The 56707-nt window shown below is 65.9% G+C and carries 50 protein-coding genes, 1 other RNA gene and 1 pseudogene (1 of these 52 cut by a window edge); 16 read left to right on the top strand and 36 right to left on the bottom strand.

Going from position 1 to position 56707, the window contains the following annotated elements; genetic code table 11:
• On the top strand, nt 1–241 hold the end of the coding sequence (locus LT948_RS25720) for an MFS transporter (RefSeq protein WP_033995448.1). 953 nt of this gene lie to the left of the window's left edge; the window shows 241 of its 1194 coding nt (coding positions 954–1194); its start codon lies beyond the left edge, outside the window; the stop codon is at nt 239–241.
• Nucleotides 242–279: 38 nt separating this feature from the next.
• A complete protein-coding gene (locus LT948_RS25715) occupies nt 280–1101 on the top strand; it encodes a hypothetical protein (RefSeq protein ID WP_003136060.1) in 822 nt (273 codons plus the stop codon).
• A gap of 36 nt (nt 1102–1137) precedes the next feature.
• Here LT948_RS25715 and LT948_RS25710 read toward each other — a convergent pair whose 3' ends face one another.
• The 5 genes from LT948_RS25710 to LT948_RS25690 are packed head-to-tail and all read right to left on the bottom strand — an operon-like array spanning nt 1138 to nt 5961.
• Nucleotides 1138–2355 carry a 2-octaprenyl-3-methyl-6-methoxy-1,4-benzoquinol hydroxylase gene (locus LT948_RS25710; RefSeq protein ID WP_009314482.1) on the bottom strand — a complete coding sequence of 406 codons (1218 nt, stop codon included), beginning with the start codon at nt 2353–2355 and terminating at the stop codon, nt 1138–1140.
• A gap of 28 nt (nt 2356–2383) precedes the next feature.
• Complete coding sequence (locus tag LT948_RS25705) at nt 2384–2866, bottom strand: hotdog fold domain-containing protein (protein ID WP_019372280.1); 483 nt, start codon at nt 2864–2866, stop codon at nt 2384–2386.
• Between the two features lie 4 nt (nt 2867–2870).
• Nucleotides 2871–4055, bottom strand: a complete 1185-nt coding sequence (gene ubiH, locus LT948_RS25700) for a 2-octaprenyl-6-methoxyphenyl hydroxylase (protein ID WP_003096305.1) — start codon at nt 4053–4055, stop codon at nt 2871–2873.
• A 7-nt stretch (nt 4056–4062) separates the two neighbouring features.
• On the bottom strand, nt 4063–5397 hold the full coding sequence (gene pepP / locus LT948_RS25695) for a Xaa-Pro aminopeptidase (RefSeq protein ID WP_003096308.1): 1335 nt from the start codon (nt 5395–5397) through the stop codon (nt 4063–4065).
• A 9-nt stretch (nt 5398–5406) separates the two neighbouring features.
• A complete protein-coding gene (locus tag LT948_RS25690; protein WP_003099193.1) occupies nt 5407–5961 on the bottom strand; it encodes a YecA/YgfB family protein in 555 nt (184 codons plus the stop codon).
• A gap of 188 nt (nt 5962–6149) precedes the next feature.
• On the opposite strand from LT948_RS25690, the gene LT948_RS25685 reads away from it, so the two are divergent.
• From LT948_RS25685 to LT948_RS25670, 4 genes are all read left to right on the top strand, one after another.
• Nucleotides 6150–6359, top strand: a complete 210-nt coding sequence (locus LT948_RS25685) for a TIGR02449 family protein (protein WP_003096314.1) — start codon at nt 6150–6152, stop codon at nt 6357–6359.
• Nucleotides 6356–6670, top strand: coding sequence for a cell division protein ZapA (locus LT948_RS25680; RefSeq protein WP_003096316.1), 315 nt, complete (start codon nt 6356–6358; stop codon nt 6668–6670). The genes LT948_RS25685 and LT948_RS25680 overlap by 4 nt, the downstream gene beginning before the upstream one ends.
• 33 nt (nt 6671–6703) lie before the next feature.
• Nucleotides 6704–6882: non-coding RNA, 6S RNA (ssrS, locus tag LT948_RS25675), on the top strand.
• 9 nt (nt 6883–6891) lie between these two features.
• Nucleotides 6892–7503, top strand: coding sequence for a 5-formyltetrahydrofolate cyclo-ligase (locus tag LT948_RS25670; protein ID WP_022581041.1), 612 nt, complete (start codon nt 6892–6894; stop codon nt 7501–7503).
• A 50-nt stretch (nt 7504–7553) separates the two neighbouring features.
• Here LT948_RS25670 and LT948_RS33210 read toward each other — a convergent pair whose 3' ends face one another.
• The gene (locus LT948_RS33210) at nt 7554–7685 is read right to left on the bottom strand and encodes a hypothetical protein (protein WP_003096323.1); all 132 of its coding nucleotides are present in this window, start codon (nt 7683–7685) and stop codon (nt 7554–7556) included.
• A gap of 184 nt (nt 7686–7869) precedes the next feature.
• Between LT948_RS33210 and LT948_RS25665 the strand changes: the two genes are divergently transcribed.
• Nucleotides 7870–8328 (top strand): EVE domain-containing protein, encoded by a 459-nt coding sequence (locus LT948_RS25665; RefSeq protein WP_033995450.1) that lies wholly within the window; start codon nt 7870–7872, stop codon nt 8326–8328.
• A 9-nt stretch (nt 8329–8337) separates the two neighbouring features.
• On the opposite strand, the gene LT948_RS25660 is transcribed toward LT948_RS25665, so the two are convergent.
• The 4 genes from LT948_RS25660 to LT948_RS25645 all read right to left on the bottom strand — a co-directional run bounded on the left by LT948_RS25660 (nt 8338) and on the right by LT948_RS25645 (nt 13912).
• Nucleotides 8338–9462, bottom strand: a complete 1125-nt coding sequence (locus LT948_RS25660; protein ID WP_003110669.1) for an ABC transporter permease — start codon at nt 9460–9462, stop codon at nt 8338–8340.
• A gap of 3 nt (nt 9463–9465) precedes the next feature.
• Nucleotides 9466–12216: a ribosome-associated ATPase/putative transporter RbbA gene (rbbA, locus tag LT948_RS25655; RefSeq protein ID WP_003110670.1), complete on the bottom strand. Its 2751-nt coding sequence runs from the start codon at nt 12214–12216 to the stop codon at nt 9466–9468.
• Complete coding sequence (locus LT948_RS25650) at nt 12213–13286, bottom strand: HlyD family secretion protein (RefSeq protein ID WP_003120382.1); 1074 nt, start codon at nt 13284–13286, stop codon at nt 12213–12215. The genes rbbA and LT948_RS25650 overlap by 4 nt, the downstream gene beginning before the upstream one ends.
• Nucleotides 13287–13492: 206 nt before the next feature.
• Nucleotides 13493–13912 carry a flagellar basal body-associated protein FliL gene (locus LT948_RS25645; RefSeq protein WP_003096328.1) on the bottom strand — a complete coding sequence of 140 codons (420 nt, stop codon included), beginning with the start codon at nt 13910–13912 and terminating at the stop codon, nt 13493–13495.
• A 154-nt stretch (nt 13913–14066) separates the two neighbouring features.
• On the opposite strand from LT948_RS25645, the gene LT948_RS25640 reads away from it, so the two are divergent.
• Together LT948_RS25640 and glpT are read left to right on the top strand one after the other, a co-directional pair.
• Nucleotides 14067–15044: an NADPH:quinone oxidoreductase family protein gene (locus LT948_RS25640; RefSeq protein WP_003096329.1), complete on the top strand. Its 978-nt coding sequence runs from the start codon at nt 14067–14069 to the stop codon at nt 15042–15044.
• Nucleotides 15045–15293: 249 nt separating this feature from the next.
• Nucleotides 15294–16643, top strand: a complete 1350-nt coding sequence (gene glpT / locus LT948_RS25635; RefSeq protein WP_003110671.1) for a glycerol-3-phosphate transporter — start codon at nt 15294–15296, stop codon at nt 16641–16643.
• A gap of 33 nt (nt 16644–16676) precedes the next feature.
• Here glpT and LT948_RS25630 read toward each other — a convergent pair whose 3' ends face one another.
• The 5 genes from LT948_RS25630 to trxA all read right to left on the bottom strand — a co-directional run bounded on the left by LT948_RS25630 (nt 16677) and on the right by trxA (nt 23079).
• Nucleotides 16677–17645 carry a CDP-6-deoxy-delta-3,4-glucoseen reductase gene (locus LT948_RS25630; RefSeq protein ID WP_003096331.1) on the bottom strand — a complete coding sequence of 323 codons (969 nt, stop codon included), beginning with the start codon at nt 17643–17645 and terminating at the stop codon, nt 16677–16679.
• A complete protein-coding gene (ubiD, locus tag LT948_RS25625; RefSeq protein ID WP_003096332.1) occupies nt 17645–19111 on the bottom strand; it encodes a 4-hydroxy-3-polyprenylbenzoate decarboxylase in 1467 nt (488 codons plus the stop codon). Before ubiD ends, LT948_RS25630 begins: the two co-directional genes overlap by 1 nt.
• 78 nt (nt 19112–19189) lie before the next feature.
• Complete coding sequence (locus tag LT948_RS25620; RefSeq protein ID WP_033995452.1) at nt 19190–21178, bottom strand: acyltransferase family protein; 1989 nt, start codon at nt 21176–21178, stop codon at nt 19190–19192.
• A gap of 70 nt (nt 21179–21248) precedes the next feature.
• The gene (gene rho, locus LT948_RS25615) at nt 21249–22508 is read right to left on the bottom strand and encodes a transcription termination factor Rho (protein ID WP_003096334.1); all 1260 of its coding nucleotides are present in this window, start codon (nt 22506–22508) and stop codon (nt 21249–21251) included.
• A 244-nt stretch (nt 22509–22752) separates the two neighbouring features.
• Nucleotides 22753–23079 (bottom strand): thioredoxin TrxA, encoded by a 327-nt coding sequence (trxA, locus tag LT948_RS25610; protein ID WP_003096336.1) that lies wholly within the window; start codon nt 23077–23079, stop codon nt 22753–22755.
• A gap of 198 nt (nt 23080–23277) precedes the next feature.
• On the opposite strand from trxA, the gene ppx reads away from it, so the two are divergent.
• The gene (ppx, locus tag LT948_RS25605; RefSeq protein WP_003099207.1) at nt 23278–24783 is read left to right on the top strand and encodes an exopolyphosphatase; all 1506 of its coding nucleotides are present in this window, start codon (nt 23278–23280) and stop codon (nt 24781–24783) included.
• Here ppx and ppk1 read toward each other — a convergent pair.
• Nucleotides 24770–26980 carry a polyphosphate kinase 1 gene (gene ppk1, locus LT948_RS25600; RefSeq protein ID WP_003096343.1) on the bottom strand — a complete coding sequence of 737 codons (2211 nt, stop codon included), beginning with the start codon at nt 26978–26980 and terminating at the stop codon, nt 24770–24772. The genes ppx and ppk1 overlap by 14 nt on opposite strands.
• A gap of 17 nt (nt 26981–26997) precedes the next feature.
• Nucleotides 26998–28011, bottom strand: a complete 1014-nt coding sequence (hemB, locus tag LT948_RS25595; RefSeq protein ID WP_003096352.1) for a porphobilinogen synthase — start codon at nt 28009–28011, stop codon at nt 26998–27000.
• A 243-nt stretch (nt 28012–28254) separates the two neighbouring features.
• Here hemB and LT948_RS25590 point away from each other — a divergent pair, with 243 nt between their 5' ends.
• The 3 genes from LT948_RS25590 to LT948_RS25580 all read left to right on the top strand — a co-directional run bounded on the left by LT948_RS25590 (nt 28255) and on the right by LT948_RS25580 (nt 30247).
• Nucleotides 28255–28845 carry a DedA family protein gene (locus LT948_RS25590; protein WP_003096354.1) on the top strand — a complete coding sequence of 197 codons (591 nt, stop codon included), beginning with the start codon at nt 28255–28257 and terminating at the stop codon, nt 28843–28845.
• Nucleotides 28846–29009: 164 nt separating this feature from the next.
• Entirely contained in the window at nt 29010–29678 is a 669-nt protein-coding gene (elbB, locus tag LT948_RS25585; protein ID WP_003096356.1) for an isoprenoid biosynthesis glyoxalase ElbB, read from the top strand.
• A 95-nt stretch (nt 29679–29773) separates the two neighbouring features.
• On the top strand, nt 29774–30247 hold the full coding sequence (locus LT948_RS25580) for a thioesterase family protein (RefSeq protein WP_003096359.1): 474 nt from the start codon (nt 29774–29776) through the stop codon (nt 30245–30247).
• On the opposite strand, the gene LT948_RS25575 is transcribed toward LT948_RS25580, so the two are convergent.
• The 6 genes from LT948_RS25575 to LT948_RS25550 all read right to left on the bottom strand — a co-directional run bounded on the left by LT948_RS25575 (nt 30232) and on the right by LT948_RS25550 (nt 36905).
• Complete coding sequence (locus tag LT948_RS25575) at nt 30232–30714, bottom strand: YaiI/YqxD family protein (RefSeq protein WP_003136094.1); 483 nt, start codon at nt 30712–30714, stop codon at nt 30232–30234. The two genes, LT948_RS25580 and LT948_RS25575, sit on opposite strands and share 16 nt — an antisense overlap.
• A gap of 66 nt (nt 30715–30780) precedes the next feature.
• Nucleotides 30781–32682, bottom strand: coding sequence for a cytochrome c/FTR1 family iron permease (locus LT948_RS25570; protein ID WP_031632813.1), 1902 nt, complete (start codon nt 32680–32682; stop codon nt 30781–30783).
• A 104-nt stretch (nt 32683–32786) separates the two neighbouring features.
• Entirely contained in the window at nt 32787–33416 is a 630-nt protein-coding gene (locus tag LT948_RS25565) for a LysE family transporter (RefSeq protein ID WP_003096365.1), read from the bottom strand.
• A 229-nt stretch (nt 33417–33645) separates the two neighbouring features.
• On the bottom strand, nt 33646–34404 hold the full coding sequence (locus LT948_RS25560) for a TerC family protein (RefSeq protein ID WP_003096367.1): 759 nt from the start codon (nt 34402–34404) through the stop codon (nt 33646–33648).
• Nucleotides 34405–34410: 6 nt separating this feature from the next.
• Nucleotides 34411–34989, bottom strand: coding sequence for a mechanosensitive ion channel family protein (locus LT948_RS25555; RefSeq protein WP_003123700.1), 579 nt, complete (start codon nt 34987–34989; stop codon nt 34411–34413).
• Entirely contained in the window at nt 34989–36905 is a 1917-nt protein-coding gene (locus LT948_RS25550) for an ATP-binding cassette domain-containing protein (RefSeq protein ID WP_209364716.1), read from the bottom strand. Before LT948_RS25550 ends, LT948_RS25555 begins: the two co-directional genes overlap by 1 nt.
• A gap of 45 nt (nt 36906–36950) precedes the next feature.
• On the opposite strand from LT948_RS25550, the gene LT948_RS25545 reads away from it, so the two are divergent.
• Nucleotides 36951–37430 carry a TIGR02444 family protein gene (locus LT948_RS25545; RefSeq protein WP_003096377.1) on the top strand — a complete coding sequence of 160 codons (480 nt, stop codon included), beginning with the start codon at nt 36951–36953 and terminating at the stop codon, nt 37428–37430.
• Between the two features lie 338 nt (nt 37431–37768).
• On the opposite strand, the pseudogene LT948_RS25540 reads toward LT948_RS25545, so the two are convergent.
• Nucleotides 37769–38875, bottom strand: a pseudogene (locus tag LT948_RS25540) (AlgP family protein); the annotation flags it as partial.
• A 125-nt stretch (nt 38876–39000) separates the two neighbouring features.
• Between LT948_RS25540 and LT948_RS25535 the strand changes: the two are divergent.
• A complete protein-coding gene (locus tag LT948_RS25535) occupies nt 39001–39630 on the top strand; it encodes an FKBP-type peptidyl-prolyl cis-trans isomerase (protein ID WP_003136110.1) in 630 nt (209 codons plus the stop codon).
• Between the two features lie 61 nt (nt 39631–39691).
• On the opposite strand, the gene rsd is transcribed toward LT948_RS25535, so the two are convergent.
• The 8 genes from rsd to algZ form a co-directional block, all read right to left on the bottom strand.
• Nucleotides 39692–40174 carry a sigma D regulator gene (gene rsd, locus LT948_RS25530; RefSeq protein ID WP_003120370.1) on the bottom strand — a complete coding sequence of 161 codons (483 nt, stop codon included), beginning with the start codon at nt 40172–40174 and terminating at the stop codon, nt 39692–39694.
• A 279-nt stretch (nt 40175–40453) separates the two neighbouring features.
• Complete coding sequence (locus LT948_RS25525) at nt 40454–40945, bottom strand: disulfide bond formation protein B (protein WP_003099230.1); 492 nt, start codon at nt 40943–40945, stop codon at nt 40454–40456.
• 179 nt (nt 40946–41124) lie between these two features.
• Nucleotides 41125–42363 (bottom strand): heme biosynthesis protein HemY, encoded by a 1239-nt coding sequence (locus tag LT948_RS25520; protein ID WP_003096390.1) that lies wholly within the window; start codon nt 42361–42363, stop codon nt 41125–41127.
• Nucleotides 42360–43490 (bottom strand): uroporphyrinogen-III C-methyltransferase, encoded by a 1131-nt coding sequence (locus LT948_RS25515; protein ID WP_003096392.1) that lies wholly within the window; start codon nt 43488–43490, stop codon nt 42360–42362. The genes LT948_RS25520 and LT948_RS25515 overlap by 4 nt, the downstream gene beginning before the upstream one ends.
• Nucleotides 43491–43516: 26 nt before the next feature.
• The gene (locus tag LT948_RS25510) at nt 43517–44272 is read right to left on the bottom strand and encodes a uroporphyrinogen-III synthase (RefSeq protein ID WP_003114032.1); all 756 of its coding nucleotides are present in this window, start codon (nt 44270–44272) and stop codon (nt 43517–43519) included.
• The gene (hemC, locus tag LT948_RS25505; protein WP_023098229.1) at nt 44269–45210 is read right to left on the bottom strand and encodes a hydroxymethylbilane synthase; all 942 of its coding nucleotides are present in this window, start codon (nt 45208–45210) and stop codon (nt 44269–44271) included. Before hemC ends, LT948_RS25510 begins: the two co-directional genes overlap by 4 nt.
• Before the next feature lie 108 nt (nt 45211–45318).
• The gene (gene algR, locus LT948_RS25500; RefSeq protein ID WP_003096397.1) at nt 45319–46065 is read right to left on the bottom strand and encodes an alginate biosynthesis regulator AlgR; all 747 of its coding nucleotides are present in this window, start codon (nt 46063–46065) and stop codon (nt 45319–45321) included.
• A 4-nt stretch (nt 46066–46069) separates the two neighbouring features.
• Nucleotides 46070–47146 carry an alginate biosynthesis two-component system sensor histidine kinase AlgZ gene (algZ, locus tag LT948_RS25495; protein WP_003096404.1) on the bottom strand — a complete coding sequence of 359 codons (1077 nt, stop codon included), beginning with the start codon at nt 47144–47146 and terminating at the stop codon, nt 46070–46072.
• 224 nt (nt 47147–47370) lie between these two features.
• Between algZ and argH the strand changes: the two genes are divergently transcribed.
• Nucleotides 47371–48765, top strand: coding sequence for an argininosuccinate lyase (gene argH / locus LT948_RS25490; RefSeq protein WP_023098230.1), 1395 nt, complete (start codon nt 47371–47373; stop codon nt 48763–48765).
• 130 nt (nt 48766–48895) lie between these two features.
• On the opposite strand, the gene LT948_RS25485 is transcribed toward argH, so the two are convergent.
• Genes LT948_RS25485 through LT948_RS25470 form a run of 4 tightly spaced genes read right to left on the bottom strand, consistent with a single transcriptional unit; the run spans nt 48896 to nt 56456 of the window.
• On the bottom strand, nt 48896–50038 hold the full coding sequence (locus tag LT948_RS25485; RefSeq protein ID WP_226342246.1) for a hypothetical protein: 1143 nt from the start codon (nt 50036–50038) through the stop codon (nt 48896–48898).
• The gene (locus LT948_RS25480; protein ID WP_033995455.1) at nt 50022–53546 is read right to left on the bottom strand and encodes a toxin VasX; all 3525 of its coding nucleotides are present in this window, start codon (nt 53544–53546) and stop codon (nt 50022–50024) included. Before LT948_RS25480 ends, LT948_RS25485 begins: the two co-directional genes overlap by 17 nt.
• Nucleotides 53543–54424, bottom strand: coding sequence for a DUF4123 domain-containing protein (locus LT948_RS25475; protein ID WP_003136119.1), 882 nt, complete (start codon nt 54422–54424; stop codon nt 53543–53545). The genes LT948_RS25480 and LT948_RS25475 overlap by 4 nt, the downstream gene beginning before the upstream one ends.
• A complete protein-coding gene (locus tag LT948_RS25470; protein WP_023098233.1) occupies nt 54414–56456 on the bottom strand; it encodes a type VI secretion system Vgr family protein in 2043 nt (680 codons plus the stop codon). Before LT948_RS25470 ends, LT948_RS25475 begins: the two co-directional genes overlap by 11 nt.
• Between the last annotated feature and the right edge of the window lie 251 nt (nt 56457–56707).

Raw genomic sequence — 56707 nt, 5'->3', positions numbered from 1 at the left:
CACCGCCAGCAACGCCGGGACCGACAAGGCCGGCGCCGTCGGCCTCTACCTGGCCTGCTACTACGCCGGCGGCAGCTTCGGCGCGGTGCTGCCGGCGCCATTCTGGGACCGCTGGGGCTGGCCGGGCTGCCTGGGCCTGATCCTCCTGGCCCAGTTGCTGCCGTTGCTGCTGACCCGCTACGGCTGGTCCGCACCACAGGCCGAACGCGCGGCCCTGCGCGCGTCGCAAGGAAGACCGTAACCATCGCAAGAACAACAAGAACCGACAGGAGGTTAGCCATGAACCATGTCATCACCCCCCACAGCAAGCTGCTCGGCGTCATCGAGCCAGTCCTCAACGACATGCCCGCCGGCCCCCTGCGCCATGCGCTGTTCCGGGCCTTCTGGGACGAGACGGCGTCGTTGCTGGACATCGAGGACGCCTTCGCCCGGGTCACCGCCCGGCGCCAGGCGGTCGAGCCGCTGCGCAAGTTCTTCGCCAGCTGGTCGAAGACCAACAACTCGGCGGCCAGCGTTTCCGGGTTGGCCAATCGCCTGACCCTGCTGGCCCGTTCGGAACAGGGTTCGGCAGCGGCAGACCAGCTCTATCGAGCCTGCGGCAGCCTACAACGGATCACCGACGAAGACCTCGGCGCCCTCGGCAACACCGTGCATGCCGATCTTTTCTACACCATGGCCACCACCCTTTGCGGCGACGACCGCTGGCTGCTGCGCGAGAACTGCCTGCCTTCGGCGCAGGCGTTCAAGGACTGGACCGACCGCCAGCGCCTGCGCGAGCGCGACCTGATGCAGGGACTGCTGACCACGCTGGTACACGAGGTCTATACCCACGGCGAGGTGGAGTACATCCACCCGCTGTACAAGGAATGGTTCAGCCGCGACATGGGCGTACCCGCCGAACGCGCCCGCGCCACCGTGGCCTGGGTAACGGTGCACACCGGCGGCACCGAGAGCAATCACTTCGCCCACGCCACGGCGGCGGTGAACGCCTTCGTCGAGGCGATGGAAATCGAGGTGAACGAAGAAGCCGCGCGCAACCTGTTCGGGCTCTACCTGCGCAACAAGGCGCAGGTCATGCGTGACTGCGCGGCGATGTTCTGAGGACTGGCGGCCCTCCCGTCAGGGGAGCCGCCCCGCTCAGACTCGTGCCAGCGCCGGCAGGTCGCCGCTGAGGCCAAGCGCCTGGCGGACGAACAGCGCCTTGGCCTCGTGATGGCCGTCGACCAGGCGCAGGCCGGCGTTGCGCAGCCAGCGCAGCGGCAACCGGTCGGCCTGGAACAGGCGTTCGAAGCCTTCCATCGCCGTCATCATGCCCAGGTTGTGCGGCATCCGCCGCCGCTCGAAGCGACTCAGCACGCGTTCGTCGGCAAGCCGTTCGCCGCGCTCCAGGGCATGCAACAGGACCTCGGACAGCACCGCCGCATCGAGGAAACCCAGGTTCACGCCCTGTCCGGCCAGCGGGTGGATGGTGTGCGCAGCGTCGCCGACCAGCGCCAGGCCTGGCTCGACGTAACGCTTGGCGTGCCGCTGGCGCAGCGGGATGCACAGGCGCCGGTCGGCATGCAGGATGGCGCCCAGGCGCTGTTCGAAAGCTTCGCCGAGGGCGGCGCGGAAGCCATCCTCGTCCAGCGCCATCAGCCGTTCTGCCTGTTCCGGGGTGGTCGACCAGACGATCGAGCACCAGTGTTCGTCGCCGCGGTCCGGCAGGGGCAGGAAGGCCAGCGGGCCGTCGTCGGTGAAGCGCTGCCAGGCGGTTGCGCGGTGCGCGTTCTCGCAGCGCACGCTGGTGACGATGGCGTGGTGCAGGTAATCCCATTCGCGGGTGGCGCAGCCGGCCAGGCGGCGTACCGCCGAGTTGGCGCCGTCGGCGGCGACCACCAGCGGCGCGCGCAGCTGACGGCCGTCGGCCAGGGTCAGCAGCCAGTCGTCACCGGAGTGGCGCATCTGTTCCAGGCGCGCGTTGGCCAGCAGGCCGGTGGTGGAATCGTGCAGGCGCTCCAGCAGGGCGTCCTGCACCACCCGGTTCTCGACGATATGGCCGAGCACCTCGGCGTGCACGCTGGCGGCGCTGAAGCCGATCCGCCCGGTGCCGGAGCCATCCCACACCTGCATCTCGCGATAGGGCTCGGCGCGGCGCGCGACGATGCCGTCCCAGGCGTGCAGGCGCTGGAGAATCCGCCGGCTGGCTTCGGACAGCGCACTGACCCGCGGCTCGTAGGGCGCCTCCGGCTTGAACGGCGCCACGTCGAGCGAGCCGCCGTCCACCAGCAGCACCTCCAGGCCGCTGCCCTCCAGCGCCAGGGCCAGGGCGCTACCGACCATGCCGGCGCCGACGATGACCAGATCCGCGTGCATATCCTCGTTCTCCACTCGTGGGCCCTCTTCAGGCCGCGTTCCGCAGGCGCGGCTTGAGCCGCACGTACAGGGTTTTCTGAACCCGCGCCACCAGGGTGCCGGCGGCGTCGCGCACTTCGGCGTGCAGCCGGGGCAGGTACTTCTCGCCGCCGGCGGTCCGCTCGCGGACCTCGTCGAGCAGCTTCTGGTCGATGCTGAAATGCGCATACACCGGGCCCTTGCCCGGGCTGACGAACTCGATGTTGGCCGCCTTGTCCCAGACCACGTAGTCGCGGCCCAGGTTCTCCATCAGCATCAGCATGAAGAACGGGTCGGTCATCGCGTAGAGGCTGCCGCCGAACTGGGTGCCTACATAGTTGCGATTGAGCCGGTTCAAGCCCATGCGCACCCGAACCTCGCGGAAATCGCCAGCGATGTGCCGCACACGGATGCCCGCCCCCAGGAAGGGCGGGTAGAGGTTCATGGCGAAGCGCAGCAGGCGGGCCTTGCGCGCCCTCGACCAGACCGGCATGGCGCTACAGCGGCCGCGCGCCGAGGCCCATGGCCTGGCGGGCGAACCAGCGCTTGGCCGGCGGCAGCAGGTCGAGCCCGAGCAGGCCGAGGTTGCGCCCGGCGCCGAGCAGCGCGCGGTCGTTGGAGAACAGCCGGGTCACCCGGTCGGAGAAGCCGACGGTCATCTGCTGGTCCAGGCGCTGCCCATCGAGGTAGCGCTGCAGCACGGCGAACTCGCCCAGCGGCGCGTCGTCGTGGAGCAGGGCGTCGACCAGCGCCAGGGTGTCGCGCAACGACAGGTTGAAGCCCTGGCCGGCGATGGGGTGCAGACTGTGCGCAGCGTTGCCCAGCACCACCAGGTGCGGACGCACCTGCTCGCGGGCCTCGACCAGGTGCAAGGGGTAGCAGTGCCGTGCGCCGACCTGGCGGAAGGCGCCGAGGCGGTAGCCGAAGGCAGCCTGCAGCTCGCCGAGGAAGGCCGCGTCATCGAGGCCACGCAGACGTTCGGCGTCCTTGCCTGGGCGGGTCCAGATCAGCGCGCAACGGTTCTCCGGCAACGGCAGCAGGGCCATCGGACCGCTGGGGGTGAAGCGCTCGAAGGCCTGCCCGAGGTGCGCCTCGGAGGGCGATACGTTGGCGATCAGCGCAGTCTGCCGGTACGGCGTCTGCTCCACGGCGATGCCGAGTTGTTCGCGCAGCCCGGAACGACCGCCATCGGCGAGGATCGCCAGCTCGCAATCGAGTTGCGTCTCGTCGTCGAGGGTAAGCCGGTAACCGCCCTCCCGGGCTTCCAGGGTCTTCACTTCGGCCGGGCAGTGCCAGCGCACCACCTCGGGGTCGAGCGCCTTCCACAGGCACTGGCCGAGCCAGGCGTTCTCCACCACGTAGCCCAGCGCCGGCACGCCTTCCTCGATGGCGGTCAGGCGGGTGGCGCCGAAGCGGCCGCGGTCGGAAACATGGATATGCAGGATCGGCTCGGCGCGCTCGGCGATCGCCGGCCACAGGCCGAGTCGCTCGTAGATCTGCCGGCTGCCGTAAGACAGCGCCGAAGAGCGGGCGTCGTAGCTGGGCTGGTAGGCATTGCCGGGGGCGAAGGGTTCGATCAGCACGATCGACCAGCCGCGCTCCCGAGCGCCGGCCTGCAGGGCCAGCGCCAGCGAGGCGCCGACCAGGCCCCCGCCGATGATCGCCAGGTTGACCTTGCTCATCGTCACCTCAGGCTGCCTCGCTCTTGGCCGCGGCCATCAGCGCCTCGATCTCGGCGACGGTCTTCGGCACGCCGTTGGTCAGCACTTCGCAGCCATTGCGGGTGACCACCACGTCGTCCTCGATGCGTACGCCGATACCGCGCCACTTCTTCGCCACCGAGGTATTGTCCGGGGCGATGTAGATGCCCGGCTCGACGGTCATCGCCATGCCCGGTTCGAGCACCCGCCATTCGCCGCCGACGCGGTACTCGCCGACGTCGTGCACGTCCATCCCCAGCCAGTGGCCGGCGCGGTGCATGTAGAAAGCCTTGTAGGCCTCGTGGGCGATCAGCTCGTCGACGTCGCCCTCCAGCAGGCCCAGGCGCACCAGCCCGGCGGTGATGACCCGTACGGTGGCCTCATGGGCCTCGTTCCAGTGGCGACCGGGGGCGATGTAGTCGAACGCCGCCATGTTGGCTTCCAGCACCAGTTCGTAGATCGCCTTCTGCTCGGGGCTGAAGCGGCCATTGGCGGGGAAGGTACGGGTGATGTCGCTGGCGTAGCAGTCGATCTCGCAGCCGGCATCGATCAGGATCAGGTCGCCGTCCTTGATCGCCGCATCGTTCTCGCGGTAGTGCAGGATGCAGGCGTTGCGTCCGGCGGCGACGATCGAGCCGTAGGCCGGCATCTTCGCCCCGCCCTTGCGGAACTCGTATTCCAGCTCGGCTTCCAGGTGGTACTCGAACAGCCCCGGCCGGCACACCTCCATCGCCCGGATGTGCGCCCGGGCGGAGACCTCGGCGGCGTAGCGCATGACCTTCACTTCGTTGGCGCTCTTGTACAGCCGCTGGTCGTGCAGCAGGTGGTCGAGGGCAACGAACTCGTTCGGCGGCTGCGCGCCCTGGCGGGCCTTGGAGCGGATCACGTTGATCCAGTCCATCAGCCGGCGGTCGAAGTCGGGATTGGCGCCAAGGGCGTAGTAGACCCGGTCGCGGCCTTCGATCAGGCCGGGCAGGATGTCGTCGATATCGCCGATGGGAAAGGCGTCGTCGGCGCCGTACTGGCCGATCGCACCGTCCTGGCCGGCGCGCAGGCCGTCCCACAGTTCACGCTCCGGATCCCGCTCGCGGCAGAACAGCACGTATTCGCCATGGGCACGGCCGGGAATCAGCGCCATCACCGCCTCCGGCTCGGGGAAGCCGGTGAGGTACTGGAAGTCGCTGTCCTGGCGGTAGACATGCTCGACGTCGCGATTGCGGATGTACATCGGCGCCGCCGGCAGGATAGCGATGCTGTTGGGTTCCATCTGCGCCATCAGCGCCTTGCGCCGACGGGCGTACTCCGACTTGGGGATACGGATCATGCAGAAACCTCAGTGCAGTGAAGGCTTGGGAGCGGGCTCCAGCGGCTTGCCGCACTCGGCGAACAGCAGCAGCGGAGCGACCCGCAGGTATTCCATGACTTCCATATAGTCCGTCTCGCCATCCTCGCTGTCTTCCAGCTGGCCCTGGACCTGGGCGATGGCGGCCATGTCCTGCAGCACTTCCTCGGCCTCGCCGGTCAGGCTGCCTTCGCGGGCGGTGAGGCCGAAGCCGGCGAGGAAACCCTGGCACCATTGGCCGAGCGCCTCGGTGCGCTGGGCGAGCGGGGTTTCGTCGTCGGGCAGGAGCATGACGACGGCGACCTCGCCGGCGGAAAAGTCCTGCCGGACCATGCCGAGCAGGCCGGACAACGCGGCCTTGAGTCGTTCGCCCGGCGCGCCGCCGAGCAGTTCGGCGGCAGCGTGTTGCCAGGCGGCCTCGTCGAAGCCGGCGCCGGCGCAGACCCGACCCAGCAGATGGCCGTGCAGTTCGGCCGGCGAGACCGGCATGGCCGCCTCGGCGAGAAGGGAGGAAAAGGCGCTGTAGGCGGAATTCTGAGTGGACATCTCGGGACCCTGACGGCTGGGCGCCATTGGGGCGCTACACGTGAAATGAAGATGGTTATCCTAGCACCGCCCGCCCCGGCAAGACCATGCGACCGGTTGCCGGCGCGCCGGCCCGGCCGGGGCATTGGCCCCGACCGGGGACGATCCTATATAGTTGTCCAATCACCCCAATTCCCAAGCGAGAGCCCATGGAAGACGCCGATCTGCAATTGTTGACGGCCAAGTTCGACCAGCTGCTCCAGAAGCTGGAACAGCTCAAGGCGGAGAACCGGCTGCTGCGGGCGAACGAAAAGTCCTGGCGCGAAGAGCGCGCTCATCTGATCGAAAAGAACGAAATGGCGAGACACAAGGTCGAAGCGATGATTTTGCGTCTGAAAGCCTTGGAGCAGGACACATGAGCCAGTCGAATACCCTCACCGTGCAGATTCTCGACAAGGAATACTGCATCAATTGCCCGGACGACGAGCGCGCCAACCTGGAAAGCGCCGCCCGTTACCTGGACGGCAAGATGCGCGAGATCCGCTCCAGCGGCAAAGTCATCGGCGCCGACCGGGTTGCCGTGATGGCCGCCCTCAACATCACCCACGACCTGCTGCACCGCAAGGAGCGCCTGGACCAGGAAAGCAGCTCGACCCGCGAGCGCGTGCGCGAACTGCTCGATCGCGTCGACCGCGCCCTGGCGAATCCGGCCGATGCCGGCGAAGCCTGACCCGGGCACGGCCAATTCGGGTATACTGGCCTCCGCTCCCTGGTGTGTTGGCCAGTCGGTGATGTCCCTGAGCCGATAACTGCAACAACGGAGGTTGCCAGTTGGACCGGTGTGCATGTCCGCACGACGGAAAGCCTTAAGGTCTACTGCAACCGCCACCTTGAACTTTCGGGTTCAAGGGCTAACCCGACAGCGGCACGACCGGGGAGCTACCTTTCCACATGATCGAATCGCAAGACCTCAGCCGCCCGGCCCTGCGCCGCAAGCTCCGCCAGGCGCGCCGCGCGCTCTCCCCCCTGCAGCAACGCCTCGCCGCCCGCGCCCTCTATCGACAACTGGCGCAGCATCCCCTTTTTCGCCGTGCCCGCCATATCGCCCTGTACCTGCCCAACGACGGCGAGATCGACCCGCGTCCGCTGCTGCGTGCGGCGCAGAAGCGCGGCAAGGCCACCTACCTGCCGGTGCTGGCGCCCTGGCCGCGGACGCGCATGGTGTTCCAGCGGGTCGGCAGCGGCGAACGCTGGACCCGCAACCGCTTCCGCATCAGCGAACCGCTGGCCGACGCCGGCCGCCAGCGCAAGGCCTGGGCGCTGGACCTGGTACTGCTGCCGCTGGTGGGGTTCGACGAACAGGGCGGGCGCCTGGGCATGGGCGGCGGCTTCTACGACCGCAGCCTGGCCTACCTGACGAGGCGCAAAAATGGTCACAAACCGACGCTGATCGGCCTGGCCCATGAATGTCAGAAGGTGGATCGACTGGCGCTGGCCAGCTGGGACATTCCCCTGGCGGGAACGGTGACCGATGTGGGCTGGTACGTGGCAGGGAAACGCTAGGAAGGAGGGAGAACCCTGGGTACCGCGTTCCATGCGATACCCGGCGAGTCTTACGGCTGTTGCGTCACCTGGGCGGGCGTACTGGCCTGTCGTTCCCAGAGGCTCTGGGTATAACCGGTGGTGACGACCCCAAGTCCGAAGATGATGACCAAAACCCACAGCAAGTCTGGCTTGCGCTTCATCGATTGCCTCCCCCTTCCAGGCAATTTTCGAGGCCGGTCCTTGCGATTATCTTATCGCCTGAGCACCCTGCCCCGCTGAAAAACGGCATTTTCCGATAAGCTGAAGTCATACGCAATTACACCGGCGACCGGTGGTCACGCGCAGACGTTTCCTACGTACATCTACGAAAGAGGAGCAAAGTTCATGCCTGCCTACTGGCTGATGAAATCCGAGCCGGACGAACTCTCGATCCGCGACCTGCAGCGCCTCGGAACCGCCCGCTGGGATGGCGTGCGCAACTGCCAGGCGCGCAACTTCATCCGCAGCATGAACCCCGGCGACCTGTTCTTCTTCTACCACTCCAGTTGCCCGCAGCCCGGCATCGCCGGTATCGCCCGCATCGAGGGCGAAGCCTATCCCGATCCCACGGCCCTGGATCCCGCCAGCCCTTACCACGACCCCAAGGCCAGCGCCGAGAAGAATCCCTGGAGCGCCCGCGACGTCAGCTTCGTCGAAGCCTTCGCCGAGGTCGTTCCACTGGCCCGGCTGAAGGCGCAGGACGCCCTGGCCAACCTCGCCCTGGTGCAGAAGGGCAGCCGTCTCTCGGTGATGCCGGTCAGCGCCGAGGAATGGCAGGCGATCCTGCCGCTGGCGAAACGCTGAAGCCATCGCTCAGGCCATCTGCGAGATGGTCCGGCGGAAACGCCAGAGCGCGCCGAAGAAGAACGCCGAACCGATCGCCACGATGCCGGCGAACTGCGGCCAGACGATGTCGAAACCGGCGCCGCGGAACAGGATCGCCTGGGCCAGGCTGACGAAATGCGTGGTCGGCGCCGCCAGCATGATGTTCTGCACCAGTTCCGGCATGCTTTCCCGTGGCGTGCTGCCGCCCGAAAGGATGTTCAGCGGCAGCAGCACGAGGATGGTCAGCAATCCGAGCTGCGGCATCGAGCGCGCCACCGTGCCGAGGAATATGCCCATGGAGGTGGTGGCGAACAGATGCAATCCGGCGCCGAGCAGGAACAGTCCCACCGAGCCGCTGATCGGCACGTCCAGCCAGCCACGCACCACCCACTGCAACGAGAGCCCCGCCGCCACCAGCACCACCAGCCCCATCGACCAGACCTTGGCCATCATGATCTCGAAGGCCGACAGCGGCATCACCAGCAGGTGCTCGACGGTGCCGTGCTCGCGCTCGCGGATCAGCGCGGCGCCGGTGAGGATGATCGACAGCATGGTGATCTGGTTGATCACTTCCATCACCCCGCCGAACCAGGCCTGGGTCAGGTTCGGGTTGAACTCCATGCGCACCTCGATCTGCGCCGGCATGCTCGGCTCCGCGCGGTAGCGGCTGACGAACTCGCGCACCTCGGTGGCGACGATGTTCTGGATGTAGCCCGCGCCGGAGAACGCCTGCCCGGTCTGGGTCGCGTCGACGTTGACCTGGATCGAGGGCTTGCGCCCGGCCAGCACGTCGCGCTGGAAGTCCGGCGGGATATCGAGGGTGAAGGTATACAGGCCGACGTCCATGCCGCGATCCATCTCGGCATGCCCGATCATTTCCGGCGGCCGGAAGTACGGGGGCTGGAAGGCATTGACGATACGCGACGAGAGTTGCGAGCGGTCCTCGTCGACCACCGCGATCGGCGCGTGATGCAAGGTTTCCGGAATACCGGTAGCGGAACTGTAGACGCCCAGGGTGAAGGCCCAGACGATCAGTGCCAGCATCGCGTAGTCGCGGCCGAGGCTGCGGAACTCCTTGATGCCCAGGTTGAAGATGTTGGCCAGGCTGCGCATCGCTCAGTCCTCCTGCTTCTTCAGGCAGGCCACGCTGAGCAGGGTCAGCACCACGATGGAAGCGGCAAGCGGCAGGTAGTAGGCCCAGAGATCGGGCAGGCCCAGCGATTTGGAAAAGGCGCCGCGGCTGACCACCAGGAAATGCGAGGTCGGATAGAGCTTGCCGATCCAGGCCGCCGCACCTTCCAGCGAGGACACCGGGTGGATCAGCCCGGAGAACTGGATCGCCGGGATCATGGTGGCGATCGCCACGCCGAATACAGCGGCGATCTGGCTGCGCATGAACGTCGAGAGGAACAGCCCGAGGCCGGTGCTGGTGACCACATAGAGGAAAGCGCCGATGGTCAACGCCAGGAAGCTGCCCTTGAGCGGCACGCGAAATACCACGATGGCCAGGACCAGCATCAGCAGGAAGTTGATCATGCCCATGGCGACGTAAGGCAACTGCTTGCCGACCAGGAACTCCAGGCGCGTCACCGGGGTGACATAGAGGTTGGTGATCGAGCCCAGTTCCTTTTCGCGCACCACGCCGAGGGCGGTGAGCATGGCCGGGATCATGATCAGCAGCAGCGGGATCACCGCCGGCACCATCGCCTTCAGGCTTTCCACGTCGGGGTTGTAGCGATAGCGCACCTCGGTGCTGGCCGCCGCGCTGGCCTCGGCCCCACCCACCTGCCGCGAGAGGTCCGCCAGGTAGCTGGTGTGCAGGCCCTGCACGTAGCCGAGCACGGTGTTGGCACGGGTCGGCATCGCTCCGTCGATCCACACGCCGATGGCAGGATCGGAGCCACGCTTGAGATCGCGCCCGAAGTTCGGCGGGATCTCCACCGCCAGGCTCAGCTCGCCGCTGCGCAGGCGCCGGTCGAGGTCGTCCGGATCGGTGATCGGCGCATGTTCGACGAAATAGCGCGAGCCGGCGATATTCAGCGCGTAGGCCTGGCTGGTGGTGGTCTGGTCACGGTCAAGGACCGCCCAGGAGAGGTCCTCGACGTCCATGTTGATGCCGTAGCCGATGATGAACATCAGCAGCGCGGTGCCGAGCAGGGCCAGGGTCAGGCGGATCGGGTCGCGGCGCAGTTCCATGGCTTCGCGGCGCGCATAGCTGAACAGCCGCAGGGGGCTGAAGCGTTGGCGTTGCGCCTGGCGCCCCTGGCCATCGCCGGGCTGCTCCGCGACGGCCGGCGCCTCGGCCGGTTGCGCTGGCGCGGCGGCACCGGCGGCTTCTTCCAGGTACGCGATGAAGGTCGCTTCCAGGGTCGGCAGGCCACGCTGGCGCACCAGCTCATCGGGAGTATCGCTGGCCAGTACCTTGCCGGCATGCATCAGCGAGATGCGATCGCAGCGCTGGGCCTCGTTCATGAAGTGGGTGGAAATGAAGATGGTCACCCCGTCGCGGCGCGACAGCTCGACCATCAGTTCCCAGAAGCCGTCGCGAGCCACCGGGTCGACCCCCGAAGTGGGCTCGTCGAGGATCAGGATCTCCGGCTTGTGGATCACCGCCACCGCCAGCGACAGACGCTGGCGGATGCCCAGCGGCAGGTCGTCGGGCAGCTCGTCGGCCACCTTCTCCAGGTCGAAGCGCCGGAGCATTTCGCCGACCCGTGCCGGGATACCATCCGCCGGTAGGTGGAACAGCCGGGCGTGCAGCACCAGGTTCTGCCGCACGCTCAGCTCGGCATACAGGGAAAAGGCCTGGGACATGTAGCCGACCCGACGACGGGTCGCCATGTCGCTGGCGTCCACCGCCTGGCCGAACAGCGCGCACGTGCCTTCGCTCGCCGGCAGCAGGCCGGTGAGCATCTTCATGGTGGTGGACTTGCCGCAGCCGTTGGAGCCGAGGAAGCCGAAGATTTCCCCACGCTCGATACGGAAGCTGACGTGATCGACCGCGACGAAGTCGCCGAAACGACAGGTCAGGCCCTCGGCCTCGATGGCGATCCGCGGCGCGCCTTCGCTCTGCGGTCGCGGCGGGATCACCAATCGATGGTGGCCGGCGCGCTTGCTTTCCGGCAGCAGGGCGATGAACGCCGACTCGAGGCTCTGCGTCCCGGTACGCTCGCGCAGCTCCTGCGGCGTACCGGTGGCCAGGACCTTTCCGTCATCCATCGCCACCAGCCAGTCGAAGCGCTCGGCTTCCTCCATGTAGGCGGTGGCGACCAGCACGCTCATGCCTTCGCGGCCCGCGCGGATACGGCCGATCAGCTCCCAGAACTGGTTGCGCGACAGCGGGTCGACGCCGGTGGTCGGCTCGTCGAGGATCAGCAGGTCGGGATCGTGGATCAGCGCGCAGCACAGCCCGAGCTTCTGCTTCATGCCGCCGGACAGCTTGCCCGCAGGACGCTCGGCGAACGGCGCCAATCCGGTGCTTTGCAGCAGATCGGCGATGCGCCGCTCGCGCTCGGCCTTGTCGTGGCCGAACAGCCGACCGAAGAAGTCGACGTTCTCGAACACCGAGAGCGTCGGGTAGAGGTTCTTGCCCAGCCCCTGGGGCATGTAGGCGATGCGCGGGCAGACCGCCCGGCGGTGGCGGCGGTCGCGCATGTCGCCATCGAGCACGCGGATCTCGCCATCCTGCATCTTCCGTGCGCCGGCCAGCAGCGCCAGCAGGCTGGACTTGCCGACCCCGTCCGGACCGATCAGGCCGACCATGCGGTTGGCCGGGATCTCCAGGCTGACGTCGTCCACCGCGCGCGTCTCGCCGTAGCGCAGCGAAACGCCCCGGAGGCTCGCCACGCCGCTCCCGCCAGCGGTCATTGCGGAACCTTGATCTGCAGGTTGGCCGGCCACTCGACCTCAGGGTCCAGTCGCAGGTAGGCCATTCCGGGCACGCCGGTCTTGACGTAGGTGATGTATTTTTCCAGCAGCGCCGGATCGAGCCGCGCCTTGACCCGGAACATCAGCTTCTCCCGCTCGTTGGCGGTTTCCACCGTTTTCGGGGTGAACTGGGCGACGCTGGCGACATAGGAAACCTTGGCCGGGATCACGTAGTCCGGCACCGCGTCGATCACCAAGCGCACTTCCTGGCCCAGTCCGACCCTGCCGGCCTGCATGGATGGCAGGAAGAAAGTCATGTAGACGTCGGCCAGGTCGACCATGTTGAGCAGCTTGCCACCGGCCGGCAGCACTTCCCCCGGCTGTGCCACGCGGTACTGCACGCGGCCGTTGCGCGGCGCCTTGAGCAGGCTGTCGTCGATATCCGCCTGGAGCCGGGTGACGCTGGCCTTGGCCGCCTCGATGGCCGACTGCGCCTCGATTACCTGGGAACGCCCGGCCTCGATCGCCGCCTGCGCCGAAATCACTTGCGAGCGTGCCGCGGACAACGCCGCCTGGGCGCTCTGCAGGGTCGCCCGATCGTCATCGAGTTGCTGTTGCGGCAGGGCATTGCGCTTGACCAGCGCCTCGGTACGGGTGAAGCGCTTCTGCGCCGCTGTCAGTTCGGCCTGGCGCTGCGCCACCACGGCCTGGGCGGTGCTCTTCTCGCTCTCGCGCTGGGCCACCAGCGAGGTCGCGGTGAGCTTGGCGTTCTCCGCCTGGCGCACCTGGGCCTGGGCCTGGGCCAACTGCGCCTCGAGCACCTGGGTATCCATCCGCGCGACGATTTCGCCGGCCTTGACGAAGTCGCCCTCGTCGACCTTGATCTCGGCGACCCGCCCGGGAAGCTTGGCCGCCACGTCCACCTCGGTGGCCTCGATGCGTCCGTTGCCGCTGGCGAATCCCTCGCCCAGGCCAGTCGGTCGCGATACCTGCCAGACCAGCACTCCTACGCCGAGCAGCGCCGCCACGACCAGGGCACGGCTCAGCCACCGTTTGCTTTCCTGTTTCATCCCTTCTCCTCGCACGTTCGGCCAGGCCGCGGCGATGACGCTCACGCTGGAAAGCGCGGCCGCCGCGGACTTCACTGGCTCGATTGTCCCTCCAGGGCGGCGCGCGGGTGTTGATGCACGTCAGACGCGCCCGACCGAACCTCACAGGAAAGCAGAATCCCCGGTGCCTCGCATCCGGGAGCGCGGGACAGAACGGATAGTTGACCTCAGGGCTGGACGATGAGGTTGTTGAACAGCAGGTCGGTCACCAGCGGCTTGCCCTCTTCCTGCTCGAGGGTCTGCTGGACCTGCTTCAGCGCCTCCTGGCGCAGGCTTTCCTTGGCCTCGACCGTACCCAGGCTCTGGTCGGTCTGCTGGGCGAACAGCATGATCAACTGGTTGCGGATCAAGGGCTCGTGATGCTCGACCTTGGTCGCCGCGTCCTTGTCGGCCACCTGCAGGGCGATGTCGGCCTTGTAGTACTGCAGGCGCGGCCCGCTGCCGTAGTTGCCGACCAGCGCCGGGGTCAGGTCGACGTAGACCGGCTTGTTCGCGCCCTCGCCTTCCGGCGCGGCCTCCTCGGCCGAGGCGAACGACGGGAACAGACTCAGGCACAGGGCCAGCGACAGGGCAATGGGGGTTCTCACGGGCGCATCTCCTCGACGAATGCCGGCAAGCATAGCCAGACTCTCGGCCGGGCCCAAGCCCGGGGTTTATGGACAACCATCAGTTGCGGCGATGCTGATTGACCCCCGGCGTCTCCCTCCTACACTGGCCGGACCGCAAACTGGAGCGTCCCCGATGAAAGCCGTCCTCTGCAAAGCCTTCGGCCCGGCCAGCAGCCTGGTCCTGGAAGAAATCGCCAGCCCGAGCCCGGCGAAGAACGAAATCCTCCTCGATGTGCACGCCGCCGGGGTCAACTTCCCCGACACCCTGATCATCGAGGGCAAGTACCAGTTCAAGCCGCCCTTCCCCTTCTCCCCGGGCGGCGAGGCGGCCGGAGTGGTCGCCGCGGTCGGCGAAAAGGTCGCCCACGTCAGGCCCGGCGACCGGGTCATGGCCCTGACCGGCTGGGGCAGCTTCGCCGAGCAGGTCAAGGTGCCCGGCTATAACGTGATGCCGATACCCGAAGGCATGGACTTCGCCAGCGCCGCCGCCTTCGGCATGACCTACGGCACCTCGATGCACGCCCTGAAACAGCGCGCCAACCTGCAACCCGGCGAGACCCTGCTGGTACTCGGCGCTTCCGGCGGGGTCGGGCTGGCTGCCGTGGAGATCGGCAAGGCCATGGGCGCCCGGGTGATCGCTGCCGCCAGTACCCCCGACAAGCTCGCCGTGGCCAAGGCCGCCGGCGCCGACGAACTGATCAACTACAGCGAAGGTAGCCTGCGCGAGCAGCTCAAGGCCTTGACCGGCGGCCAGGGCGTCGATGTGATCTACGATCCGGTGGGCGGCGAACTGTTCGAGGAGGCCTTCCGCAGCATCGCCTGGAACGGACGGATGCTGGTGGTCGGCTTCGCCAGCGGCAGCATCCCTTCGCTGCCGGCCAACCTGACCCTGCTCAAGGGCGCCTCGCTGGTCGGCGTGTTCTGGGGATCGTTCGCCCAACGCCAGCCGCAGGACAACGCTGACAACTTCCGCCAGCTGTTCGCCTGGCACGCCGAAGGCAAGCTGAAACCGCTGGTGTCGCAGCGCTTCCCGCTGGAACGGGCCGGTGACGCCATCGACGCCCTCGGCCAGCGCAAGGCGGTCGGCAAGGTGGTGGTGGAGGTTCGCTGAGCCACGAAGGCGGCGAGTATTGCCTCCCGCCCCTGCGGAGAAAGGCATGGCGGGCCGGAGCGATACACCGGCCGAGGCCCACGCTGTCAGATGTTTTTCCCCTATGAAGGCCCCGGTTTCCGACCGGGGCTTTCTTATTTCCGACCAATGCACTCAACCTGTAACATTTCCGCTATTTTTTCATTTACGAAAAATGTAGTGTTCGCAACCGCGTAAAAAGGCGCGACACAACAACAAGCGGAGTTCGCGATGTTCGGAATCTTTCGTCCCGCGCCACACCAGGCGCCACTGCCCGATGCCGAGGTGGACAGCACCTACCGGCGCCTGCGCTGGCAGATCTTCGCCGGTATCTTCATCGGCTACGCGGGTTACTACCTGCTGCGCAAGAACTTCTCCCTGGCCATGCCCTACCTCATCGAGGACGGCTACAGTCGCGGCCAGCTGGGCGTCGCGATGTCGGCCATCGCCATCGCCTACGGCCTGTCGAAATTCATCATGGGCCTGGTCTCGGACCGTTCCAACCCACGGGTCTTCCTGCCGTTCGGCCTGTTGGTGTCGGCGGCGGTGATGTTCATTTTCGGATTCGCGCACTGGGCTACCTCCAGCGTCGCCATCATGTTCGTCCTGCTCTTCATCAACGGCTGGGCCCAGGGCATGGGCTGGCCGCCGAGCGGACGGACCATGGTCCACTGGTGGTCGCAGAAGGAGCGCGGCAGCGTGGTCTCGGTGTGGAACGTCGCCCACAATGTCGGCGGCGGCCTGATCGGCCCGCTGTTCCTGCTCGGCCTGGCGCTGTTCGGCGACTGGCGCTCGGCCTTCTACGTGCCGGCCATCGTCGCCGTGGGCGTAGCCGTGTTCGCCTATTTCGCCATGCGCGACACCCCGCAATCCTGCGGCCTGCCGCCGATCGAGAAGCATAAGGACGACTACCCCGAAGGCTACGACGAACACCACGAGCGCGAGCTGTCGACCAAGGAGATCTTCGTCACCTACGTGCTGCGCAACAAGCTGCTCTGGTACATCGCCCTGGCCAACGTGTTCGTCTACCTGCTGCGCTACGGTGTGCTCGACTGGGCGCCGACCTACCTCAAGGAGGCCAAGCACTTCAACGTCGACAAGTCGTCCTGGGCGTACTTCTTCTACGAATGGGCGGGGATTCCCGGTACCCTGCTCTGCGGCTGGCTGTCGGACAAGCTGTTCAAGGGCAATCGCGGCGCCACCGGCGTGGTGTTCATGATCCTGGTGACCGTCGGCACCCTGATCTACTGGCTGAACCCGGCCGGCAACCCGGCGATCGACATGGCCGCGCTGATCATGATCGGCTTCCTGATCTACGGCCCGGTGATGCTGATCGGCTTGCAGGCCCTGGAGCTGGCGCCGAAGAAAGCGGCCGGCACCGCCGCCGGCTTCACCGGTCTGTTCGGCTACCTCGGCGGTTCGGTGGCGGCCAACGCCCTGGTCGGCTACACGGTGGACCACTTCGGCTGGGACGGTGGCTTCAAGCTGCTGATCGGCGCCTGCCTGCTGGCCATCCTGTTCCTCTGCCTGACCCTGCGCAAACCCGCGGTCCAGGCCGCGCCGCAGCAAGCCGGCGGATGACGCGGCGGCTCCGGCGCCAGGCCGGAGCCGCGTTCAGTCCCGCGGCGCGTAGGCGAACACGTCGGCGCGCATCTGGTGCGCGTCCATCCCTGCTTCGACCAGGGCATCCAGGGTCGCGTAGACCATCGCCGGCGAGCCGCTGGCATACACATGCAGGCTCGACAGGTCGGCGAAATCCTCGCGCACCGCCTCGTGCAGCAAGCCGCAACGCCCCTCCCAGCCACAGAGGTCGCTGACCACCCGGTGCAGGAACAGGTTCGGCAGGCCTTCCCACTCCGTCCAGTGTGGCAGTCGGTAGAAATCCTCCGGACGCCGAACGCCCCAGTAGAGATGTACAGGATGGGCGAAGCCGGCGGCGCGGCAGTGCTCGATCAGGCTGTGCATCTGCGACATGCCGGTTCCCGCAGCGATCAGCACCAGCGGACCGTCGGGCAGTTCCGCCAGGTGCGCGTCGCCGAACGGCAGCTGGATCCGTGCCAGGCGCTCGCGCTGCAACTGCGCGATCAGCGCGACGGCACTGTCTTCCTTGGCCAGGATGTGCAACTCCAGGTCGCGTCCCGCATGCGGCGCGGAGGCCAGGGAAAACGCCGCGCTGTCGCCGCCGTCACGCTCCAGCAACAGGTACTGCCCGGCGTGATAGCGTGGCGGCTTGCCGGCCGGCGCGCGCAGGCCGACCCGGTAGACGTCGCCGCCGACCTCTTCGCAGAAGCTCAACTGGCAGGTCAGCTTGCGCAGAGGCAGTTCACCCGGCGCCAGCACCCCGTCCCAATGCAGCACGCAGTCTTCCAGCGGCTCGGCGAGGCAGGTGAAGAGTTCGCCATGATCGCGTACCTCGCCGTTTTGGCGTACCCGCCCCTCCACCAGCAGCGCCGCGCAGATATGGCAGTTGCCGTTGCGGCAGCTCTGCGGACAGTCGTAGCCAAGCCGCCGGGCGCCATCGAGGATGCGTTCCCCCGGCAGCAGCTCGAGGCAGGCGCCGGACGGTTGCAGGACGATACGCATCAGTCGATCCCGAGGCTCGACCAGAGCGCGTCGATGCGCCGTGTCACCGCTTCGTCCTTGACGATGGCGCGCCCCCATTCGCGGCTGGTCTCGCCCGGCCACTTGTGGGTGGCATCAAGCCCCATCTTCGAGCCGAGGCCGGAGACCGGCGAGGCGAAGTCGAGGTAGTCGATGGGCGTGTTGTCGATCATCACCGTGTCGCGCTTGGGGTCCATCCGCGTGGTGATGGCCCAGATCACATCGTTCCAGTCGCGCGCATCGATGTCATCGTCGGTGACGATGACGAACTTGGTGTACATGAACTGCCGCAGGAACGACCAGACCCCGAGCATCACGCGCTTGGCGTGCCCTGGGTACTGCTTCTTCATGGTCACCACCGCCATCCGGTAGGAACAACCTTCCGGCGGCAGGTAGAAATCGACGATTTCCGGGAACTGCTTCTGCAGGATCGGCACGAATACTTCGTTCAGCGCCACCCCGAGGATCGCCGGCTCGTCCGGCGGACGCCCGGTGTAGGTGCTGTGGTAGATCGGTTTCTGCCGGCGGGTGACGCGCTCGACGGTGAACACCGGGAAGCGATCGACCTCGTTGTAGTAGCCGGTGTGATCGCCATAGGGACCTTCGTCGGCCATCTCGCCGGGGTGGATCACCCCTTCGAGGACGATCTCGGCGCTGGCCGGCACCTGCAAGTCGCTGCCGCGACACTTGACCAGCTCGGTACGATGCCCGCGCAACAGGCCGGCGAAAGCGTATTCGGAAAGGGTGTCCGGCACCGGCGTCACCGCACCGAGGATGGTCGCCGGATCGGCGCCCAGCGCCACGGCTACCGGATAGGGCTGGCCCGGATGCTTCTGGCACCACTCGCGGTAGTCCAGTGCGCCGCCGCGATGGCTGAGCCAGCGCATGATCACCTTGTTGCGGCCGATCACCTGCTGGCGGTAGATGCCCAGGTTCTGCCGTTCCTTGTTCGGCCCGCGGGTAACGGTCAGGCCCCAGGTGATCAGCGGCCCGACATCGCCCGGCCAGCAGGTCTGGACCGGCAGCCGGCCGAGGTCGACATCCTCGCCCTCCTCGACCACTTCCTGGCAGGGGGCGTCCTTGAGCACCTTCGGCGCCATGGACAGGACCTTCCTGTACATCGGCAGCTTGGCCCAGGCGTCCTTGAGACCCTTCGGCGGCTCGGGCTCCTTGAGTTGCGCCAGCAGCTTGCCGATCTCGCGCAGCGCGCCGACGTCCTCGGCGCCCATGCCCAGCGCCACGCGCTCCGGCGTACCGAACAGGTTGCCGAGTACCGGCATGTCGAAGCCGGTCGGCTTTTCGAACAGCAATGCCGGGCCCTTGGCGCGCAACGTGCGGTCGCACACCTCGGTCATCTCGAGCACGGGGGAAATCGGCACCTGGATGCGCTTCAACGCACCGCGCTGCTCCAGCTGGGCGATGAAATCGCGGAGATCCTTGAACGTCATTGGCCTAACCATTCACTGCAAGACCCCACATCCTACCTGCTCCCGGCCCATCCGGCAGCAGGCAAACGCGGCATTCGGTCACTGCTGGCTGGCGATCCGCGAGTCGTCGAGGCTCTGTAGCATCGGCTCGAACAAAGGCCCGAGTTCATGGGCCCCCTGGGTCGAAAGGTGGTTGTTATCCATGTACAGCGACCAGCCATCACGTTCGGCGAAACAATCCCGGCCATCGCAGAGCACGCTGGAGGGGTCGATCACGCTCACCCGCGGGTTGCCTTCGGCCAGCGCATCGAACAGCGCATTCACGTAGGCGACGCGCGCAGTGTGCTCAGCGAAGGGAAAACGTGCGCGCCCGACATCCTCCCCGCTCAGACTCAGCCGCACCAGCCGCGCCGGTGCCTTGAATGGCAGCAGCGGTACGTCCTTGACCAGCCAGACATGTACGTCGGCCGCGTTCAGCCTTTCGATCATCCCGCTCAGGCGTTGCCGCAGCAGCGCCTCGGCGATCGAGCTGTCCGGCGTGTCGTCCGGCTCGCGGAGAATGTTGCGGGTGCCGTCCTGCGAGTCGCCGTAGACATACATGTCCCAGCGCCCGGCGAGGATCACCCCGCCCGGCCGCTGCTGTTCGACGAACTCGAGCATCTGCTGATTGAAACGCAGGCAATTGTCCTTTTCCAACATCCCCAGCAACGGCGGACAGCCCGCCAGCGAAGCCTGCCAGATCGGCAGTCGGCGACTGGCAGCCAGTTCGCGCAGCAGCGGGCTCAACGCCGCGGAATGGCTGTCGCCCCAACTGACCAGCAGCGGTCGTTCGGCAGCCAGTTCCGCCGGGAAGCGGCAGATGCTTTCCTGACTGAGCGCCTTCTTGTCGAACATGCAGTCGGTCTGCCCATCGCGCCATTTGGACGCCTTGGCATAACGCAAGGCTTCCTCGGAAAGACGCGACGGCACGCCGTCGTAATACCGCACCAACTGGCCGACGACTCCCAGCAGCAGCAAGCTGCACAGCGCCGCGCCAAGCATCTGCCGGCGCCCGGCGAACAGCTTGCGCTCGCGGAACGGAGCCTCGACGTAGTACAGCGACAGTGCCGCCAGGCCGATGCTCGCCGCCAGCAACCCCAGGCGTGCCGGCAGGCCCAGGGTTTCCAGTGCGTGGTACTGGACGAAGACGTACAGCGGCCAGTGCCAGAGGTACAGCGAATAGGAGATCAGACCGAACCAGACCAGCGGTTGCCAGCCCAGCAGGCGGCGAACCCAGGTGTCGCCGGCGCCGTTGGCCCAGATCAGCAGGGCGGTGCCAAGCACCGCCGGCAGCGCCGCGAGGCCGGGGAAAGGAGTGTCGCTGTCGTAGAAGAACACCGGCAGGAGAATCGCCGCTACCCCGAGGGTGGCCGCCAGTTGCAGGGACCACTGCGAATGACCGCGGCTACCGCCCGGCAGCAACGCCAGCGCGGCACCCGCCAGGAGTTCCCAGGCGCGCATCGGCAGGAGGAAGAATGCACTGCCAGGTCGCTGGCTAACCGCCCAGACGCTGGCCGCCAGCGATAGCGCCAGGACCGCGAGGAGGATGGCGAGCCGCCAGCGCAGCAGACGCCCGGAGACCGCGGCCAGCAGTAGAGGGAAGAGAATGTAGAACTGCTCTTCCACCGACAATGACCAGGTATGCAATAGCGGCTTGAATTCGGACGCGGCGTCGAAATAGCCATCCTGCTTCCAGAACAGGATGTTCGAGGCGAACATCGTCTGGTAACGCACCGAACGACCCAATTGCTCGTAGTCCCGCGGTTCCATCAGGAACCAGCCGGCCGCCAGGCTGACGGCCATCATAACGAACAAAGCGGGGAGGATGCGTCGCGCCCGGCGAGCCCAGAAATCGACGAAGCTGAAACGCCCGGCCTGCCGATCGCGCCGGATGATCGAAGTGATCAGGTAGCCGGAAATCACCAGAAAGACATCGACGCCGACATAGCCGCCGGTGAAACCGCCCAAGCCCAAGTGATAGAACACCACCGGCAAGATGGCCAGTGCGCGCAATCCATCGATATCTCTTCGATAAGGCAGGCTCGACATCTATTTTTCTCCAGGCATGAAAAAAGGCGCTCCGGTCAAACCGGAGCGCCTTCTTCAATTCCCTGGAAGACTACTTCCGTTTCATCGAATCGAAGAACTCATCGTTGGTCTTGGTCTGCTTGAGCTTGTCGATGAGGAATTCGATCGCGGAGATCTCGTCCATCGGGTGCAGGATCTTGCGCAGGATCCACATGCGCTGGAGCTCGTCCTCGCTGGTCAGCAGCTCTTCGCGGCGGGTACCCGAACGGTTGATGTTGATGGCCGGGAACACGCGCTTCTCGGCGATCTTGCGATCCAATGGGAGTTCCATGTTGCCGGTACCCTTGAATTCCTCGTAGATCACCTCGTCCATCTTCGAGCCGGTTTCCACCAACGCCGTGGCGAGAATCGTAAGAGAACCGCCCTCTTCGATGTTCCGCGCGGCGCCGAAGAAGCGCTTCGGCTTCTCCAGGGCATGGGCGTCGACACCGCCGGTGAGCACCTTGCCGGAGCTGGGGATCACGGTGTTGTAGGCCCGCGCCAGACGGGTGATGGAGTCGAGCAGGATGACCACGTCCTTCTTGTGCTCGACCAGGCGCTTGGCCTTCTCGATCACCATCTCGGCGACCTGTACGTGACGGGTCGGCGGTTCGTCAAAGGTCGAGGCGACCACTTCGCCGCGCACGGTGCGCTGCATTTCGGTCACTTCCTCAGGGCGCTCGTCGATCAGCAGTACGATCAGGTGGCATTCGGGGTTGTTGCGGGTGATGTTGCTGGCGATGTTCTGCAGCATGATGGTCTTGCCCGCCTTCGGCGGCGCCACGATCAGGCCGCGCTGGCCCTTGCCGATCGGCGCGCAGAGGTCGATGACGCGGCCGGTCAGGTCTTCGGTGGAGCCGTTGCCGGCTTCCATCTTCATCCGCTCGTTGGGGAACAGCGGCGTCAGGTTCTCGAAGAGAATCTTGTTCTTCGCATTCTCCGGACGATCGAAGTTGATCGAGTCGACCTTGAGCAGGGCGAAGTAGCGTTCGCCCTCTTTCGGCGGCCGGATCTTGCCGATGATGGTGTCGCCCGTGCGCAGGTTGAAGCGCCGGATCTGGCTCGGCGAGACATAGATGTCGTCGGGGCCGGCCAGGTAGGAAGAGTCGGCGGAGCGCAGGAAGCCGAAGCCGTCCTGAAGAATCTCCAGCACGCCATCGCCGGAGATCTCTTCACCACTTTTCGCGTGCTTCTTCAGCAGGGCGAAGATGATGTCCTGCTTGCGCGAACGGGCCATGTTTTCCAGGCCCATGGCATCGGACATTTCCAGCAGTTCGGCAATCGGCTTTTGCTTGAGTTCGGTCAGATTCATAGGAAAGAGATAGGTACGCAGAAAGAGGAATTGGAGAAAGCGTCGAGCTTGGGAAAGCCGTGTCGCAAGGGGGCGACAGGAGCGCTAGAAAGTTCGAGTAGGAAGTGCGTCCGGGACGGCATGCAGAAGGCGACGGAAAAAACGTCGCGAACCCGAATTTAACACCGTGGCCGCGTGGCGTCTATAGAAACGCAAAAAAAAGCCCCGCGAATCGCGGGGCTTTCCAGCGAGGCCTGGGCCCGGCTCAGATATTGGCGTCGAGGAAGGCCGCCAGCTGCGACTTGGACAGTGCGCCGACCTTGGTCGCCTCGACATTGCCGTCCTTGAACAGCATCAGGGTAGGGATGCCACGCACGCCGTACTTCGGCGGGGTGTCCTGGTTCTCGTCGATGTTCAGCTTGCAGACCTTCAGCTTGCCCTGATAGTCCCTGGCGACTTCGTCCAGCACCGGCGCGATCATCTTGCACGGACCGCACCACTCGGCCCAGTAGTCCACCAGCACAGGGCCGTCGGCCTTCAGCACGTCCTGCTCGAAGCTGGCATCAGTAACGTTGACGATATGTTCGCTCATGAAATCTCTCCGTAGTCGGACGCGAATTGAAACGCGAAAGTGCCGACCATCATATCCCGCCTTGACCCTCGCCGGAAGGCGCAGCCGATTGAGAGTCTCTATCGTTGGTCGGCTGATTCCCGATTGATCGGCTGCCGCATTGGCGACCCTCGCCCTATCGTGGCAGGATGGCGCAGTTTTCCAATGGACTTGCAAAGCATGCCGCAAAAACCTGCCGAGGCATTCCCGCTGATTGCCGCCCTGGACCTGGGTTCCAACAGTTTCCACCTCTGTCTGGCCAAGGCCAATATCCACGGCGAAGTCCGCATCCTCGAACGGCTGGGCGAGAAGGTCCAACTGGCCGCCGGCCTCGACGAGGAGCGCAATCTCAGCGAGGAGGCCACCCAGCGTGGCCTCGACTGCCTGCGCCGCTTCGCCCAGTTCATCAGCGGCATGCCCCAGGGTTCCGTACGCGTGGTCGCGACCAACGCCTTGCGCGAGGCGCGCAACCGCAGCGATTTCATCCGTCGTGCGGAAGAGGTTCTCGGCCATCCCGTGGAAGTCATCTCCGGCCGCGAGGAAGCCCGCCTGATCTACCTTGGCGTCGCCAACAGCATGCCCGACAGCGGCGGTCGCCGGCTGGTCAGCGACATCGGCGGCGGCAGCACCGAGTTCATCATCGGCCAGGGTTTCGAGTCCGAGCTGCGGGAAAGCCTGCAGATGGGTTGCGTCAGCTACACCCAACGCTACTTCCGCGACGGCAAGATCACCCCGGCCCGCTACGCCCAGGCGTACACCGCCGCACGCCTGGAACTGATGGGCATCGAGAACAGCCTGCGGCGCCTCGGCTGGCAACAGGCGGTCGGCGCCTCCGGCACCATCCGCGCAGTGGCGCTGGCGATCAAGGCCGGCGGCCACGGCAACGGCGAGATCAGCCCGGACGGACTGGCCTGGCTGAAGCGCAAGGTGCTCAAGCTCGGCGACGTGGAGAAGCTCGATCTGGAGGGGATCAAGCCGGACCGCCGGACCATCTTCCCGGCCGGACTGGCCATTCTCGAAGCAATCTTCGACGCGCTGGAACTGGAGCAGATGGTTCACTCCGAGGGCGCCCTGCGCGAAGGCGTTCTCTACGATCTGGTCGGCCGTCACCAGCACGAGGACGTGCGCGAACGCACCATCAGTTCGCTGATGCAGCGCTACCACGTCGATCCGGAGCAGGCTTCGCGGGTGGAGGCCAAGGCCCTCAAGGTGCTTGCCGAAGTCGGCGACGCCTGGGAGCTGAACGACGAACTGCACCGCGACCTGCTGAGCTGGGGCGCACGGGTCCACGAGATCGGCCTGGACATCGCCCATTACCACTACCACAAGCACGGCGCCTACCTGATCGAGCACTCCGACCTGGCTGGCTTCTCGCGCCAGGACCAGCAGATGCTGTCGCTACTGGTACGCGGCCACCGCCGCAACATTCCGGCGGATAAGCTGGCGGAGTTCGCCGCGGAAGGCGACAAGTTGGTGCGCCTGTGCATCGTGCTGCGCTTCGCGATCCTCTTCCACCACATTCGCGGCACCCAGGAAATGCCCTCGGTGCGCCTGAAGGCAGAGCCCAAGAGCCTTTCGGTGACCTTCCCCGAGGGCTGGCTGGAAGCCAACCCGCTGACCCAGGCCGACTTCGCCCAGGAAGCCGAATGGCTCAAGCGGGTCGGCTACAGCCTCAACGTGCGGTAAGCACCGGCGCGGCCAGCTTCTCCAGCAGGGTCGCCTGGGTATTGCGGGGGTTCTGGTTACCGGTGGGGCTGAGCCGCTGGTAGCTACCGTCGGCCTGCAACACCCAGGCCTGGGTGTTGTCGGTCAGGTACGTTTCCAGTTCCTTCTTGACCCGCTGCACCAGCTTCTTGCCTTCCACCGGGAAGCAGGTCTCGACGCGCATGTCGAGGTTGCGCTCCATCCAGTCGGCGCTGGATAGATAGAGCTTCTCGTCGCCGCCGTTGAGGAAGTAGTAGATGCGGCTGTGCTCGAGGAAGCGTCCGATGATCGAGCGCACGTGGATATTGTGCGAGACCCCCGGGATGCCTGGCCGCAGGCAGCACATGCCACGCACCACCAGGTCGATCCTGACCCCGGCCTGGCTGGCCTTGTACAGGGCGCGGATGACCTTCGGATCGGTCAGCGAGTTGACCTTGGCCATGATGTGCGCCGGCTGGCCGAGCGCCGCCTGGGCCGCCTCGCGGTTGATCATTTCCAGCAGGTTCTTCTTCAGGGTGAACGGCGCATGCAACAGCTTCTTCATGCGCAGCGTCTTGCCCATCCCGATCAGCTGGTTGAACAGCTTGTGCAGGTCCTCGCAGAGCGCCACGTCGGCGGTCAGCAGGCTGTAGTCGGTGTACAGGCGAGCGTTGCCGGCATGGTAGTTGCCGGTGCCCAGGTGCGCGTAGCGGCGCAGTTCGCCGTCCTCGCGACGGAGGATCAGCATCATCTTGGCGTGGGTCTTGAAGCCGACCACGCCGTAGATCACTACCGCGCCGGCCTGTTGCAGGCGGCTGGCCAGTTGCAGGTTGGACTCTTCGTCGAAGCGGGCGCGCAGCTCGATCACCGCGGTGACCTCCTTGCCGTTGCGTGCCGCCTCGACCAGGGCGTCGACGATCTCCGAGTTGGCGCCGCTGCGGTACAGGGTCTGCTTGATCGCCAGCACGTTCGGATCCTTGGCGGCCTGGCGCAGCAGGTCGATCACCGGGGTGAAGGACTCGAACGGGTGCATCAGCAACACATCGAGCTTGCTGAGGACGTTGAAGAGGTTTTCCTTCTTCTGCAAAAGACGCGGGATCGCCGGGGTGAAGGGCGGGTACTGCAGCTCCGGATGGCTTTCCAGGCCGGTGACGCTGAACAGGCGGGTCAGGTTGACCGGGCCGCTGACCTTGTACAACTCGCTTTCGGACAGGCCGAACTGCTTGAGCAGGTAGTTGGTCAGGTTCTGCGGGCAGGTATCCACCACCTCCAGGCGTACCGCGTCCCCGTAGCGACGCGAGAACAGCTCGCCGCGCAGCGCGCGGGCCAGGTCCTCGACATCCTCGGTGTCCACCGACAGGTCGGCGTTGCGGGTCAGGCGGAACTGGTAGCAGCCCTTCACCTTCATGCCGGGGAACAGGTCGTCGGCGTGGGCGTGGATCATCGACGACAGGAACACGTAGTTGTCGCCCTCGCCGCCAACGTCTTCCGGCAGCTTGATGATCCGTGGCAGCAGGCGCGGCGCCGGGATGATCGCCAGGCCGGAGTCGCGGCCGAAGGCATCCATCCCCTCCAGCTCGACGATGAAGTTGAGGCTCTTGTTCACCAGCAGCGGGAACGGGTGGGTCGGGTCGAGGCCGATCGGGGTGATGATCGGCGCGATCTCGTCGCGGAAGAAGCGCCGCACCCAGGTCTTGATCTTCAGCGTCCAGTGACGCCGGCGGATGAAGCGGATCTGGTGCTTGGCCAGCTCCGGCAACAGGGTCTCGTTAAGGATCCGGTACTGCCGCGATACCTGCTCGTGGACCAGCTCGCTGATCCGCGCCAGGGCCTGGTGCGGCAGCAGGCCGTCGGCGCCGGCCTGCTCGCGGGCGAAGGTGATCTGCTTCTTCAGGCCGGCGATGCGGATCTCGAAGAATTCGTCGAGGTTGCTCGAGAAGATGAGGAGGAACTTCAGCCGCTCCAGGAGCGGGTAGGACTCGTCCAGCGCCTGTTCCAGCACGCGGATGTTGAACTGCAACTGGGAGAGCTCGCGATGAATGTACAGGCTGCTGTCATCCACGCTGGGAACCACCGCAGGTGGCGTTTCCACCGGGATCGTTTCGGCCATCTTCACTTCTGCTTCGCTTTCCACGTTCGCCACTACGGTTTCGTCGGCGGCGATACGTTCGATCTCATCAAGTCCTTGCTGCGTATTCATTCATCTTCCCGAGGGGGTCAACGCCCCCGTCTTAATTGTTCTGCGGCCTGCTTGGCGAAGTAGGTCAGAATGCCATCGGCGCCGGCACGTTTGAAGGCGGTAAGGGATTCGAGGATCACCGATTCGGCCAGCCAGCCGTTCTGGATGGCGCCCATGTGCATCGCATACTCGCCGCTGACCTGGTAGACAAAGGTCGGGGCGCGGAATTCATCCTTCACCCGACGCACGATGTCGAGGTAGGGCATGCCCGGCTTGACCATCACCATGTCGGCGCCTTCGGCCAGGTCGGCGGCCACTTCGTGAAGTGCCTCGTCGCTGTTCGCCGGATCCATCTGGTAGGTGGCCTTGTTGCCCTTGCCGAGGTTCGAAGCCGAGCCGACCGCATCGCGGAACGGACCGTAGTAGGCGCTGGCGTACTTGGCCGAGTAGGCCATGATCCGCACATTGGTGTGACCGGCAGACTCCAGGGCCTCGCGGATCGCACCGATGCGACCGTCCATCATGTCCGAGGGCGCTACCACCTGGGCGCCGGCCTCGGCGTGGGACAGCGCCTGCCGTACCAGCACGTCGATGCTGACGTCGTTGAGGACGTAACCGTCGTCATCCAGGATGCCGTCCTGGCCATGGGTGGTGAACGGGTCGAGCGCCACGTCGGTGATGATGCCCAGCTCCGGAAAGCGCTCGCGCAGGGCGCGGGTGGCGCGCTGGGCGATGCCTTCCGGGTTGTATGCCTCGGCGGCGTCCAGGGACTTCTTCTCCACCGGGGTCACCGGGAACAGCGCCAGCGCCGGAATGCCCAGGGCCACCCACTCTTCCGCCTCGATCAGCAACTGGTCGATGGACAGGCGCTCGACGCCGGGCATCGACGGAATGCTTTCACGCTGGTTGACCCCATCGAGGACGAACACCGGCAGGATCAGGTCGTCGACGGTGAGGACATTCTCGCGGACCAGGCGGCGGGAGAAGTCATCGCGGCGATTGCGCCGCAGGCGGGTGTAGGGATAGGCGCGGTTGGCGGGAGTGAAGCTCACGGTTTACTCCAGGGCCCAGATAACGGGCACAGTGTGACAGTTATAGTCCCTGATTATGACGGATTGGCAACAAGCGACGACAGTGACTCAAGGTCGCGGCATCCTGCCGCACCGCCAATCATCGCAAAAAGCCAGCGGCAAAGGCCATTCATTGCACAATCAATGACCTGGGCCGTGACGATCGCGCTTTCCCCACGCCCTCAACCGAGTTAGGCTGCGCGTTCATTTCGCTTCGCTGCCCCGATGATGCTCCAACAATTCCTGCAGGACTTCGGCTATTTCGCCCTTTTTCTCGGTACTTTCTTCGAGGGCGAAACCATTCTCGTGCTGGCCGGGTTCCTTGCCTTCCGCGGCTACATGCAGCTGGATACCGTGATTCTCACCGCCTTCCTCGGCAGCTACGCCGGTGACCAACTCTGGTACTTCCTCGGACGCCGCCACGGACGCCGGTTGCTGGCGCGCAAGCCGCGCTGGCAGAAGCTCGGCGACAAGGCGCTGGACCATGTGCGCCGCCATCCTGACCTGTGGGTGCTGAGTTTCCGCTTCGTCTACGGCCTGCGTACGGTGATGCCGGTGGCCATCGGCCTGTCCGGCTATCCACCGGCCCGCTATCTTCTTCTCAACGGCATCGGCGCCATCGTCTGGGCCGCCGCGCTGGGCTCCGCCGCCTACTATTTCGGCAGCGTACTGGAAGGCATGCTCGGCAACATCAAGAAATACGAACTCATGGTCCTCGGCGGCCTGATCGTGCTGGGCCTGCTGCTCTGGCTATGGCGGCGTTTCAAGACACCGCGCGGCAACGGCGCGGGCGGCAACGCCGACAAATCCGAGTGAACCCGCGCCGGCGCGACTGAACAGCCGGCCCCTTCGCACACTCCAACTCCTTGTACCCTCCGCTCCGGCTGGCCGCCGGGGCCGGCGGCTCGCTATGCTTGCGCGATACCGACCCCGGCCAGGCCCGTCCGGTCCGGATCCTGCGTTCCCAAGGAGTAAGCCTCATGCACAAGAAAGTTGCCGTCATCCTCTCCGGTTGTGGCGTCTACGATGGCGCGGAAATCCACGAAAGCGTGATCACCCTGCTCCGCCTCAGCCAGCGCGGCGCCGAGGCACAATGCTTCGCGCCGAACATCGCCCAGCACCATGTGGTCAACCACCTGACCGGCGAGGAAATGCCGGAAAGCCGCAATGTCCTGGTCGAGTCCGCGCGTATCGCCCGCGGCGAAGTCAAGGATCTGCGCGAAGCCCGCGCCGAGGACTACGACGCGCTGATCGTGCCCGGTGGCTTCGGCGCTGCGAAGAACCTCAGCGACTTTGCCATCAACGGCGCGCAATGCCAGGTGCAGCCGGACGTGCTGGCGCTGGCCAAGGCTTTCGCCGAAGCCGGCAAGCCAGTCGGGCTGATCTGCATCGCTCCGGCGATGGCGGCGAAGATCTACGGTGCCGGCGTCCAATGCACCATCGGCAACGACGCCGACACCGCCGACTCGCTGAAGCAGATGGGTGCCGAGCACATCGACGCGCCGGTGGACGAGATCGTCGAAGACAGCGCGCGCAAGCTGGTGACCACCCCGGCCTACATGCTCGCCCAGTCGATCGCCGAAGCCGCTTCCGGGATCAACAAGCTGGTCGACCGGGTGCTCGAACTGGTGGACCAGGACAAGGCCTGATCGGCCAAGCACGAGGGCGGTCGCGCCGCCGCCCTTTTCAAATCCGTGCCGCTACGCCAGCGTGCGTCTCGAAACCATCGAATCGAGACGCCGCGATGAGCGAAACGCCCTCCCCCGCCCTGCCTGACGACGTCCACCAACTGGTGGCGGATTTCTTCCAGCGCATCCCCTTCAACCGCATGCTCGGGATCCGCGTGGCGAGCCTCGGCCGCGAGCGGGTAGTCCTCGACCTGCCGATGAAGGACGAACTGATCGGCAACTTCGTCCAGGGCATTCTCCACGGCGGGGTGATCTCCAGCCTGCTCGACGTCACCGGCGGTGCGATGGCCCTGATCGGCGCCCTCGAACGGCATCGCGAACTGCCAGGCCACGAGCGCATGGCGCGGCTGTCGAAGCTCGGCACCATCGACTTGCGCGTCGACTACCTGCGCCCGGGACGCGGCCGGACGTTCACCGCCCATGCGGTGCCGCTTCGCTCGGGCAACAAGGTCGCAGTGGTGCGCTCGGAACTGCATAGCGACGACGGCACGCTGGTCGCCGTCGGTACCGGTACCTATCTGTGCGGCTGACTCGCGCGTAGATCGGCTTCCCGCTGCAGGCGGGTGAGCAGGCGGTCCAGGGCGTTGGCGAACGCCTGGCGGTCACGCTCAGCGTAGGGCGCCTGGCCGCCGCCCATCTGCCCCTGGTCACGCAGGTCGGCCATCAGGTTGCGCATGGCCAGCTTATCGCCCATGTTCCGCGCGTCGAACTCGCGGCCGCGAGGATCGAGGGCGGCAACCTGTTTCTTGATCAGCCGATCGGCCAGCGGTACGTCGCTGCAGATCGCCAGGTCGCCCGGCTCGGCCTGCTCCACCAGGTAATCGTCAGCCGCATCCATCCCGCTTTCCACCACCACCAGACGCACGCAGGCGAACGGCGGCTTGACCTGCGGCTGGCCGGCGACCATCCAGACTTCCAGCTTGCGCTTGAGGGCGAACTTGCAGACCAGTTCCTTGGCCGCCTTGGGGCAGGCGTCGGCATCGATCCAGATACGCATGAACGGACTTCCGTAGAAATGACGACGGCCAGTATCGCACTGGCCGTCGTGGTTGCGCGAACCCGCTCAGTCGGCCGCGTTGGCCGCCGCACGCCGGCGCTCGACGATCCGGCTACGTCCGTAGAGCAGCGCGATGGCCACCAGCGCCATGGCCTGGGCCGACAGCGAATAGGCGTCGGCCTTGATCCCCAGCCAGTCGAAGTCGAAGAACGGCACCGGACGGGTGCCGATCACCCCGGCTTCCTGCAAGGCGATGACGCCATGTCCGGCGAACACCACCGAGAGCGCACAGAGCAACGCCGCGTTGATGCTGAAGAACAACCCCAGCGGCAGTTTCGCCGAGCCACGCAGGATCACCCAGGCCAGGCCGATCAGCAGGACCACGGCGGTCGCTGCGCCGCCGATCACGGCATTGTGCCCGGCCGGTCCGGCCTGCAACCAGAGGGTTTCGTAGAACAGGATGACCTCGAACAACTCGCGGTAGACCGAGAAGAACGCCAGCACTGCGAAGCCGAAGCGTCCACCACCGCCCACCAGGCTGCTGCGGATGTAGTCCTGCCAGGCTGCCGCGTGGCGGCGGTCGTGCATCCAGACGCCGAGCCAGAGCACCATCACGCAGGCGAACAGCGAGGTGAAGCCCTCCATCAGCTCGCGCTGGGCACCGCCGATATCGATCACATAGGCGGCCAACGCCCAGGTGGCGAAGCCAGCGACGAAGGCCAGCCCCCAGCCGACGTGCACGCCACGCACGGCACTTTCCTGCCCGGTATTGCGCAGGAAGGCGAGGATGGCGGCAAGCACCAGGATTGCCTCTACCCCTTCGCGCAACAGGATCAACAGGGCGGAAACGAAACTGATGGAGAAACTCAGCGAGTCGCCGCCAAGCTGCTTGGCGGCCTCTGCCAGCTTGCCCTTGGCCAGCTCCAGCTGTTGCGCCACCTGGGTTTCCGGGAGGCCATCGCGCAACGCCTGGCGGTAGGCCATCAGCTGCTTCTCGGTGGAGCGGCGCAAATCGGCGTCGACGTTGTCCAGCGAGCTTTCCACCAGCTCGAAGCCTTCCAGGTAGGCCGCCACCGACAGGTCGTAGGCCTGGTCGCGGTCGCCTTCGCGATAGACCGCGAAGCTCTTGTCCAGGGTGGCGGCGGTATAGTCGATCAATTGCCCAGGACCGCGCTGCTCCAGCGGCGGATGCGCACGCAGGGCGCGGAAGCTCTCCGCAGCGGCCTCGCCGTCGTGCTCGGCGACTTCGGCCGGAGTCTGCGTGGCCAGGGTCGCCAGCGGGTAGGCATGGGCCTTGTCCGGCTGCGCACTGCCGGCGCTCAGGCCGGCCACATAGCTGGCCAGGTCCCAGCGCTGGCGTTCGTCGAGCTGGTCGGCGAACGCCGGCATGTCGGTGCCGGCCACGCCCAGGCCAATGACGTTACGCAGGTCGTAGAGGCTCAGGTGGTCGAGGCGCTGGCGATCGGTGAGGTTCGCCGGCGGCGGTTCCAGGCCGATGCCGGCGGGGCCGTCGCCCTTGCCCGCATCGCCATGGCAGATCGCGCACTGCTGGGCATAGATCGGCGCTGCGCGGCTCGGGTCGGGGGTGATCGCGGGGGTCTGCACCACCTGGTAGATATCCGCCACCCGTGCCTCGAGGTTGCGCGCCTGGAGGGCCACGTCCCTTCCCGGCAAGCGCTGCTCGATGGCCTGGCGCAGGCTGGCGCCCCCCCTCTCCAGCTCGGCGCGCTCGGGGCGCATCGGCAGGGTCAGGACCAATGCCTGCAGGTTGCCAACGAACTCCACCTGTTCCTGGTATTCGCTGGGGTCGACGATCTTGCCGTCAGCCACGGTCGGCGGATAGTCGGCCGCCAGGTAACTCAACAGATGCAAGGCTTGGGAGGGGTCGACGGCCGTGTCGGCAATAGCTCCAAGGCTGAACGCGCAGACCAGCGGCAGCAGCCACAGCAGGATTTTCGGAGGGTGCATGGCGAAGACGAAGTGAGAATGGAAGAGATTAAATTGTCCCTTCGCCTTCCCGCCCATGCAAGAAATACTCTGTAACAATCACGCCCGTCGGCGTGTCGGGCGGCTCAGAGCGGCGCTCGGCGTACCGTCGCCAGCAGCCCCGCGGCGCCGACGAACAGGCTGGCGAAGGTACGGTTCACCAGCTTCTGCTGGCGCGGCGAACGCAGTACGCGTAGCACGCGCGCAGCCAGTCCGGTGTAGCCGGCCATGACGATCAGGTCGACGACGATCATGGTGCCGCCCATGATCAGGTACTGCGCCAGCAGCGGCTGGTGCGGGTCGATGAACTGCGGCAGCACCGCGAGCATGAAGATCACCGCCTTGGGATTGCTGGCGTTGACCAGGAAACCACGCAGCACCAGGGTCAACGGTCGCCCCAAAGGCCGTTCGCCATCGGTGCTCAAGGCCTGTGGCGGCGCCTGCCACTGGCGCACCGCCAGGTACACCAGGTAGGCCACGCCGAACCACTTGATCAGGCTGAAAGCCAGTGCCGAGGTCGCCAGCAACGCACCGACGCCGGCGGCGACGATGGCGATCTGCAGGGCCAGGCCGATCTGCAGGCCCAGCGCGTTCCAGTAGCCTCGCGCAAAGCCGTACTGCAACCCGCAGGACATCGAGGCGATGGCTCCGGCGCCCGGCGACAGGCTGATGGCCCAGCAGGCGAGAAAGAAGGCGAACCAGGTACTGACGAGCATTGCACACCTCGGAAAGCGAACGCGGCTGGCGGCGGGAACGAAAAAGCCAGTGTGCACCAAGGCGGAGCAGCCGCACAGGTTTTCCGACCACGCGCCTCGCCCAACCTTTGCGGGCGCAACCTGGCGGACAGAAAAAACCCGGCAGATGCCGGGCTTTCCCGAGGATACGCGCTCAGCCATGTTGGGCGGACCACCGCGATGCGGCTATTCGCCCTGGCCCCGAACGCTCTCAGTCCGGCGAACCCTTGCGCAGCTTCACCGGCTCTTCGCCGCGCTTGCGCGCCATGGCCCCGCGCAAGCGGATGTTCAGCGCCTCCACCGCCAGGGAGAAGGCCATGGCGAAGTAGACGTAGCCTTTCGGCACGTGCACTTCGAAGGACTCGGCCACCAACACGGTTCCGACCACGATGAGGAACGACAGGGCGAGCATCTTCAGCGATGGGTGTTTCTCGATGAAGTCGCTGATGGTGCCTGCCGCCAGCATCATCACGCCGACCGAGATGACGATCGCCGCGACCATCACCGGCACGTTCTGCACCAGACCGACGGCGGTGATCACCGAGTCCAGGGAGAAGATGATGTCGATGATCGCGATCTGGACGATGATGCCCATGAAGCCGTGGGCCTTGCCGCCGCTCTTCTGCTCTTCTTCCGCGCCTTCCAGGCTGTGGTAGATCTCCATGGTGCTCTTGAACAGCAGGAACAGGCCGCCGAAGAAGAGGATCAGGTCACGCCCGGAGATGCCCTGGCCGAACAGGTGGAACAGGTCGGTGGTCAGGCGCATGACCCAGGTGATCGAGAGCAACAGCAGGATCCGCGTGCCCATGGCCAGGGCCAGGCCGAAGAAGCGCGCCTTCGGTTGCTGGGCCGGCGGCAGGCGCCCGACCAGGATCGAGATGAAGATGATGTTGTCGATGCCGAGGACGATTTCCAGGGCGGTCAGGGTCAGGAACGCGACCCAGATTTCAGGACTGGCGAGCCATTCCATAGATGGTTATTTCCCGTTTTTTGTTGGAGTTGAAAAACCTGGCCCACGCCAGCGACGCACGGCTTTCTGGAAGAACAGGCTGTTGGGAACCTGCAGCAGCGGGCCCGGCGAGCCATCCTCGAGGGTTTCTTCCAGTGTCGTATACAAGAGATTGATGGCAACCACGCGTCCGGTGACGCCCGGTTTGTCGGCGCTATCGATCAGCTCCACGCGGTCGCCGATGCGGAACGGCCCGACGGTGAAGATCAGCAACGCACAGAACAGGTTGGAGAGCACGCTCCAGATGGCGAAGAAGGCTACCGCCGCCACCGCGGCGAAACCGGTCAGCGCGGTCCACAGCACTTCGGCGGACACGCCCAGGCGCTCCAGCACCATGATCAGTGCGCTGACCATGATCAGCCAGCGCAGGCCGCCACGCAGCGGCAGGAGCAGCTCCGGCGGCACCGGATAACGCTCGCCGATACGGGTCACCGTGCGTCGGACCAGGCGCTGGAGCAGCCAGGCGACCAGCAGGATGAGCAGGATCTGCAGCGCCACCACCAGCGGCCCGCTCCAGGTCTGCGTCAACATCTGCAGGTTATCCATCACTCACTGGCCTCCAGTTCTTTCTGCAAGGCTTCGAGGGTTTCCAGGGCCTCCAGCCAACGTTCCTCCAGCTCGCCTTCGCGAACCTTCAGGCTCGATTGTTCGGACAGCAACTCGCGCAATTCGTCCTTTCGCGATACGTCATACAGGGCGCTGTCGCCCAGCCGCGCCTCGATAGTGGCTAGCTTTTCGTGCAGGCCGCCGAGTTCGCGCTCCAGCTTGTCGGCCTCGCGCTTGTGCGGCGCCAGCTGCTGGCGCAGCGCGGCCGCTGCCTGGCGCTGGGCGCGCTTGTCGGTGCGTTCGGTCGGCGCGCCCGGCGCGGTCTCGGCCTGCGGCGCCTTGCGCGCGCGATAGTCGACCAGCCAGCGGGCGTAATCGTCGAGATCGCCATCGAACGGCACCACGCGCCCATCGGCGACCAGGAGGAATTCGTCGGTGGTGCTTTTGAGCAGGTGCCGGTCGTGGGAAACCACCAGGACCGCCCCGGAAAACTCCTGTAGAGCCAAGGTCAGGGCCAGGCGCATTTCCAGGTCGAGGTGGTTGGTCGGCTCGTCGAGCAGCAGCAGGTTGGGCTTCTGCCAGGCAATCAGCGCCAGGGCCAGGCGCGCTTTCTCGCCACCGGAGAAGTTCAATACCGGCTCGTCCACCCGAACGCCGCGGAAGTCGAAGCCGCCGAGGAAGTCCTTGAGGGTCTGTTCGCGCTCGCCGGGGGCGATACGCTGCAGATGCAGCAACGGGCTGGCCTGTGGGTCCAGCGAATCGAGCTGGTGCTGGGCGAAGTATCCGATGGCCAGGTTCTCGCCGCGCAGCAGGCGGCCGCCCAATTCGGGCAGGTCCCCGGCCAGGGTCTTGATCAGGGTCGACTTGCCGGCACCGTTGGGACCGAGCAGGCCGATCCGCGCACCGGGCACCAGTTGCAGCTTGACCTTCTCCAGCACCGCCTTGTCGCCATAGCCGAGACGGCCTTCGCCGAGATCCAGCAACGGCCGGGAGATCTTGTCCGACTCGCGGAAACTGAAATTGAACGGCGAATCGACATGTGCCGGCGCCAGTTCCTCGAGACGCTCCAGCGCCTTGATCCGGCTCTGCGCCTGGCGCGCCTTGGTGGCCTTGGCCTTGAAGCGGGCGATGAAGCTTTCCATGTGCGCACGCTGCGCCTGCTGTTTCTCGTAGGCCTGCTGTTGCTGAGCCAGCCGCTCGGCGCGGGTCCGCTCGAAAGCGGAATAGCCGCCGCGGTAGAGGGTCAGCTTGCGGTTTTCCAGATGCACCACATGGCCCACCACCGCATCGAGGAAGTCGCGGTCGTGGGAGATCAGCACCAGAGTGCCGGGATAACCCTTGAGCCACTCTTCCAGCCAGAGGATGGCGTCCAGGTCGAGGTGGTTGGTCGGCTCGTCGAGCAACAGCAGGTCGGACGGGCACATCAGCGCCTGCGCCAGGTTCAGGCGCATCCTCCAACCGCCGGAGAAATCACCGACCCGGCGCTCCATCTGCTCGCTGCTGAAGCCGAGTCCGGCCAGCAGCCTGCGCGCCCGTGCATCGGCGGTGTAACCGTCGGCGTTGTCCAGTTCGGTATGCAGGCGCGCCAGGGCAGAACCGTCGTGCGCCGCTTCGGCGGCGGCCAGTGCCGCCTGGATCTCGCGCAGGCGACTGTCGCCGTCGAGCACGTAATCCACCGCCAGGCGATCCAGGGTATCGACCTCCTGGCGCATGTGCGCGATGCGCCAGTCGGCGGGCAACAGGCAGTCGCCGGCATCCTGGCCGAGCTGGCCGCGCAACAGCGCGAACAAGCTGGACTTGCCAGCGCCATTGGCCCCGATGAGACCGGCTTTCTGGCCGGCGTGCAGGGTCAGTTCAGCAGCTTCCAGGAGGCGCTGCGGCCCGCGCTGTAGCGTAAGATTGAGGAGTCGGATCATGGCGGCGGAGTTTATCAGTTTCGCCCTTGCGGAGCGTGAGGCTGTATGACTGGAAATGTCTGGAAATTCGCGGTGGACGTCTATGCCCAGCCGGGCGTGGAAACGGCTTGCCTCGCGCTTCAGGAGCAAGGTGCGGACGTCTGCCTGTTGCTGGTCGCCGCCTGGCTTGGAAGGCGCGGTGTGAGCTGCTCGAAAGAACGCGCCCAGATCCTGGAGAACGCCGCGCGCCCCTGGCGCGAAACGGTCATCGAACCCCTGCGCAGATTGCGTTGCGCCTGGCGCGAAGCGGCAACCCACGATGCCTGCCTGGCCGAACTCCGCGAGGAAATGAAGGCCCAGGAACTACGAGCGGAACGGGAACACCTGCAACGCCTGGCCGACCTGGCCACAGCCTGGCTGGAGGGCCAGGAGGCGAATCGTAATGCGGATGCCTGGCTGCAAGCCTGCAGCCGGGACATCTGCACGGAAGCAGAGCGCCGGGCTTTGCTGGTGCTTGGCTCGGCGGCTTTGCAGACAGCGCCTTAGGAGGCGCTGGTCGGGGCGGCGCCGTTGCTGCCCGCGGCAGGCGTTGCCGAAGCAGCGCTGGAGGCGGCTGCCGGGGCGCTGGGAGTCGCCGCAGGCTTCGCAGCAGGAGCGGTGGCGGGCTTGGCTGCGGCAGGTTTCGCGGCTACGGGTTTCGCCGCAGGCTTGGCCACCGGTTTCGCCGCAGGCTTCGCAGCCGGCTTGGCTGCAGGCTTCGTGGCCGCCGGTTTCGCCACAGGCTTCGCCGCCGGCTTGGCTGCCGGCTTCGCGGCTGCGGTTTTCGCCGCGGGCTTGGCCGCCGGTTTCGCCACAGGCTTCGCCGCCGGCTTGGCTGCGGGCTTCGCGGCTGCGGTTTTCGCCGCGGGCTTGGCCGCCGGTTTCGCCACAGGCTTCGCCGCCGGCTTGGCTGCCGGCTTCGCGGCTGCGGTTTTCGCCGCGGGCTTGGCCGCCGGTTTCGCCACAGGCTTCGCCGCCGGCTTGGCTGCGGGCTTCGCGGCTGCGGTTTTCGCCGCGGGCTTGGCCGCCGGTTTCGCCACAGGCTTCGCCGCCGGCTTGGCTGCCGGCTTCGCGGCTGCGGTTTTCGCCGCGGGCTTGGCCGCCGGTTTCGCCACAGGCTTCGCCGCCGGCTTGGCTGCGGGCTTCGCGGCTGCGGTTTTCGCCGCGGGCTTGGCCGCCGGTTTCGCCACAGGCTTCACCGCCGGCTTGGCTGCCGGCTTCGCGGCTGCGGTTTTCGCCGCGGGCTTGGCCGCCGGTTTCGCCACAGGCTTCGCCGCCGGCTTGGCTGCGGGCTTCGCGGCTGCGGTTTTCGCCGCGGGCTTGGCCGCCGGTTTCGCAGCAGGCTTCGCCACCGGCTTGGCTGCGGGCTTCGCGGCTGCGGTTTTCGCCGCGGGCTTGGCCGCCGGTTTCGCAGCAGGCTTCGCCGCCGGCTTGGCTGCGGGCTTCGCTGCCGCGGTTTTCGCCACAGGCTTGGCCGCAGGCTTCGCCGCTACGGTTTTCACCGCAGGCTTGGCTGCCGCCTTCGCAGCAGGTTTGGTCGCGGGTTTCGCCTTGCGGCTCTCCAGAGCCTTGCCAGCAGCTTCCTTCACCTTGCCGACACCCTGCGCCAGCTTGAGGCTTTCCTGTACGTCACGCTTGAGGCCGACGATGTAGGTACGGGTGTCCGCCTGCCGGGCCTTCAGGGTATCCAACGCTTCTTCCAGGTCGCTGATGGTCTCGCGCGCCTTGGCCTGTGCCTTGGTCTTGCCGGCCTTGGCAGCATCCTGCAGCTTGGTGCGAGCCTTGTGCAGTTTTTCCTGGGCTTTGCCACGTTGCTTTTCAAGTTTGGCCAGGAGCTTTTCCGAATCGACCAGCGCTTGTTTGCACGCACCTTCCAGGTGCTCGACAAGGCTGTGGGAAAGTTGCTGCAACAGGTGCAAGGGGGTGGTGACGGGCTTCTTGTTGGCCGACATGACGTGCCTCCAGGCGGACGTGGTTGCGCCCATACTAGACCCGCAAACCCCCTCTCGCCAACGGGTTCGATGTGCTACAAGCGACGTGCGCCAGGATTGCCCGCCGATTCGTCTGGAGAAACCGCATGCCGCGCCGCCTTTTCATCGGTCTTTTTCTACTGCCGCTGCCGCTTTTCGCCGCGCCCCCCAAGGACGAACTGGCCTATGCTGTAGGCGCCCGCCTGGGCACGCGCCTACAGCAGGAAATGCCCGACCTAGAGCTATCCGAACTACTTCTCGGACTGCGCCAGGCCTATCGCGGCGAGGCACTTGAAATCCCCCCCGAACGCATCGAAAAACTTCTGCTGCAACACGAGAACGCCACGACGGAAACACCGCGGATCACACCCGCCGAGGCCCGCTTCCTGGCCAACGAAAAAGCCCGCTTCGGCGTCCGCGAATTGACCGGCGGCGTCCTCGTCAGCGAATTACGTCGTGGCCAAGGTAACGGCATCGGCGCGGCAACCCAGGTACACGTCCGTTACCGCGGCCTGCTCGCCGACGGTCAAGTGTTCGACCAGAGCGAAAGCGCCGAGTGGTTCGCCCTGGACAGTGTGATAGAGGGATGGCGCACAGCATTGCGAGCGATGCCTGTCGGCGCGCGCTGGCGAGTGGTGATTCCTTCGACGCAAGCCTATGGCCACGAAGGCGCTGGCGACCTGATCCCGCCCGACGCTCCGCTGGTCTTCGAGATCGACCTGCTGGGCGTCCGCTGAAATGCAAAAACGGCGCTCTCCCGCATGGAGACGCGCCGTTTCGTAACGACTCGCCGGTGAATCAGACCGGTACTGCCGAACCCTCTGCGCCGCTCTGGCTGTGGGCGTTGTGCAGGACTTCGATGAGGCAGTCCTCCAGCTCGAAGCGTTCGTGCAACTGTTGCCGCAGGACCTTCAGCTCCGCGATGAGGCAGGCTCCTTCACGGCAATCGCCGTTGTCGCAGCGATCGTTGAAGTTCAGCGCGGATTCGGTGATGGCTTCCAGCCGGGGGAAGATCTGCTTGGCCAGCTCCAGGCCGCGCTGATCGCCGAAGGCCTTGCCTTCCGCCGTCAGTTGCTCGTAGACCTCGAAGTGTCCGGCAGATACGTAGTCCAGCAGCAATTGGCAAAAATGCTGGAGTTCTTCGGCGTTGGGCGCCGGTGCCTGAATACCGCTCAGGGCATCGAAGGCCTGCACCAGTTGCTGGCGCTCATGCAGCCAGCGATCGATCAGTTGGTGCACGCCCCCCCACCGCTCTTGGGCATTACGGCAGCTTTCGAGCATGTTGTCCTCGCTTCCCTCTTCGGACGTCCCGGAGAATCATCGTCCGCTCCGAGACGCATTGCTGACGCACTCTCTGCGCTCTGTGGGAGAACGCCTGTGCAAGGGGCGGACTCCGGCGCTACGGAAAGCCAGATTATGCCCCCGGGATGACCCCATCAAGACGCCCGTACAGAAAAATTCATACGGATGTTTGATCGGTATCCCGCATCCGCTCTGGTTTTCGCCAAATCGATACGGCCGACGCTCGAGAGCTGACGAAAGGCCACGGGACAGCCCGCGTCAGGCACGTCGGAGGAACTGCACGATGGAGAAACCGAGATAGGCAACGAACGCCAGCAGGCTCCATTCCGGAATGCTCAGGGTGAACAGCGTCCAGCTCACCTGGGCACAATCCGCGGTGCCATGCAGGACCAGGCGGATCACTTCCTGGAAGGGAAGCGCCTGCATCATGTAGTCGAGGCTGGGCAGGCAGGCCGGCAGTTGGTCCAGCGGAACGGTCTGCAACCATACCTGGCGGGCGGCCGTGGCCCCGCCGCCGAGAGCGAGCAGGAACACCAGCACGGAGTAGATACGCCGCCCACGTAGACCGGGCCCCTGGATCGCGCCAGCGAGGCAGGTCAGGCCGATCAGGATGAAGAAGATCCGCTGCACGACGCACAGCGGGCAGGCCTCCAGGCCAACCACATGTTCCAGGTACAGCGCCCCGCCCATGATGGCGACGCAGGCCAGGAACGCGAGAAGGAAAAGCTGACGGGGGCTGGCCAGGGGCATGGCGGATCCACAGGTACACAGGGGAAAGGCCGCCTACGGTAGTGGAAAGCCTCCGGCCGTTTCAAGCCGCAAGGCCGCTCTGCGGCAAGACATCCCGAATCATTCCGGGCGCCCGCGACAAGCCGCCACAGTCCTGCCGATGGAGCCGAACGGGGAACGCCGGGTGGCGTTCCCCATGCTCAAATGCCCGCCACCACCACGGGCAGCCCCGGAGTACGCCGATCGAGCAGGACCAGGCCCTCCTGGAACAACTGGTTGCTGCGCTCGACCTCGCCGAGCTGCGCCAGCAGGCGTCCCAGCTCGGCGCAGGTCTCGGCACTGCGCTGGAAGCTCAGACTGGCCTCCAGGTATTCCCGGGCCTTGCCCCAGAGCTTGTTGATCAGGCACAGGCGCCCCAGGGTCAGCAGCAGGCCGGGATCGTTCGGATGTTCCTTGAGCCAACCTTCCGCGGCCTGCAATTGCTTGCCCGGATCGCGCCCGCGCACCTGCCCGTAGAGTTGCACCAGGGTCGCGTCGAAGCCTTGCTTGAGCGCATGGCGGAGGACTTCTTCGGCCTCTTCCTCGGCGCCCAGGCGAAGCAGTTGGGCGGCATAGCCCGCGACGATCGCCGGGTCTGCACGCAGCGCCGAAGGCACGTTCTGCCAGCGCTGGGTCAGCGGCTGCAACGCCGTCTCGCCCTCGTTCAGTCCACGCTCGCCGGCTTCCTGCAAGGAAGCCACCCAGGCACGGCGTTCGAGGTCGCGCAGTTCGGAATCCTTCAGCACACGCTCCTTGCGCAGCTCCGGCAGCAGGACGCAAAGGGCCTGCCAGTCGTGCTGGGTGACGTACAGCTGCTGCATCAGCCGCAATACCGTGCGGTGCTGCGGCTGGAGCCCGTGCAGCTCTTCAAGGGTATTGCGTGCCTGCGGGTAGTCGCCGCGATTGATCAGCAGTTGCGCACGGGTCAGGCCGACCAGCAATTGGGCGTCCGGCTCGCGCTCGCGAGCCCGGTTCAGCAGGTCGTCGGCCTCGTCGTAGCGTTCGAGTTCGTTGGCGGCCCGCGCCGCGCCGAGGTAATGCATCAGCGGCCGCTCGCCCATCTCCGCCGCCCGCCGCAAGTGACGCAGTGCCTGCGGCCAGTTGCCTTCGCCGAGATCGCGCAGGCCGCTGTGCTCGGCCATCTGCACGCGACGCCGGCGGTTGTAGCGCGACCAGGGGTTGACCACCCGCCCCGAGCTGCCGAGCAGGCGCAGGACCAGGCGCACCAGCACCACCAGCAGCCAGACCACCGCCAGCAGGGCGAGGAACGACCACAGGCTGGATTCGTAACGGAAGCTCTTGTAGGCGATCAGCACATAGCCGGCCTGCTCGGAGATAGCCAGCCCAACCAGCGTGGCGACCAGCACCACCGCCAGAACCAGGAGGTAGATGCGTCTCATGGACGGCCCTCCGTGGCCGGAGCCGCCTGCGCCTCGGGCACCAGGTTGCCAGCGGCCTCGCGGCGCGACACGTAGGCCTGCAAGGCGCTCAGGGCCGGTGCGAGGTCAGGGACCTGCACGGTGACCGGCTGCTTCGCCAACTCATCGATACGCAACTTCAACGCGCGGCTGTCGGCCAGCTCTACGTTGAAATAGCCGTCCAGCACGTCCTGGGCCTGCTTCAGCGCCTGCTCGTAGACTTCCTGCTTGCCATTCAGCGCCGCCCACTGGGCTTGCTCCAGGGCCAGGCCGATGGTCAGGCGCACCTGCGCCAATTGCTCGCCGGCCAGCAGCGGACGAATGTCCTGGCCGGCATTGAAATCGATGCGGATGTAGCGCGAGATCTTCTCCCACCACAGCTCCCAGGTGCTATTGCCGTCGCCCCAGGCGACATTGCTGGCACCGCTTTCGCCTTCCTTGAAGGTCGGCGTGAGCGGTTGCAACTGGTTGACCTGCTCGCGCAACGCCGCCAGTTGCACGAACAGCCCGGTACGGTCCGGCTCCGGCAACGCGCGCAGGGCCTCGAGGCTGGCCGCCAGCTTGGCGCGGGCGGCATAGGCGCCGGGATCGTTCTGCGCGCGCAGGATGTCATCGGCGCCCTGCACCAGTTCGGTGGCGCTGCCCACGTCCTGCAAGGCGGACAGGCGCAGGCTGGCCAGGCGCAGCAGGTGTTCGGCCTCGGCCAGTCGCCATTGCTGGCGGCTCTGGCCGAGGACCTTCTTCAGTTGCTCGCTGAGATGCTGCTGGTCGCCCTGCAACTCCACCACAAGGCGTCGCCGGGCCTCCAGTTCGTCCGCGGTGGGCAAAGCGTCCAGGCGGGCAGCCAGTTGCTGGTTGCGCTGGGCCAGGGATTCAGTCTTGCCACGGGCATCTTCCAACTGCGCCAGCTGGTCGCGCTCGGTGCCCTGCAACTGCTGGACCTGCCAGAAGCTCCAGCCACCCGCGCCGAGTCCCGCCACGCCAACCAGCAGGGCGAGCAACGCCAGGCCGGTGGCGGTACCGGAACGCCTGGATGCATCGGGTGCAACGGGAGAAGGGGTGGAAGTGGAAGTTCTTGCGTCGTCTTGGGGAGTGACTGCTTCGCTCACAGGTCCATCCTTTGGTCAAGAAAGTTCTAGGCGGCGCTCGTCAGGGCCGCCAGCAAGGCCGGCGCGCTCGCGCCCCGGCAATCAATCACCCGTTGCGCACCCAGTTCGCGCGCCATCTCGGCGACCCGCGGGCTGGGTACGAACAGCGGCAACCGGCCTATCTCGGGCCAATCGGCTGCCGCCAACTGATACAGATTTTGCAAACCCTGTCCACTGCTGACCACCAGGCCGTTCAGGCGTTCCGCCCGCACCCTTGCCAGCAGCTCTCCGGCCGGATAGTCCGGAGCCCGGCGCCGGTAGAGTGGCAGGTAGTCCACCTGCACGCCTTGGCCGCGCAGGCGCTCGGCGAGGAATTCTCGGCCACCTTCGCCGCGCATGATCAGCACTTTCGGATCGTGCACGCGCAGGGAATCCTGGAACGCCGGCAGCGCCAGCAACGCTTCGCTGTCGTCGCCCTGTTCAGGGTAGGTTACGTCGAGGCCGTAGGCCTCGAGGATCGCCGCGGTCGCCGCGCCGACGCTGCACCAGGTCTGCTGCGGCGGCTGCGGCCAGTAGCGGTCGAGCCGCTCCAGCCCCAGGCGCGCCGCCGGCTTGCTGACCACCACCACCGCGCAGTAGCGGTCCAGGTCGAGCATCAGCGTACGCTGCTCCGGGGTTTCTTCCAGCGGATCGATCGCCAACAGCGGCAGGCTACTGCTATGGACGCCCGCCTCGCCGAGGCTGGCGGCCAGGGCCGCGCACTCCTCGTCGGGGCGCGTCAGCAGGAGCCGCCAGCCGCTCACGGATGTCCGGCCTCGCCGTAGACGGCTTCGAGAATCGCTTCGGCGCCCTGCTCCAGCAGGTCGTCGGCCACCCGCACGCCCAGCGCCTCGGCTTCCGCCAGTGGCGCCCGCCCCTCGGCACGCAGCAACTGGGTGCCATCAGGCTGGCCGACCAGGCCGCGCAGCCACAGCTGGTCGCCCTCGCGGATGGCGTAGCAGGCGATCGGTACCTGGCAACCGCCGTTGAGTCGCTTGTTCAGCGCGCGCTCGGCAGTGACCCGCAGAGCCGTGTCGGTATGGTGCAAGGGTTCCAGCAAGGCATGCAGGTCGCTGTCGGCCGTACGGCATTCGATGCCGACGGCGCCTTGTCCGCCGGCGGGCAGGCTGTCGTCGACATTGATCGAGGAGCGGATGCGCGACTCGAAGCCGAGGCGGATCAGGCCGGCGGCGGCGAGGATGATCGCGTCGTATTCGCCGGCATCCAGCTTGGCCAGGCGGGTATTGACGTTGCCCCGCAGGAAACGGATCTGCAGGTCCGGCCGGCGCGCCAGCAGCTGCGCCTGGCGGCGCAGGCTGGAGGTGCCGACCACGCTGCCGGCTGGCAGTTGCTCGAGGCTGGCGTAGGTGTTCGAGACGAAAGCGTCACGCGGGTCTTCGCGCTCGCAGATGGTGTAGAGGCCGAGCCCCTCGGGAAAGTCCATCGGCACGTCCTTCATCGAATGCACCGCGATGTCGGCGGCGCCTTCGAGCAGGGCGGTTTCCAGTTCCTTGACGAACAGGCCCTTGCCGCCGATCTTCGCCAGCGGTGCGTCGAGCAGCTTGTCGCCGCGACTGGTCATCGGCAGCAGGGTGACGGTCAAGCCGGGATGCGCCTGTTCCAGGCGCGCCTTGACGTATTCGGCCTGCCACAAGGCGAGGGCGCTCTGGCGAGTGGCGATGCGGATTTCGCGGGACGACATGGGATATTCCGTGCACAGGGATGCGCCCATGATAACAGTTCGAACCCGAGTGCGCGGACGCTGGGCCCGATAGCCGCACCCGGGTCGCTGGCGAACCGCCGACCGCCGTCAGAGCTGATGCATCAGACGCCTGACCCCGGCCACGTGCCGCCGGCTGACGGTCAGTGCATCGCCGTCGAGGCCTTTCAGGTAGAGCTGGAAATGCCCCAGCGGCGTACGCTGCAGGCGTTCGATCCGTTCGCGGGCGACCAGCGCGTTGCGGTGGATGCGCACGAAGCGCTCGCCGAACTCGTCTTCCAGCGCCTTCAACGGCTCGTCCAGCAGCACCTCGCCCTGCGCATGGCGCAAGGTCACGTACTTGTGGTCGGCAATGAAGAAGATCACCTCTTCCAGCGGGATCAGCTCGATCCCCTTGCGGGTCCGCGCACTGATGTGGCTGCGCGGACCGCTGCCGCCGGAGGCCGGGGGCTTGGTCAGCGCGGCCAGTTGCACGCGGTTCGGTCGCGAGGCTTTCTTCAACGCCTCGGCCAGGTCTTCGCTGCGCACCGGCTTGACCAGGTAGCCCACGGCGCTGACCTGGAAGGCTTCCAGGGCGAATTCGTCATGGGCCGTGCAGAAGATCACAGCCGGCGGCGCTTCCCGCTCACAGAGTCTGGCCGCGACCTGGAGGCCGTCCAGACCGGGCATGCGGATATCCAGCAGGACGATATCGGGCTTGAGGCTGTCGATCAGCGTCAGCGCTTCTTCGCCATTGCTGGCCGAGGGCTCGAGGACGCGATAGCCGTCCAGTTGCCCTACCAATCGGGCCAGGCGCTCTCGCGCCAGAGGTTCGTCATCGACAATCAGGACATTCATAAGCTCAGGCTTCCTGCATGAGTCGCGCACATGGATAGCGTAGACAGGTGTAGTGCCGTCCGTCACGGCGCTCGACGCTGAGACTCGCTTTAGGCCCGAAAAGTGCCCCAAGTCGTGCATCGATATTGTGTAACGCCTGTCGCGTGCCTTTCGACGGGGGCGACTCGAGCGCCTCGTCGTAGGGGTTGCTCACACATAGCTGGAACACTCCTTCACGATAAACCGCCTCGACCTGCACCAGGCCACCTTCGACCCGCGGCTGGATGCCATAGATAAGCGCATTTTCCAGCAGCGGCTGCAAGGTCAGTTGGGGGATCGGCAGGTTGGCCGGCACCCCGTGCACCTGCCAGTCCAGTTGCAGGCGATCGCCAAGACGATACTGCTCAATGGAAAGATAGCGCCTTGCCAGCGCCAGTTCCTCCTCCCAGGAAACTAAAGTGCCGGGCTTCGCCAGGCTGGCCCGGAACAGGTCGGACAGGTCCAGCACCGCATGCTCGGCCTTCAGCGGGTCCAGCTCGATCAGGCTGGCGATGCTGTTCAGGCTGTTGAACAGGAAGTGCGGGCGAATCCGCGCCTGCAGCGATTCCAGGCGCGCCTGCAACTCGGCCTGCTGCTGCCGGCGCCACTGGCTCTGCAGGTAAAAGTAGCGCAGCACCAGGGCGGACATGATCAGCGCGATCAGCGCGTGCCGCAGATACAGATTGACCTCGCCGGCACGCGTCAGTTCTCCGCCCAGTTGATAGTGCTCGGCGACCGCCGTGCAGCCCAGGGTGAGGGCCACCACCAACAGGCAGCAGGCACTCCCCGCCAGCGCCACCGGCAGGCGCGCGAGCAATGGCCGCAGGCGGCAGAACAGCGCCGCCGAGAGCAGTACGATCCACTGCACGAACAGCGACGCCAGGGCCAGGCGCACCCAGTTGAAGCTCGGCGTCATCGGCTCCGCCAGCACCAGCACCAGCACCAGCAGCTCCGCCAGCAGCACCAGGGTGAACAGGGCTTCGGCTTCGCAGAGCTCGGGAATGAAGAAGTCGTCTTGGACGGCCGGCCGGGTCGAGCGGCCGGGCTTGAATCGGATAGGCATCGACAGAGTTTCCGCAAGGCCCGTGGCGCCCGCAAGACAGCCGCGGGCGTACGGGCGAAATAAAGCACCGAAATGCCATCTGCCGCAAAAAACCGCGAAACAGCGCTCGTTCCGGCTTCGTCGACGAGCCGCCGGTTTTTCCTCCCGGCCTGCTATCATCGTCGCACTTTGCCCGTCACGCAGGCCGCGCGGCCTGTCCGTTTCTTGTTGCAGCGAGAGATACCATGAGCGTAGAGAAGACCAACCAGTCCTGGGGCGGCCGCTTCAGCGAGCCCGTCGACGCCTTCGTCGCCCGTTTCACCGCCTCCGTCGACTTCGACAAGCGTCTCTACCGCCACGACATCATGGGTTCCATCGCCCACGCCACGATGCTGGCCAAGGTCGGCGTGCTGAGCGACGCCGAGCGCGATGCGATCATCGACGGCCTGCAACAGATCCAGGCGGAAATCGAAGCCGGCAGCTTCGACTGGCGCGTCGACCTGGAAGACGTGCACATGAACATCGAGGCGCGCCTGACCGACCGCATCGGCGTCACCGGCAAGAAGCTCCACACCGGCCGCTCGCGCAACGACCAGGTGGCCACCGACATCCGCCTCTGGCTACGCGACGAGATCGACACCATCCTCGCCGAGATCACCCGCCTGCAGGAGGGCCTGCTGGGCCTGGCCGAAGCGGAAGCCGACACCATCATGCCCGGTTTCACCCACCTGCAGACCGCCCAGCCGGTGACCTTCGGCCACCACCTGCTGGCCTGGTTCGAGATGCTCAGCCGCGACTACGAGCGCCTGGTCGACTGCCGCAAGCGGGTCAACCGCATGCCGCTCGGCTCGGCGGCCCTGGCCGGCACCACCTACCCGATCCAGCGCGAGATCACCTGCCAGTTGCTGGGCTTCGACGCGGTTGGCGGTAACTCCCTGGACGGCGTCTCCGACCGCGACTTCGCCATCGAATTCTGCGCCACCGCCAGCCTGGCGATGATGCACCTGTCGCGCTTCTCGGAAGAGCTGGTGCTGTGGACCAGCGCGCAGTTCCAGTTCATCGACCTGCCCGACCGCTTCTGCACCGGCTCCTCGATCATGCCGCAGAAGAAGAACCCCGACGTGCCGGAGCTGGTACGCGGCAAGTCCGGCCGGGTGTTCGGCGCCCTCACCGGCTTGCTGACCCTGATGAAGGGCCAACCGCTGGCCTACAACAAGGACAACCAGGAAGACAAGGAACCGCTGTTCGACGCCGCCGACACCCTGCGCGACAGCCTGCGCGCCTTCGCCGACATGGTCCCGGCGATCCGGCCCCGGCGCGAGATCATGCGCGAGGCGGCACGCCGCGGTTTCTCCACCGCCACCGACCTGGCCGACTACCTGGTGCGCAAGGGCCTGCCGTTCCGCGACTGCCACGAGATCGTCGGCCACGCAGTGAAGTACGGCGTGGACAGCGGCAAGGACCTCGCCGAGATGAGCCTCGACGAACTGCGCCGCTTCAGCGAGCAGATCGACGCCGACGTCTTCGACGTGCTGACCCTGGAAGGCTCGGTCAACGCCCGCGACCATATCGGCGGCACCGCGCCGAACCAGGTCCGTGCCGCCGTCGCCCGCGGCCGGCAGTTGCTCGCCCAGCGCTGAGGCTTGCGACAATCCGACCTCGCACCCAGCAGGTTCGGGCGACACGCGGAGCGCAGCCTTAGCGCTCCGTATCCCCCACCTCCGCAGCCGACGACGCTCCGCCAGCTATGCTTCCGGAAACGACGGGCGCTCAGCGCACGCCAGTCGCCGAAGCCTCTCGCCGTACCTCGGTAAATATCTCGATGATCGAGCGTTGCGGATCACGCTGTCGCAAGGCCCTCACCCGTTGACTCTGACGTTGCAGCTCCTCGCTGGGCCTGACCCACTGTTCGGATGGCAGGGGCTGTGACCAGGCACGCATGGCCTCGGGCAACTCCTGGCGTTGCATGCGCTTGACCCGGCGGATTTCCCATTCGACTAGATGGAATGGCAGCGTCCATAAATCCATTGCGTGGTAGAGATACCAACCGACCATATACCAACGCCCTACTTCACCCTCCCGGTAGCGACGATGAGCACGAGCGCGGGCATTGCGGAAGGTGTGCAGCCCCTCGTGAGGCGGGTCGTCCGGGCCTTGCAGGTCGAGTGGGTCCTGGATTTCCTTGAGGCTGTGCACCTCATGCTCCATATAGGCTCGGACGGCCTCCCAGTTGGCGATGGCCAGAGGCAGGCCGGCACAAGGGAACTCCAGGGAGAAGTCCTCGCCGCTGGCGGCATGATGGAAGCCCACACCCATGCCGTATTGGCGCTGGATGCCGTACTGGGTGGCACCCTGGGCCTGGATCACCCAGGCCGATAGGGACTCCCAGGGGACGAAGATGGGGGCGGAGTGGCTTTCTGGGACGAAGCAAACTTCGCGGCGCTGGCGATTGAAGCGAGTAGGGATGATCTTTTTATACTTTATATGATTGGACCACCATGCACTTAACAAGATAATAAAGCCAAACAGCGCACACCCCGAGCCATATGTTATCCCTATATCAAACAACCCTACAGCCAACTGTTTAGCCGTGCTTATATCACCACCTAACAAAGGCGTGCCGACCATCATTAGGGTTGGAATTAAAAAAACAGATATTATCCAGAGAGTAAATGGGCCACCTAATCTGACCTGCCAGGCAAATGCATTGGGCAGCCCTGTCCCGAAGTCAAGATAAGTATCATTCATTTCCCCCACGGCATGAGAATAGTCCTGTGCGGGCTGGACTGTAGGTAGAGGTAAAGGCGCGAGATAACTGACCAGCCCGCTTGAAAAGGGAACCACATCTCCTGCTCGGTGGCTCTCCATCAGTCGCAACGGCGGCACATCCATGGACTTATCGTTCTGGAGCATCGGCAAAATCCGGCAGCAAACGGGGGTCAATTAGCATCCAGGATGCTTCCTGCCCCTGGATACGTTGTGGCGAAGCAGGATAGTCTCCTTCGCTGTGTGGCGACAGGCGAACCATGTGCCGATCGGCATGATATTGACCCTGCGGGTTCAGTCGTTCGATCTGTACAGCCAGTAATAGATCCTCCGTGACCGAGCCCCCGGTCACACCCTCCAGCGGCGCTAGCCGCGGCACCAGCAACACCAACGGTTCGGCGGACGCGACCTGTAGACTGTCGCCGACAACTTCGGTGACGGGGAACCAACGCACCATGGGCGAACCTCTTTCGTATTTCACGCTACGAATGCGGTAGGCCGCCAGGCTCAAGCGTACTTCAGGGCGCCCGGCCAAGGTCTGCTGCAGTGCTCCCAGACTGATACCAGGCAAGGCTAGGCTGATCTCCGCAGTGGCAGGTGAGGAGAGCAGGTCTCGCCACCAACTGCCATGACTCGCGTGCTTGACCTCACCTCTTGGCGTCTGGACGATCCCCAGAAGTCGTTGCTGATAGATTTCCAGGGACTGGTTCAGGCGCCCTCCGATGTCGCGGCTCCAGGGTGTACTGAGCAACCAATCGTCATGGGGCGTGGTATTACTGCGATTATACCAATAGGTTCCTACCAGTTCGAGGGCGGTGAAAATGGCACCGGCGATATTGAATCGAGCAAATATGCTCGAAAGTCGCGTGCCAGCCAATGCCCAGGCTGTACGCTCGGCAGCAGGTGTTGCAGCCCTGAGCACACCTTTTAAAGCATACCCCGTATGCCATACCCCGTAGGCGCTGCTGGCCAGCATTCCGCTGGAGCCAACCATAGCTAAAGCGGCACCTTGCTGAGCTTGAGCATTTCCGCTGCGTATAGCACCAAGCCACTCGCCATAGTGGGTTTGAGTAGCAACAGCTGCTGCAAAAAAACCTGCCGCATATCCCACAAACCCTAGGCGTAAGTGCAGTTTTCCCATTTGTACATGAGCAACTTCCACAGCGTGGTTCTGCAGCCCCTGTGCCAACTGAGCACTTCTGGCCTGAAGAGCTGTATCGGCAATGGCCTGAGCTGCCGCTACGCCCGCAGATATTGTGGTGAAAATAGAACCAGCCAGCGGCATTAGCTCACGCTTATCCGGCGAAGTCGCGATAACCCCCCGCCATACCTGCACCATATTGACAAACTGCGCCACAAACACAGCCAGACCAATTCCATCCCCCACCTTATTGAACGCGGCTGCACTGCTATAGCCATTGCGCAGGTTACGGATACCACTGGCAACTTCCTGTAACTGTGCAGACGGCAGGATCAAGGTGATTCCGGCGCGGCCTGGTGTCGCACCGGCGAGACGGATGCTGTTGTCCGGAAGCTCGGCGATCGGGCTGAGGGCGGCGGCCAGGCGCGGCTCCAGGGCGTTGAGCTGGAGGCGGACACGCTGGATGTCGGCGAGCAGGGCGCGGGCGTCCGTCGACTTGTGTCCGGCCTGGCTCTTCACCTGCTTGCGCTGGCGGACCAGCCGGCGCAGTTCCGCGCGCTGTTCGAGCACTTCCTTCAGGTCGGCCTGGAGGATGGCCTTTTCCGCTTCGCTGGCAATGGTGAAGGTCACCCCTTCGCGGACCGCGGCGTCGAGCAGGCGACCGGGAAGGGCCTTGGGCAGCTTGCGGAACAGCGCGTCGAGATCCGGCGCCTGCTGCTGGCCTACGCTCTTGAAGAAGCCCTCCATGGTCCGGCTGATGCCCAGGGTCAACGCCGGGTTGAGCGTGGCCTGGGCGCTGTCGGCAAGCGCTCGGGTGGCCTCCGGCAAGCCGTCGAGAGCGGGCAGCTTGCCCAGCTCCAGCGAGTCGCGCTGCTGCGCCCACTCTTTCAGCTTGGAGAGCCAGAGATGGCCGGGCGGCCCGAGCTGCGCGTATTGCGCGATCAGTTCGGCCTGGGTGTTCAACGGCAGAGTCTGGAACAATGGGCGATCGTATTGCGGATTTTCCTCCAGGAAGGCGAGCACGGCCTCGCTGGCCTCGTCGCTGCGGCAGATATCCTTCAGGCAGGCGTACTGGGTGGCGAAGGCCAGTCCCAATTGCTCGGCCTGCTGGAAATCGTAGTACCAGGCGGCGCGATGGAATCGCTGCTCGGTAAGCATCTGCGTGCGGTCTGCGCTGATCTGCTCGAGCAGGGCGTTCCAGCGCGCCAGGTTGGGCCTGTTGGCGGCGAGGAAGGCATCCATGGCGGGACGGTCGATCAGGTCGTCGATGCCACGCTGGCCGAATTTGGCGCCATGCAGCGCGTCGTCGACCTTTTCGCCGTGGCTCTTCTTCAGGCGGATCAGGGCGTCCAGGTTGCGTTCGACGAAGGCCGGATCGGCAACCGCCATTTTCCGCTTGGTGAAGTGTCGCTCCACAGGTCTGTGCAGCGGCTCCGGCATGGCGGGGTCCATCGGCTTCGGCAACGGCTCGCCGTTGAGGTAGTCCAGCAAGGCCTGGCGCGATCGCTCCCGCTCGGGAGGTGGCAGCCGGTCGAGATCGTCGAACAGCGGCTGGGCACCCTCGTCGGCCAGCTTGGGCAGTTCCGCGGCGCGGATCTGGGTCAACGACTCGATGTAGCAGGCGATCATGTAGTCGCGCTCGTTGGCCCCGGCCTGGGCGCCGCCCTGCAGCCATTCCTCGAGCCAGCCGACCACTTCGTCCTGGTAGGCGGCTAGGTCGCGCATCACACCGATGTCGTCGCGCAGCGCCAGGAACAGGGCATCATGCTCGTACTGCGGGAGTACCTGCGCAGTCAACTCGCCGAGCTGGGTATCGCGGAACAGCGGCGGATCCTCCCAGACGTAGTCGCGTCGTTCGTCCGGATGGGCGGCGGGTGGACTGGCCGGGCGCTGCTGGTGGGGCGGGAAGCGCTGCTGGCCCTGCTCGTCGCGATGCACCTTGTTCTGCACCACTTCGGCCAGCCAGGTTTCCGCCTGCCGTCGGGTCAGCAGATGCGGCCCCCCCTGCTGCGGGTCGGCGCGGCGCAGATCGACGGCCTGCATGAAGTGCTCGCGGTCCTTCGGACTGGCGAGCACCTGCATGCACTTGCGCGCGGTCCATTGCAGCTCCGAATAGGCCACGTACAGGATGCTGGTACGGGGAAAGACCAGTTGGGGCTCGCCGACCGCGCGGCTGCGTACGTCGGCGCGAACCTCGGCGTCCTGCCACAGCAGCTTGTCGATAGCGCCCTTGTCGATGCGGTATTCGTGCAGCTTTCCGGTTCCGCCGTCGATCACGTAGAGATAGCCATTGCGCACCAGCCGCAGACCCAGCGGCCGGCTTTTCAGGGCGAAAGGCATCGCCAGCTCGGCGCTCGGATCGACGCCTTCGGTCAAACCGTAGCGCAGCGGCAACAGCTGCACCTTGGCGTTCATCAACGGACAGGTGCCGCTCGGCGAACGACTATCGCTGGACGAGGCTTCGTTTGCCGCCAGGTTGGCGCTGTCTCGCCGGGGTGTGGCCTGCGCAGTCATGAATGCATCCTTTCTGTCTCGGCGGCGCGACGCACCGCCAGCTCGGCCGCAGCGGCCACCCGCTGCGCCGGGGATTGGCTGGAGGGACCATCGAGCAGCACGGCGATGTCCGCATGCGCGTCCAGCGCATCCTCGCCCAGGTAGCCGAAGATATTGGCGTAGAGCAGGATGTCCCGCGCCGAGCACATCCCACGACGGTAGGCCTGCTCGGCCAGCATACGCAGGTGCTGGAAGCGCTCTCGGCCGCACAGGGCCGGGCGATAGCCGGGGAAATACAGATTCATGTGGCGATCCATGTCCATGAGGGTCTGGCGGAAGCTGACTTCGCCAAGTGCATCGAATTCGGCCTCGCTCAGACGGTAGGGCTGCGTGCGGTCGCGAGCGATCGCCGAACCGCTTCGCCGGTGTTGCCACCAGCGGATTTCCAGGGCATCTGGAGCACATGCCTGCTCGATCGGACCGAACAGTTCCATGCGTTCATGTTTCAGCAGGCTATGCATCACTGCCGGGTCGGCCAGGCGCAGCAGCACCGGCTCGCCATGGGGAGATTGGACGCACAGAAGGTCCCGCAGGTGCTGCGACAGGATCGGCAAGCTGACCCGGGCGAAGAGCAGGTAGCCCCATTCCTGTGTGGCGTTGTCGAGGAACGCCTGCAGGATAGGGTCCTGGCGGCCGTCGAGGGCGACCAGGCAGGGCGACAGGTCCAGCAGTTCCTGCCAGCGGCTGTCGCGGTACAGCGGCTCGAAGGTCGGAGTATCGCTCCATTGGTAGAGCTTGCGCGGCAGTTCCGTGACGCTGACGCCATCGAGCAGCAGGTAGGCATTCAGCGTCCAGGGCAGGTCGGCGGGCAAGGCGGGTAGCATCGGTTCAGTGCGCATCGGTTTTCGCCCTGGCCGCTTCGCAGATGGCGCAGATCGGTTTCTTCTGCAGCAATGCCTGACGCTGCGCGCGGATCAGCAGGTCGCCCGGATTGTCCGCGTCGGCCTGCCGCAGCGGCCCCGGCAACAGCGGCGCCGCGCCGCTGCCGTTGCCCGGGCTGCCGCCGGAGTTGACCCGGACGTTGGCCCCGGAGAGGGTCACGCCGCTGGCGTCGAGCTTGAGGAAGCTGCCACCGCCCTTCAGGGTCAGTTCGGCGCCGGCCTCCAGCACCACCTTCAGGCCGCTGCTCAGGTGGATCTCCTGGCCGGCCTCGACGAACTGGCCGCTGGCGATCTTCAGGTGCTGGTCGTTGGCTACGGTGAGGTGGTCGCTGGCGCGGACCTCCACCTTGCGCTCGGCGTGGGTGGTGCGGTGTTCCTCGGCCTTGAACTCGCTGTAGCTGTTCGCCTCCACGGTGTCGTGGCGTTGGTGACCGACGCGGATCTTCTGGTCGTGCTCGATGTTTTCGTCCCAGTCGCGCTGGGCATGGACGAAGATCTGCTCCTGGCCCTTGCGGTCCTCGATGCGCAGCTCGTTGTAGCCACCGCCGCCAGGGCTGCTGAGGCTCTTGAAGACGCTGCGGGTCTTGTGCGCCGGCAGTTCGTAGGGCACCGGATGTTCCCTGTGGAACAGGCAGCCGGTGACCAGCGGCTGGTCGGGGTCGCCTTCGAGGAAGGTCACCAGCACCTCCATGCCGACCCGCGGGATGGCGATGGCGCCGTAGTTCCTTCCCGCCCAGCCGGAGGCAACGCGTAACCAGCAACTGCTGCTGTCGTCGGCCTGGCCCTCGCGATCCCAGTGGAATTGCACCTTCACCCGACCGTAGCGGTCGCAGTGGATTTCCTCGCCCTTCGGACCGGTCACCACCGCGCTCTGCGTGCCGAGGATGCGCGGCTTCGGCGGTGTCAGCGGGGGACGGAAGAACGCCTCCCAGGGCGTGGCCTGGAAGCGGTTGCGGTAACCCTGCCGGAAGTCGTCCGGGCTCGCCGAGGTGTCGGAGACGATGCTTTCTTCCAGCACCTGCGGCTGCCGCCCCTCGTGAATCACCTCGGTGAGCAGCCAGAGGTCGTTCCAGCCCGCCTGGGGATGGGCGGCCAGCGGCAGGAAGTGGCCGCTGAGCAGCAACGGTTGGTCGCTGCGGCCCTCGGCCAGGCGGTAGTCGCTGCGCTGCCGTTCGAGGGCACGCCTGGCCAGGTGCTTGCCGCGCTCGCGGTCGACGAAGCGACCGGGATAGTCGTAGTCCTCGAGGTCCGGCCGGGCTTCGCCGCGGGCGGCGCTTTCCAGCGTCAGGCGCGGTTTCTCGAAGTCGTAGTCGCGGCGGGTGACGCGGCTGGTGCGGGTTTCCAGGCGTACGCCGAAGCGCTTGACCGCCGGCCGGTCGGCGACCAGGCCGGAGTCCTGCTGGTAGGCCACCGGCGCGAGCCGCGGGAACACCGTCTGGTCGTCGCCGAACACCAGCAGGTGCGCCGTGGCGCTGTGCTGGAAATGAAAGTGGATGCCCTCCTCGCAGCACAGGCGCTGGACGAACTGCAGGTCGCTCTCGTCGTACTGCACGCAGTATTCGCGCTCGGGGTAGCGGGTGCCGAGCTGGAAGCGGTAGGCGTCGGCGAGGATGCCGTGTTCCTCCAGCACCCGGCCGACGATCTGCGGCACCGTGAGGTGCTGGAAGATGCGCTGGTTGGTGCGTTGGGCGAGGTAGGCCAGTTGCGGGACGAGGGTGATGCGGTAGCGGGTCAGGCGCTTGCCCGAGTCGCCCTGTCCGGCGCTGCGCACCAGGCCGTGGATACCGTTGCCGGCGGGCCCGAGGGTAAGGAAGGCGGGTTTGTGCAGCAGGCTTTCGAGGTCCGGCACGGGGCGTTCGCCGACCAGCTCCAGGTCGAAGGCGAACGGCTGGCTGATGGCTTCGCGGCCGCTGAAGGAGAGCACCTGCAGGTCGAGGGCGAGGCCGTCGATGGCGAGGCTGAAATGGGTCTGGTTGGCTGCTGCGAACATCCGTTGTCCCTCACTGGCGCAGGCGACCGATTCGATTGTCCTGCCTGGCGCGGGCGAGACAAGGGCGCGCAGGCTCGATCGGAAGCTGCCTACAACAAACAAAGCGGCATCGACCCGGCGCGGGCTTTCCTGGCCACGGCGCTGTGGGTCATCGAGGGCACGACGGCCAGCGAGGCTGGCCGCGTGCGGCGGTCGCGGCTCAGCCGGCGACCGGGGAGCGCCAGTCGTCGGAGCCGGAGGTGCCGGAGACT

The sequence above is a fragment of the Pseudomonas sp. CP-1 genome (assembly GCF_021213715.1).
Lineage (GTDB): Bacteria > Pseudomonadota > Gammaproteobacteria > Pseudomonadales > Pseudomonadaceae > Pseudomonas > Pseudomonas aeruginosa.
This window is presented reverse-complemented; position numbering and strand designations above follow the sequence as displayed.

Coding starts and splice junctions, on each gene's coding strand:
- algR (WP_003096397.1), bottom strand. CDS start 46,065: ATGAATGTCCTGATTGTCGATGACGAACCTCTGGCGCGAGAGCGCCTG.
- LT948_RS25475 (WP_003136119.1), bottom strand. CDS start 54,424: ATGCGCACTGAACCGATGCTACCCGCCTTGCCCGCCGACCTGCCCTGG.
- LT948_RS25665 (WP_033995450.1), top strand. CDS start 7,870: ATGCCTGCCTACTGGCTGATGAAATCCGAGCCGGACGAACTCTCGATC.
- LT948_RS25705 (WP_019372280.1), bottom strand. CDS start 2,866: ATGCCGGTCTGGTCGAGGGCGCGCAAGGCCCGCCTGCTGCGCTTCGCC.
- LT948_RS25660 (WP_003110669.1), bottom strand. CDS start 9,462: ATGCGCAGCCTGGCCAACATCTTCAACCTGGGCATCAAGGAGTTCCGC.
- LT948_RS25620 (WP_033995452.1), bottom strand. CDS start 21,178: ATGTCGAGCCTGCCTTATCGAAGAGATATCGATGGATTGCGCGCACTG.
- pepP (WP_003096308.1), bottom strand. CDS start 5,397: ATGATCCGTATCCCCAAGTCGGAGTACGCCCGTCGGCGCAAGGCGCTG.
- LT948_RS25685 (WP_003096314.1), top strand. CDS start 6,150: ATGGAAGACGCCGATCTGCAATTGTTGACGGCCAAGTTCGACCAGCTG.
- rho (WP_003096334.1), bottom strand. CDS start 22,508: ATGAATCTGACCGAACTCAAGCAAAAGCCGATTGCCGAACTGCTGGAA.
- LT948_RS25545 (WP_003096377.1), top strand. CDS start 36,951: ATGACTGGAAATGTCTGGAAATTCGCGGTGGACGTCTATGCCCAGCCG.
- LT948_RS25520 (WP_003096390.1), bottom strand. CDS start 42,363: ATGAGACGCATCTACCTCCTGGTTCTGGCGGTGGTGCTGGTCGCCACG.
- LT948_RS25590 (WP_003096354.1), top strand. CDS start 28,255: ATGATGCTCCAACAATTCCTGCAGGACTTCGGCTATTTCGCCCTTTTT.
- LT948_RS25580 (WP_003096359.1), top strand. CDS start 29,774: ATGAGCGAAACGCCCTCCCCCGCCCTGCCTGACGACGTCCACCAACTG.
- LT948_RS25570 (WP_031632813.1), bottom strand. CDS start 32,682: ATGCACCCTCCGAAAATCCTGCTGTGGCTGCTGCCGCTGGTCTGCGCG.
- LT948_RS25470 (WP_023098233.1), bottom strand. CDS start 56,456: ATGTTCGCAGCAGCCAACCAGACCCATTTCAGCCTCGCCATCGACGGC.
- LT948_RS25555 (WP_003123700.1), bottom strand. CDS start 34,989: ATGGATAACCTGCAGATGTTGACGCAGACCTGGAGCGGGCCGCTGGTG.
- rbbA (WP_003110670.1), bottom strand. CDS start 12,216: ATGACCGCTGGCGGGAGCGGCGTGGCGAGCCTCCGGGGCGTTTCGCTG.
- LT948_RS25650 (WP_003120382.1), bottom strand. CDS start 13,286: ATGAAACAGGAAAGCAAACGGTGGCTGAGCCGTGCCCTGGTCGTGGCG.
- ubiD (WP_003096332.1), bottom strand. CDS start 19,111: ATGACGTTCAAGGATCTCCGCGATTTCATCGCCCAGCTGGAGCAGCGC.
- LT948_RS33210 (WP_003096323.1), bottom strand. CDS start 7,685: ATGAAGCGCAAGCCAGACTTGCTGTGGGTTTTGGTCATCATCTTCGGA.
- LT948_RS25565 (WP_003096365.1), bottom strand. CDS start 33,416: ATGCTCGTCAGTACCTGGTTCGCCTTCTTTCTCGCCTGCTGGGCCATC.
- LT948_RS25575 (WP_003136094.1), bottom strand. CDS start 30,714: ATGCGTATCTGGATCGATGCCGACGCCTGCCCCAAGGCGGCCAAGGAA.
- LT948_RS25485 (WP_226342246.1), bottom strand. CDS start 50,038: ATGCTCCAGAACGATAAGTCCATGGATGTGCCGCCGTTGCGACTGATG.
- LT948_RS25670 (WP_022581041.1), top strand. CDS start 6,892: ATGATCGAATCGCAAGACCTCAGCCGCCCGGCCCTGCGCCGCAAGCTC.
- ubiH (WP_003096305.1), bottom strand. CDS start 4,055: ATGAGCAAGGTCAACCTGGCGATCATCGGCGGGGGCCTGGTCGGCGCC.
- LT948_RS25640 (WP_003096329.1), top strand. CDS start 14,067: ATGAAAGCCGTCCTCTGCAAAGCCTTCGGCCCGGCCAGCAGCCTGGTC.
- LT948_RS25680 (WP_003096316.1), top strand. CDS start 6,356: ATGAGCCAGTCGAATACCCTCACCGTGCAGATTCTCGACAAGGAATAC.
- rsd (WP_003120370.1), bottom strand. CDS start 40,174: ATGCTCGAAAGCTGCCGTAATGCCCAAGAGCGGTGGGGGGGCGTGCAC.
- LT948_RS25525 (WP_003099230.1), bottom strand. CDS start 40,945: ATGCCCCTGGCCAGCCCCCGTCAGCTTTTCCTTCTCGCGTTCCTGGCC.
- LT948_RS25710 (WP_009314482.1), bottom strand. CDS start 2,355: ATGCACGCGGATCTGGTCATCGTCGGCGCCGGCATGGTCGGTAGCGCC.
- LT948_RS25715 (WP_003136060.1), top strand. CDS start 280: ATGAACCATGTCATCACCCCCCACAGCAAGCTGCTCGGCGTCATCGAG.
- glpT (WP_003110671.1), top strand. CDS start 15,294: ATGTTCGGAATCTTTCGTCCCGCGCCACACCAGGCGCCACTGCCCGAT.
- LT948_RS25550 (WP_209364716.1), bottom strand. CDS start 36,905: ATGATCCGACTCCTCAATCTTACGCTACAGCGCGGGCCGCAGCGCCTC.
- hemC (WP_023098229.1), bottom strand. CDS start 45,210: ATGTCGTCCCGCGAAATCCGCATCGCCACTCGCCAGAGCGCCCTCGCC.
- LT948_RS25560 (WP_003096367.1), bottom strand. CDS start 34,404: ATGGAATGGCTCGCCAGTCCTGAAATCTGGGTCGCGTTCCTGACCCTG.
- LT948_RS25690 (WP_003099193.1), bottom strand. CDS start 5,961: ATGTCCACTCAGAATTCCGCCTACAGCGCCTTTTCCTCCCTTCTCGCC.
- elbB (WP_003096356.1), top strand. CDS start 29,010: ATGCACAAGAAAGTTGCCGTCATCCTCTCCGGTTGTGGCGTCTACGAT.
- ppx (WP_003099207.1), top strand. CDS start 23,278: ATGCCGCAAAAACCTGCCGAGGCATTCCCGCTGATTGCCGCCCTGGAC.
- algZ (WP_003096404.1), bottom strand. CDS start 47,146: ATGCCTATCCGATTCAAGCCCGGCCGCTCGACCCGGCCGGCCGTCCAA.
- LT948_RS25480 (WP_033995455.1), bottom strand. CDS start 53,546: ATGACTGCGCAGGCCACACCCCGGCGAGACAGCGCCAACCTGGCGGCA.
- LT948_RS25535 (WP_003136110.1), top strand. CDS start 39,001: ATGCCGCGCCGCCTTTTCATCGGTCTTTTTCTACTGCCGCTGCCGCTT.
- argH (WP_023098230.1), top strand. CDS start 47,371: ATGAGCGTAGAGAAGACCAACCAGTCCTGGGGCGGCCGCTTCAGCGAG.
- trxA (WP_003096336.1), bottom strand. CDS start 23,079: ATGAGCGAACATATCGTCAACGTTACTGATGCCAGCTTCGAGCAGGAC.
- ppk1 (WP_003096343.1), bottom strand. CDS start 26,980: ATGAATACGCAGCAAGGACTTGATGAGATCGAACGTATCGCCGCCGAC.
- LT948_RS25630 (WP_003096331.1), bottom strand. CDS start 17,645: ATGCGTATCGTCCTGCAACCGTCCGGCGCCTGCCTCGAGCTGCTGCCG.